Here is a 55131-nt window from a genome sequence, read left to right as displayed (position 1 = left end):
CCGTGCAGCACCCCGAGCAGGCCCCCGCAGAGGGCGCCGGTGGAGTCGCTGTCCCCGGAGTGGTTGACGGCGAGCAGCAGCCCCGAGGTCACGTCGTGGGCGACCAGCGCGCAGTACACCGCGATCGCGAGCGCCTCCTCCGCGACCCAGCCCTCCCCCAGCGCCTCGACCCGCTCGGCGGACGGCTCGCCGGCCCGTACCGCGTCCAGCGCGGCCCGCAGGGCGGCCGTGGTCTCCTCGTGCCCCATCCGCTCGGACAGCAGTGCCAGTGCCAGGTGCACGCCCTCCTCCAGGGTGCCGCCGCGCGCCACCGACTGGACGATCACCGCGTAGGCGCCCGCCGCGAGGTAGCCGGTGGGATGGCCGTGGGTGAGGACGGAGCACTCCACCGCGAGCTGGAACACCAGGTTCGGCTCCCAGGTGGTGAGCAGCCCGAAGGGCGCCGCCCGCACGACCGTGCCGCAGCCCTTGGAGTGCGGGTTCTTGGGCCGCTCGAGCGTTCCGAGCCGCTCGCCGTCCGGGCCGCTGAGGCCCGTCAGGCAGCCCTGGCCGGGGGCGCGCTGGGCGTAGAGCCACTCCTCGCGGCCGAGCCATCCGAGGTCGGGGCGGCGCTCGTCCGGTCCCCAGTCGCGCTGGGTGTCGGCCCAGCGCCGGTAGGCCAGGTGCAGGTCGGTGGGCGGGTGCCAGGCGCCGGACTCGCGCCGGATGTGGGCCCGTATGAGGCCGTCCACCGTGAAGAGCGTCAGCTGGGTGTCGTCGGTGATCGCGCCGCCCGCGCCGCGCCCGTACGCCGGGAGGTAGCCGGTGACGCCCTGGGGGCCGTAGCGGTCCCGGATCTTGTCCAGCGGCTCGAACTCGACGCCGGCGCCGAGCGCGTCACCGATGGCTCCGCCGAGCAGACAGCCCCGCACCCTGCTGCGGAAGTCCTGCTGCTGTGCGCGGGACCACAGTGGCATCACGAGGGGGCGCCTTTCGTCGGGGGAGGGGGCGGCGCGCGACGCCTCGGCCGCGGCGCGCCCTCGCACTGTACTTCGAGGAGTCGAACGGATCGACGGTTCCCTCGCAGTCCCCCCGCTGTCCCCTCGTAGTCCCCCGCCGCACCCTCCCCGGGCGCTCCCCGGGCGCTCCCCTCAGTCCAGGACGGGCAGCAGCTTGGGCAGGTGCCCGTCCGAGGCCAGCGCGGCGGCCAGCCGCTCGGCCGGCACCTCCCCGTACAGCGTGGTGCGCTGGCGGTGCGGACGGCCCGCAGCCTCGGCTATCGCCTGGAGGTCGCGCACCGACTTGTAGCTGCCGTAGGAGGAGCCGGCCATCCGCGAGATGGTCTCCTCCATCAGCGTGCCGCCCAGGTCGTTGGCGCCCGAACGCAGCATCTCGGCGGCGCCCTCCGCGCCGAGCTTGACCCAGCTGGTCTGGATGTTGCGGATGTGCGGGTGCAGCAGCAGCCGGGCCATCGCGACCACCGCGCGGTTGTCCCGGGCGGTGGGGCCGGGGCGGGCGATGCCGGCCAGGTAGACCGGGGCGTTGGTGTGGATGAACGGCAGGGTCACGAACTCGGTGAAGCCGCCGGTGCCGTTGTTCTCGAGGGATCGCTGCTGGATCTCGGCGAGCAGGCGCAGGTGGCCCAGCCAGTGCCGCGGGGTGTCCACGTGCCCGTACATCATCGTGGAGGAGGAGCGGATGCCCAGCTCGTGCGCGGTGCTGACGACCTCGACCCAGGTCGCGGCGGGCAGCTTGCCCTTGGTGAGCACCCAGCGGACGTCGTCGTCGAGGATCTCGGCGGCGGTGCCGGGGATGCTGTCCAGGCCCGCCTCCTTGGCCCGCTGCAGCCACTCGCGGATCGAAAGGCCCGTCCTGGTGGCGCCGTTGACGACCTCCATCGGGGAGAAGGCGTGCACGTGGATGCCGGGCACCCGCTCCTTCACCGCGCGGGCGATGTCGAAGTAGGCGGTGCCGGGCAGGTCCGGGTGGATGCCGCCCTGCATGCACACCTCGGTGGCGCCCACCTCCCACGCCTGCGCGGCCCGATCGGCGACCTGCTCCAGGGAGAGGGTGTAGGCGTCGGCGTCGGTGCGGCGCTGGGCGAAGGCGCAGAAGCGGCAGCCGGTGTAGCAGACGTTGGTGAAGTTGATGTTCCGGGTGACGCAGTAGGTGACCTCGTCCCCGACCGCGTCGCGGCGCACGTCGTCGGCGATCCGGCACAGGGCGTCCAGGGCCGGGCCGTCGGCGTGGAACAGGGCCAGCGCGTGGTCGTCCGTGAGCTTCACGGGGTCCTCGGCCGCCACGGCCAGGGCTTCGCGCAGGTCCCCCGCCAGGCGCTCGGGGGCGCCCTTGGAGAGCACCTGCTCGCGCAGCACCTCCCAGTCCCCGTACACGTCCTCGAAGTCGGCCCGGCGGTCGCCGGTGCGGCCCTCGGTGTCGATGGCCGTGTGCAGGTCGGTGCGGCCGTACGACTCGGGCAGGTCCTCGGGCTCCTGCCAGGGCAGGCCCCGCACCACGGCGTCCGGGTTCGCCAGGCCCGTCGCCGGGTCGGCCAGGGCCCGGACGTGCGGCAGCACCCGCGGGTCCAGCCAGGGCTCGCCGCGCAGCACGTACTCGGGGTAGACGGCCAGGCGCTCGCGCAGCTCGAAGCCGGCGGCGGCGGACTGCTCGGCGAGGCGGTCGATCTGCGGCCAGGGGCGCTCGGGGTTGACGTGGTCGGGGGTGAGCGGGGAGACGCCGCCCCAGTCGTCGACGCCCGCGGCGATCAGCCGCGCGTACTCGCCGTCCACCAGGTTCGGCGGGGCCTGGAGGCAGGCGGTGGGGCCCATCAGGTGCCGGGCGACGGCCACCGTGGCGACCAGCTCGTCCAGTTCGGCGTCCGGCATGCCGCGCATCGCCGTGTCCGGCTTGGCGCGGAAGTTCTGCAGGATCAGCTCCTGCACGCCGTGGTAGGCCCGGGAGACCCTGCGCAGCGCGAACAGCGACTCGGCGCGCTCCTCGTACGTCTCGCCGATGCCGATCAGCAGGCCGCTGGTGAACGGCACCGAGCTGCGGCCCGCGTCCTCCAGGACCCGCAGCCGGACGGCCGGTTCCTTGTCCGGGGAGCCGAAGTGCGGGCCGCCGGGCTCGCTCCACAGCCGGGTGGCGGTGGTCTCCAGCATCATGCCCATCGAGGCGGAGACGGGCTTGAGGCGCTGGAAGTCCGTCCAGCCCAGCACCCCGGGGTTGAGGTGCGGCAGCAGCCCGGTCTCCTCCAGGATGCGGATGGACATGGCCCGCACATACGCGACGGTGTCGTCGTAGCCATGGGCGTCCAGCCACTCGCGGGCCTCGGGCCAGCGGTCCTCGGGCTTGTCGCCGAGGGTGATCAGGGCTTCCTTGCAGCCGAGTTCGGCCCCGCGCCGGGCCACCTCCAGCACCTCGTCCGGGGACATGAACATCCCGTGCCCGGCCCGGCGCAGCTTGCCGGGCACGGTCGCGAAGGTGCAGTAGTGGCACTTGTCGCGGCACAGCCGGGTGAGCGGGATGAACACGCTCTTGGAGTAGGTGATGACGCCGGGGCGCCCGGCCGCCTCCAGACCGGCGTCGCGCACCCGGGCGGCACTGGCGCACAGGTCGTCCAGGTCCTCGCCCCTGGCCCGGAGCAGCACGGACGCCTCGAACAGGTCGAGGGCGACACCGTCCCGGGCGCGGCGCAGCGCGCGCCGCATCGCGTTCGCGGTCGGGGGGCTGCCTGCTGCGTCCATGGCGGTTGCGTCCATGGCGTGACCCTACGCCAGCGGTCGTACCCGGGGAGGGGCCAACCCTGAGACGCCTCAGGGTCGCAGTAGCCGAGAGGGCCACACCGAAGTGGCCCCGTAGGGCGATGACGGACGCCGAGCGGCGGTCTCTAATGGTGTGACAGAGCCAATCGCTGGTTTGCGCAGAGGAGTTGAGGACGCCATGACGAACGACACGGCAGCGGTGGACGCGGACGGGGGCGCCCCGTACCGCTCGCGGCGCCGCACCCTGGTCCGGGCGGCGGTGCCCCTGGCGATCGCCGCGACGATCGCCGCCGGGGTCGGCCTGGTGCCCGCCCTGGCCGCCGACTCCCCGCCCGACCTGCCCTCGCTGAGCGCCGAGCAGCTCGTCGCCAAGGTCCTCGGCTCCGACGCCCAGAGCGTCTCCGGGACCGTCAAGGTCTCCACCGACCTCGGCCTGCCCTCGGGCCTGCTGGGCGCCGCGGGCGGCCTCGGCGCGGCCGGCGGCCACGGCTCCGCCAAGGGCGGCGCCGACCCGCAGAGCAAGCTGTTCGGCCTCCTCGGCGGGGACCAGACGCTGCGCGTCGCGGTGGACGGGCCGGAGCACCAGCGGGTCGACCTGCTGGAGAACATGGCCGGCTACACCCTCGTCCACAACGGGGACCAGAGCTGGGCCTGGGACAGCTCCACCAACACCGCCGTCCACCGCACGGGCCGGCCCACCGGCGCCGAGCACCCCAAGGCGCCGCTGACCCAGGTGCCGACCACGCCGCAGGAGGCCGCCAAGCAGTTCCTGACCGCCGGCGCCGGCACCACCGACGTCAGCGTCACGGGCACCACGAAGGTGGCCGGGCAGAACGCCTACAAGCTGAGCGTCAAGCCCACCCAGGAGGGCTCGACGATCTACGAGGTGCGCATCTCCGTCGCCGCCGAGAACGGCGTGCCGCTGGCGGTGCAGGTCCGCTCCACCGACGGCTCCACCGTGCTGGACGTCCACTTCACCGAGGTGTCCTTCGCCAAGCCCGACGCCAAGACCTTCGACTTCACCGCGCCCAAGGGCGCCAAGGTGACCGAGGGCAAGGCAGGGGACAAGGCAGAGGGCAAGGCCGAGGGCAGGGCCTCGCACCCGCAGGGCATCGTCGGCCAGGCGGCGGGCGGGCCCGAGGGCCTCAACGTGATCGGCGAGGGCTGGACGACGGTCCTCACCGGCAAGCTGCCGGACTTCACCGCCCCCGCGCCCAAGGGAGACGAGGGCAAGGGCAAGGGCAGGCACGACGGGCCGGCCCTGAACCCGAAGGGCCTGATCAAGTCGCTCGGCAAGCCGGTCAAGGGCGGCACCCTGATCAGCACCAAGGTCGTCAACGTCCTGCTCACCGACGACGGCCGGGTCTTCGCCGGCGCCGTCACCTCCCCCGTCCTCCAGCACGCCGCCGGGGTGAACTGACGCATGACCGAGGCACCCGTAACGGGGGACGTTACGGGCCCGGCCGGGGGTACGGGCGCCGCAGGGCGCCCGGCCCCCGTTCCCGTTCCCTCCCCCTCCCCCTCCGCTCCTGACGGCGTCTCTCCTGACGACGTCATCCGCACCCGGGGCCTGACCAAGCGCTTCCGGGGCGGCCAGCTCGCCGTCGACTCCCTGGACCTGAGCGTCCCGCGCGGCTCCGTCTTCGGCTTCCTCGGCCCCAACGGCTCCGGCAAGACCACCACCATCCGGATGCTGATGGGCCTGATCGCCCCCACCTCCGGGGTCGCCACCGTGCTCGGCGCGCCCATGCCGCAGTCCGTCGCCGCCGTGCTGCCCCGCGTCGGCGCGCTCATCGAGGGCCCCGCCCTTTACGGCTTCCTCACCGGCCGGGACAACCTCGTCCGCTTCGACGCCGCCGACCCCACCGCCGACCCGCGCACCCGCGCCCGGCGGGTCGAGGCCGCGCTGGAGCGCGTCGGCCTGGGCGCCGCCGCGGGCAAGAAGGCCCGCGCCTACTCGCTGGGCATGAAGCAGCGCCTGGGCCTGGCCTCCGCGCTGCTGCGCCCGCGCGAACTGCTCGTCCTGGACGAGCCCACCAACGGCCTGGACCCGCAGGGCATGCGGGAGATCCGGGCGCTGGTGCGCGAGGTCGCCGCCGAGGGCACCACCGTGTTCCTCTCCTCGCACCTGCTGGACGAGATCGAGCAGGTCTGCACCCACGCCGCCGTGATGTCCCGCGGCCGGCTCCTCGTCCAGGGCACCGTCGCCGAACTCGCCGCCCGGGCCCAGGGCCGCCTCGTCGTGCGCACCCCCGACACGGCGCCGGCCGCCGAGGTGCTCACCGCGCACCGGGTCGGCACGCTCACCCTCGAGGAGGACCGCGTCACGGGCGAGGCCGGCGAGCTCGGGGAGGACGCGCTGCCCAAGCTGTGCGCCGCCCTGGTCGAGGCCGGGGTGCGGGTGTACGGATTCGGGCTGGAGCGCGGCACGTTGGAGGACGCCTTCGTGGCGCTGACCGGAGAGGGATTCGATGTCGCTGGCTGAACCGCTGCCGGCCGTGCGCGTGGGCGGTTTCCTCGCGCTGTTCCGCAACGAGCTGCACCTGACCTTCCGGCGGCTGCGCACCCAGGTGCTGCTGGGCATCCTGGCGCTGCTGCCGGTCCTGATCGGGGTGGTCGTCAAGCTCAACACCGACAACCCCCACGACGGGGGCGGCGGCCCGAGCTTCATCGCCCAGACCACCCAGAACGGGATCTTCCTGATCTTCACCGCCCTCGCGGTGGCCCTGCCCGTCTTCCTGCCGATGACGGTCGGCGTCGTCGCCGGGGACGCCGTGGCCGGGGAGGCCGCCACCGGCACCCTGCGCTACCTGCTCGTCGCCCCCGCCGGGCGGACCAGGCTGCTGGCCGCCAAGTTCACCGCCGGGATGGCGTTCTGCCTGGCCGCCACGGCCGTCGTCACCGCCTCGGCCCTGGCCGCCGGGGCCGCGCTGTTCCCGCTCGGCGAGGTCACCCTGATCTCCGGGGACACCATCGGCCTCGCCGAAGCCCTGCCCCGGGCCCTGCTGGTGGCCGGGGTCGTCGCCCTCTCCCTGGCCGGGCTGGTGGCGATCGGCCTGTTCGTCTCCACGCTCACCGGCAGCGGCATCGCGGCCATGGCCGCCACCGTGAGCCTGGTGATCACCGTCCAGATCCTGGACGCCTTCCCGCAGCTGGACGCGGTGCGGCCGTTCCTGTTCCCGCACTACTGGATGAGCTTCTCGGACCTGCTGCGCGCCCCGATGTACTGGGACGGCGTGCTCAAGGACCTCGGGCTCCAGGCCGCCTACGTCGCCGTGTTCGGCTCGGCGGCCTGGGCGCGGTTCACCAGCCGCGACATCAGCGCGTGACGGCTTCTTCCTGCTGAGTCCGTGCGAGGACGGGCTGCGCCGCCGCCGTTGCTGCCGCGGCCGCGGCCCGTCCGGCGCGGTCCGCGCGCACCTGGCGCAGCGCGTCCCAGGTGAGCGTGGCCAGCGCGAGCCAGACCAGGGCGAACCCGGCCCAGCGCGCCGAGGACATCGACTCGTGGAACACCGCGACGCCGATCATGAACTGGAACACCGGCGCCAGGTACTGCAGCAGCCCCAGCACCGTCAGCGGCACCCGCACCGCCGCCGCCCCGAAGCACATCAGCGGGATCGCCGTGATCACGCCGCTCAGCATCAGCAGCCCCGAGTGCCCCCAGCCGTAGCTGCCCTCCACGGTGTGCCCGAAGGTGCCGCGCCCGGCGACCTCCAGGTAGACCATGTAGGCGAGGGCGAAGGGGAACATGAAGGCGCTCTCCGCCGCCAGGCTCTCCAGCCCGCTCAGCCCGACCTTCTTCTTCAGCAGGCCGTACGTGGCGAAGGAGAACGCCAGCACCAGCGCGATCCAGGGCAGCCGCCCGTACGCCACGCTCAGCACCGCGACGGCGGCCGCGCCGATGCCCACCGCCGTCCACTGCGCGCGGCGCAACCGCTCCTTGAGCACCAGGACGCCGAAGGCGATGGTGACCAGCGGGTTGATGAAGTACCCGAGGCTGGTCTCGACGACGTGGCCGGCGTTGACGGCCCAGATGTAGACGCCCCAGTTGACGGAGATCACGGCGGCGGCGCCGGCCAGCATCGCCAGGCGGCGCGGCTGGCGCAGCAGCGGGCGTATCCAGCCCCAGTGCCGCTGCGCCACCAGGAGCAGGACGACGGCGATCAGGGACCAGACCATCCGGTTGGCGAGGATGTCGTCGGCGGCGCCGGGCTCCAGCAGCGGCCAGAAGAGGGGGAAGAGCCCCCAGATCCCGTAGGCCGCGATGCCGTACCAGAGGCCCCTGCCGTTGTCCTGGTCCGTCGTCTCTGGCATGGCCGGCCACCCTCCCGCGCGCGTGTGTCCAGGCGACGGTAGCGGGCGGGGAGGGCGGCTGTCACGTCCGTTTTCAGATTTTGGTCATGACATTGCTTGCATGCTGGACATGCCGGGTCCGCTTCCGCGGCGTCAGGCGCCGACGGCCGCGCGGACGGACTCGGCCAGCGGGACGGTCGGGCGGCCGATCAGCCGGGCCAGGTCGCCCGGGGTGCCCGCCAGCTCGCCGCGCGCGATGCCCGCGTCCACGTCCACCAGCGCACCGGCGAAGCCCTCCGGCAGGCCCGCGCCGACCAGCGCGGCCAGGTGCTCGGCCGGGGCGACATTCCGGTGCTCCACCGGGCGGCCGCTCGCCTGCGCCAGCTCGGCGGCCAGCTCGCCCAGGCTCCAGGCGGTGTCGCCGCTCAGCTCGTACGTCTCGTTCGTCGCGTCGCCGGTCAGCGCGGCGACGGCCGCCTCCGCGTAGTCCCCGCGCGGGGCGGTGGCCACCCGGCCCTCGCCCGCGCTGCCCAGGACGATCCCGCGCTCCACCGTGCCGGCCACGTCGCCCAGGTAGTTCTCGGTGTACCAACCGTTGCGCAGGAACACGTACGGAAGGCCGGAGGCGAGGATCATCGCCTCCGTCGCCCGGTGCTCGTCGGCCAGGGCGAAGGTCGCCGCGCCCTGGATGGACGTGTAGGCGAGCAGCGCGACCCCGGCCGCCTTCGCCGCCTCCACCACCGCCTGGTGCTGCGGCAGGCGGCGGCCCACCTCGCTGCCCGAGATGAACAGCACCCGGTCGCCGGCCGCGAAGGCGCCCGCGAGGGACTCCGGGCGGTCGTAGTCGACGACGCGCACGCTCACGCCACGCGCGGCCAGGTCGGCCGCCTTCTCCGCCGAACGGACGGCGACGGCCACCTCCGCGGCCGGGACCTCGGCGAGCAGGCTCTCGACGGCGAGACGGCCGAGCTGGCCGGTGGCTCCGGTGACGACGTACATGAGGTGCTCCTCTGGTTGGTGGCGCTTGACTGATTGGTGGCGCTCGACCTCTTCACTCACCCTACGAAGGGCACTAACCTTTCGAAAGTACGCACTTGAAAGTAGGGTACTGACATGAAGGTAAGTGAGCTGCCTCCGCCGAACGTCTTCGACCGGCTCTGCCCCTCGCGCGGCGTGCTGGAGCACGTCACCAGCCGCTGGGGCGTCCTCGTGCTCGGCGCCCTCCACGAGCGCGGCTACCGGTTCAGCGAACTGCGGCGCCGGGTCTCCGGCGTCAGCGAGAAGATGCTCGCCCAGACCCTCCAGACCCTCGAACGCGACGGCTTCGTCCTCCGCGAGGCCCACCCGGTGATCCCGCCCCGCGTCGACTACAGCCTCACCCCCCTGGGCCGCGAGGCCGCCGAACTCGTCGCCGCCCTCGCCCACTGGTCGGAACGGCGCGTCCCGGCCGTCGAGGCGGCACGCGAGTCCTACGACACCCGCACGGCAGGGGCCTCCGCATGACGAGCCCCGACCCCCTCCCCGACCCCCTCCCCGGTACCGACACTCCCGAGGTCCTGCGCCCCCACGTCACCTGCCGCCGCTGCCACCGGCCCCTCCACGACCCCGAGTCGCGCACGCTGCGCCTGGGCCCCGAATGCCGCGACCCCTCCGGCCGCACCCCCCGCTACGACATCACTCAGGACCCGCTCTTCCCGTAGAGCCACCAGGCGGACGCGAGGTGCAGCACCGCGACGGCCCCCGCACCGAACGCCATCCCGGCATTGCGCTGCTTGGCGCCGATCGCCGAGTCCCCCACCTGGGCGAGCCCGGAGACGACCAGCATGGGCCAGGCCGCAGCCCGCGGGCCCGCCAGCAGCACCCACGCGGTCGCCAGCCCCAGCGGCACGGCGCGGACGGCGTAGGCCCGGGCGTACAGGCCCGTCCCCGCCGTGATCACCTCTCCGGCCGACAGGACCAGCCCCGGACGCAGCACCCCGGCGACGCTGGACCCCGCACTCACGAGGGCCGCCAGCGCGTTGGCGACAAGCAGAGCCTTCATTTCATCTCCCCCTGAATCATTCTCACTTAGAACGATATGCCGAAGCTACCATTCTCCTCGTGAGCGATGTCAAGGAAATCAGGGGAGCCGAAGCGCTCCGCGCAACCGTCGTCTTCAACCTGGGGACACTCGGCGCTCTGGCCGCCGACCACTTCGCGGAACGCGTCGAGGAACTGGGCCTCAAGCCCAAACACGCCGGAGTCCTCGCCGCCCTCGACGCCGGCGCCGCAGCCTCCCAACAGGAACTGGCCACCCGCCTCGGAGTCGCCCCCAGCCTGGTCGTCGCCCTCGCCGACCAACTCCAGGAACTGGGCGCCGTCGAACGCGTCCGCGACCCCGAGGACCGCCGCCGGCAGGTCCTCACCCTCACCCCCGAAGGCCGCCGCCTCCTCGACCTCTGCGTCAACGCGGCCGAAGCCGCGGACGCGAACCTGACCGCCGCCCTCACCGACCCCGAGCGCGCCACCCTCACCCACGCCCTCCACACCCTCGCCAGGCACCGCCTCCCCCACTGAGACCGCTCCTCGGGGCACACGGAAGACGCAATCGCCCGCAAACACCCACCCCGTCCGGGCTCGGCCATCAGAGGTGTCCCGGCCGCCTGGCGAAGCAGGCCGGCTGCGAGGGGCCGACCAGGCAAGGGGCAACCACGGGGCGGCGGTGCCCAGGGCAGCCCGCCCTGGGCGCCGCCCACAACACCCAGCCCTCACCTGTCACCAGAGGCAGAGCGCGCGGCAGCCGGCCACCCCACCCCACCAAGAGGGCAGACGCGGCGCCGCCCCGGACGGCACCTTCAACACCCCAACTCCCCGGCCGGCACCGGCCGGCCACCCCGAGGGGCGGCGTAGGCGGGGCGGCGGAAGGGGCGGCGTAGGCGGGGCGGGCGGCGGGGCAGTGCAGGCGGCCCGGGCGGGGCGGGCGGCGGGGGCGAGGTGGGAGCCGGGCGAAGGCTCGGGCGGCGCCGCGTTGCCGGTGGCGGCCGTAGAGCGTGCGATAGGGGCGGCCGCTCGGAACGCCGGCGTGTGCGCAGGAAGTCGGCTGGGCCGACTTCCCGCGCACGGGCGGTGTCAGCGGCGGCGGAAGAGGCGGCGCAGGAAGCCCGGGCGGGGCTGGGCGGGGGCGGCGGGTGAGGGTGCGGCGGGGGCCGGGCGCAGGAGGGTGTGGGCGAGGGCGCGGTCGGTGGGGGGCAGCCAGGGGGCGGCGAGGGTGAGGGCCGCGAAGGAACGCTGGATGGTGACCGTGCGGGTGAGACGGGCGGTGGCGAGGTGGCGGAGGCGGCGGCCGAGGAGCCCAGCGACGTCGGGCCGGGTGTCGGGGTGGGTCCAGCCGATGGCGAGGAGCGCGAAGCCCGCCGCCTCGACGACCCAGTCCTCGGGCCCGAGGAGCAGGTCGCTCAGCAGCCGCCGCCGGTCGGACTCGGCCCACGGCTGGTCGGTGCGGTGGTGTGCGAGCCCGAGGCAGGCGAAGGTCTGGACGGCGCGGACCCACAGTTCCGGCTGGTGGGAGAGGAGCGCCCGCCCGAGCTCGTCCTCGCGGGGCAGCGGCGGGTGGACGAGCACGCCGAGCAGGTCCTCGACCGGCAGACCCGCAAGGCGGACCGCATGGTCGTACGCGGCGGGGACGGTCGGCCAGACGATCTCCGCGGTGGCGCGCACGAGTTCGGCGGCGTCCGCGGAGGGCGGGGCGACGGCGGGGCGCGGGTCCGTCCCGTCCCAGGTCCACAGGCTGGTGCCCGGGGCGAGCGGCACCCTCGGGTCCGGCTCGCCGACCGCCTCGTAGGAGACGGTGGAGCGCGGCAGGGCGAGGTGCAACGCCAGGACGGTGCTGGGCGGTTCGAGCGCGGAGGCGCTGCAGTCGAGCGCGGTCTCGCGGGTGGTGGACTCCTCCGCGAGGACCTGGCGCATGAGGTTGACGGTGGCCTCGGTGGCGCCGGCGACCATGCCGAGCCAGGTCTCCCGGCGGCTGAGGCGCTCGAGCAGCTCGTGCGCGTACTCGTGCTCGGGGTGGGCGCGGTGGTGGTCGGCGAGGGCGAGCAGATGGGCGGGGTCGCCGTCGACGGCGTGCCGCAGGGCGTGCCGGGCGGGGCCGGCCTTGGGGTGGCCGGGTTCGGCGGCGAGCACCCGGTCGAGCCAGGGCAGGCCCTCGGCGGGGCGACCGAGGGCGCCGTACAGTTCGGCGACGTCGACCGCGAGGTAGCCGCTGGAGTCGTCCTCCTCGGGCGGGGTGCGGCCGAGTTCGGCCTCCCAGACGGCGAGGGCCTGTTCGGGGCGGCCGTCCGCGCGCAGGGCGTTGCCGAGCATGACGGACGGCAGGTAGCCGGGGGCGAGCCGGTGGGCGCGTTCGGCGAGTTCGACGGCGCGGGTGGTGGCGCCGAGGCGGCGGGTGAGGCCGGAGGCCATGGCGAGCAGCAGCGGGTGGTCTCCGTGGCGCTCGACGACGGCCTGAACGAAGGCGTGGAACGGCCGTACGGTGTCCGCGAGTTCGCCGGGCAGGGGGTCGGGCAGCGGCCCGGCGGCGCGGGCCACGGCCTGGGCGACGGCGTCGGGGTCGACGAGGGAGGGCAGGTCCTCGCGGGCGAGCCAGGCGGTGTGGGCCCAGGGCTGGGCGGGCTCGTACTGGATGGCCGAGGCGAGCAGGCCGATGGCGCTGTCCCAGTCCCCGGCCGCCGCCTCGACGTGGGCGCGGCAGACGACGGTGCCCAGGTAGACCTGCCCCTCGAGCGGGAACAGCTCGCGGGCCGCGGCCGGCCCACCCGCCGCCGCGCACAACTCGGCGAGGGCCTCGTGCAGTTCGGGCAGCTGCGGGTCCGCGACGATGGCGTCGGCGAGGTGGTCGGCGGCATGCGTCAGATCCCCGGAGTCGATGGCCAGCCGGGCAACGGCCACCTCCCCCTCGGCCGCCAGTCTCGGATCGTCCTCGTCCTCGGCGTGCCCCATAACTGTGCCCCCGTCCCCCGTCGTGTCTCGCGCGTCGTGCGCGGACGAGGCTATCCCGCGCCGGTTGCCACCGGATGATCACCCTCGCCGCCACGACGGTGGGCGTACCGGCGTGGCCCCGGGCCGGGGAGCGGCTGTCCTGCGGGATCTGCCTCCGACCGGCGTGCACAGGAAGTCGGCCGGGCCGACTTCCTGTGCGTGCCCGCTCAGCCGCCGAGCGGCGCGGCGCCCGTCGCGGCCTGCGACAGCTCCCAGAGGCGCTCGGCCGAGCCGGGGTCGACGGCGTGGCCCCGGACCCCGCCTGCGTCCATCGAGCTGTCGGGGGCGGCCGTGCGCGCGACCTCGCAGTCCTCCAGGTAGAGGCCGCCGAGGCCGTCCAGCAGCGGGGAGGTCGCGGCCCACAGGCCCGTGGCGGCGCCCTGGGAGGGGGACTTGAAACCGGCGCCGACGACGTTGCCCCGCTCGTCGATCCACCCCCGGTCGACCTGTTCGGCCCGCGTCATCTCTCGCTGCAGCCCCGTGATGATCTTGCCCGGGTGCAGGCTGAACGCCCGGACGCCGTCGGCCCGTCCGAGCGCGTCGAGGTGCACGGCGAACAGCGCGTTCGCCGTCTTCGACTGCCCGTAGGCGAGCCACTTGTCGTACCCCGTGCGGAAGTGCGGGTCCTGCCAGCGGATGCCGGTGAGCATGTGCCCGGCGGAGCTGTACGCGACCACCCGCGCCCCGCCCGAGGAACCGGCGGCCCGCAGCAGCGGGTACAGCTCGCAGGCCAGCAGGTGGTGCCCGAGGTGGTTGGCCGCCAACTGCGCCTCCCAGCCCGGCCCGACGTACTGCGGCGGCGTGGCCATCACCCCGGCGGCGGCGATCAGCAGGTCCACCCGGTCGACGGCCTGCCCGATCCGCGCGGCGGCGGCGCGTACGGAGGCCGGGTCGGTGAGGTCCAGGGGCAGCGTCTCGACGCCGTCGAGCGCGGACGGGGCCGTACGGACGGGCGCGAGGACGCGGGCCCCGGCCTCCACCAGGGCGCGGACGGTCTCCAGCCCGAGGCCGGAGGAGCCGCCGGTCACGACGGCCGTGCGGCCGGAGAGGTCGTGGCCGGCCAGGACGTCCCGGGCGGTACTGGCGGCGGAGAAGGGCGAGCCGAGAGGGTGCTGAGCGGTAGCGGTCATGCCGGGGAGGCTAGGAGCTGGAGTGCGGTCCAGCTCAAGCCCCGCCGTACGCTGGCCGCGTGGCGGGAATCGGAATCGGAATCGGAATCGGCGAGGTCGCCCGGAGCACCGGGCTGAGTGTGGACGCGCTGCGCTTCTACGAGCGCGAGGGCCTGCTCGTCGGCCCCGTCGAGCGCGACGCCGCCGGGCGGCGGAGCTACCGGCCGCTCGACGTCGAGTGGCTCGCGATCTGCGTCCGGCTGCGCGAGTCCGGCATGCCGCTGGCCGACCTGCGCCGCTTCGCCGAACTCGTCCGCCAGGGCCCGGGCAACGAGGCCGACCGCCTGCGCCTGCTCGACGCCCACCGCCGCCGCGTCGACGAGCAGATCCGCGCGCTGGAGGAGTGCCGCTCGCTGATCGCCTGGAAGACGGCCGTCTACGCCGAACACCTCGACCGCGGCGAGGCCGCCGGACTCTGGGACCCGACGGCCCGCGAGGACGCACCGGAGCTCTGACGCCCCGCCCGAGCACCGCCCGAGGGCGGTGACCCGCCCGCAGCGGCCGTCGCGCACCGACATAACTCGAAGCTAGCGCCGCTAGACAATCAAGCGGCAGCAGGTCTAGCTTTGACCCATCGCCTAGCGACGCTAGCTTCGAGCGGGCGTCATGTCCGGTGCTTCACCTCGCTCGCCCTCGTCGCCGTTCTCGCCCGAACACGACCTGTCCCGACCCGACCCGACCTGACCTGACCTCGCAAGGAGACGATGATGTCGCTCAAGACCGTCAACACCGCCCTGACCACCACCCTGGTCATCTTCGTCCTCTGGTTCGGGACTCGCTTCATGGTGGCCCCGGACACCATCGCGCCGACCTTCGGCCTGCCGAGCTGGCCCTCCGGCGACGGAGACGGCTTCCTGCGACTGAAGGGCATCCGCGACGTCGCGGGCGGCCTGGTCGTGGCCGTCCTGCTCCTGACCGGTCAACGCCGCGCCCTGGGCTGGGTCATGCTGACCGAGACCTTCATCCCGGTCGGCGACATGACCGACGTGCTCGCCCACCACGGCTCCACCGCCATCGCCTTCGGCGTCCATGGCCTGACAGCGGTGGCGGTGGCCGTCACCGGCCTGCTGATCCTGCGCGAGACCCGCGCGGCCACCGCCGCCCCGGCGCCCGCCCCGATGTCCACCCCGGCGCCCGCCGCGCGTTGAGCGTGGAGTGTGGAGCGTGGAGCGAGATGGCCCGTCACCCACGAGGGTGACGGGCCACGTTCGCCATGTGCCCTGCCTCCCGGGCCGGTTCGCCCCGACACGTGCCCCGGCCCCCTCAGCGCCGGGTCACCGCGAAGGCCGCCCCCGCGAGCACGGCCAGCAGCAGCCACACCGCCGCGAACCCGCCCGTCGCGTCCCGCAGCCAGCCCAGCGCGGGCGGCGCCAGCACGACGACCACCTGGTTCGCCGCCATGGCCAGCCCCAGCGCCGAGCCCGTACGCCCCGTCGGCGCCGACTCCGCGACGTGCGCGACCCACGGCCCGTACCAGCCGATCCCGACGAACCCGAGCAGCACGAACAGCGGGCAGGCCGTCACCGGATGCTCCCCGAGCGGCGTGGCGAGGGCCGCCGCGCAGGCCGCGACGCCCGCGAGGCAGGCCCGCACGGTGGTGTGGCGGCCGGAGCGCGCCCGGTCGCTCCACGCCGCCAGGCAGATCCGGCCCGCGATTCCCGCCCCCTGCGCGGCCATCAGCACCAGCGCGGCGGAGGCGACGCTCAGGCCCGCCGCGTCGCGCAGGTGCAGGACGGTGAGCATCAGGACGCCGGTCTGCGCCGCGACCAGCCCGGCGCCGGAGAGCACGATCCGCAGCATCACCGGCTCGCGCAGCATCCGCAGCCCGCCCGGCGCCCGCCCGGCCGCCTGCGGCGCCTCCCCCGGCGGGCGCCGGTAGAGGCCGACGAACACCGCCGCCCCCGCCGCCGCGACCAGCGCCCCGCACACCAGCGTCGCCCGCCAGCCGAACTCCCGCGCCAGCCACGGCTGTACGGCCGCCGCGAGCGCACCGCCCAGCGGCAGACCGGCCTGCCGGATGCCCATCGCCAGCCCGCGCTGCGAGCCGTCGAACCAGGAGGCCACCGACTTGCTGCCGCCCGGCTGCGCGCTGCTGTACCCGGCGCCGACGACCAGCAGCGCGAGCAGCAGCGCCCCGTACCCCGGCGCGGCGGCGCCCAGCGCCAGCCCGATGGCGACGACCAGCGCGCCGACGCCGACGATCCAGCGCTCGTCGTAGCGGTCGAGCAGCCGCCCGACCACCAACAACCCGACCAGCGGCATGAATTGGGCGGCGGAGAGCAGCAGCCCCAGCTGCCCGGTGGACAGGTCGAGCCCGCTCTGCAGGGCGGGCCCGAGCGAGCCGACGCCCTGGACGAAGAAGCAGGTCGCGGCCTGGGTGAAGGTGGCGACGCCGAGGACGGCCCAGCGGTAGCGCGGACGGTGGCGCGGGTGGCAGCGCGGGCGCTCGGCGGCGACGGGCATGGCGAACTCCGGTTCCGTAAGGGGTGATCGGCACGAGCCCACGCTGCTGTAATGCCCTTGTGCACCTCAACCCTTACGGCGCCGACGCCGTCGATCTGGCCGCTTCCCTCGCCAACCGGCGCCCCGTCGACGCCGCCGACCTCGCCGACCGCTGCCGCGCCGCCGGGCTCCTCCTCGAACACCCGGTGACCGGCGAGGACTTGGCGAGGGTGCTGGCCACCCTCGACGCCTGGGAGCAGGTGGTCGACGCCCCGGACGAGCCCAGCCGCGCCGCCCGCCTCAACGCGATGCTCGCCGCCTCCACCTCGCACCCGCGCCTGACCGACCACGGCGGCGACGGCTGGCACCTGCACTACCGGGAGGAGGGGGCGGCCGTCGGTCCGATGCTGTCCGCGCTGATCGCCACCGGCACGGCGTTGCACCTGGTCGGGCGCGGCATGCACCGGCTCGGCCGCTGCGCGGTCGCCGAGTGCCGCCTGGCCTTCGCCGACACCAGCCGTACGGGGCGGCAGCGTTACTGCTCGCAGCGGTGCGCCAACCGCGACGCCGTCCGGCGCCACCGACAACGGGCCGGATCGTCCTGAGGTTCACCCGTTTCCAGATTGACCCAAACATGACACTGCTCTTTGCCCGAACTGCCTACGTAGTGTCAGGATCCGAGCACTGTCCGTACGAGCCACTGGGAGAACCCCATGAGGATCCGTACCGCCCTGCCCGTCGCCCTGCTCGCCGTCGCCGGCCTGTTCGCCGGCCTCGCCGGCGCCAACACCGCCTCGGCGGCCGGCTACCCCGGCTACCAGTGCTTCAAGACCGCCGACCGCGACCAGTACTGCAGCGACTCCAAGGTCAAGAACCACGCCGCCGGCGACGCCTGGATCAAGACCTGCCCCTCCGACGTCCAGGCGCACATCTCCGGCAAGCCGTACATCCTGGCGAGCCGCCCGTCCTCCGCGCACAGCTGCTGAGGTGAGTGGAGCAGGAAGTCGGCCCGTCCGACTTCCTGCTCCACCTGGCACCGGGGGCCGGGGGCCGGGGGTCAGGGGTCAGGCGGTCGGAATGCGGTGCGGCATCTTCCAGCCCTCGGCGAGCCGAGACGGGTGCACGTTCTCCCCGCCGCCGAAGAACTCGCAGAACTTCATGATCAGCGGGTCCCAGCCGAGCGGGTCCACGTAATGGGTGCCGGGGATGACCAAGTCCTCCTCCACGTGGGCCCGGAGGACCTCCACCTCGAAGGCGGTGGCATGCCGCTTCGGGCCACCGAAGGGGTGCACCTCGACGACCCGGCACTCGAGCTGCACCGGGCACTCCGCCACCCTGGGGGGCTTCACCAGATCGCTCGGCTGCTCGGTCAGCTGAGCGGCGCCGAACTTGTCCGGCTCGTACCGGTACCCCTGCTCCACCTTGTACTCCACCAGCGTCGGCTTCCCCGTGGTCAGCGCGAGCCGGTCGACGGCGTCGACCATCGCCGACGAGGGCAGGTTGAGCACGCACTCGCCCTCCCGCAGCAGGTTCGCCGTCGTCTGCGCGCTGTTGCCCAGCCCGATCATGCAGTGCTGGCCCAGCCACCAGGCCGAGGAGATCGGCGCGAGGTTCGGGCTGCCGTCCTCGTTGAGTGTGCTGACCAGCACCACCGGGGTGCCGAAGTACAGGACCTTGAGCCCGGGGACGACGTGCATGCGTTGCGCCTTTCACGGAGGGACGAACCTTCATCGACCCTCCCCGAGCGGAGCCGGAGGCGCTGGCGGAAATACGACACAACGTTCGGCCGCCTACGACCGCGGTCCGACCCCGACGTGTGGTCCGCACTCCGACGACGACACCTGCGTGGCGATCGACCGTGTCGGCGTAAGGAACCCCGCGCCGCACGACGTAGTCCCGGCGTATCACTCCGGTACGCCGGTACCTCCCGGGAGCTACGAACGGCGCCGGACCGTGGGTTGATTCGATACGGAGCCGCGGAACCTAGCGTCGCCCCCATGAAACGCAATCGCCGTATCAGCGCCGTCGCAGCCCTGGCGCTCGCCGCCCTCGTCGCCGGAACCGGCAGCGGGTTCGCCGCCACGACCGCACCGGTGGCCGCACCGGTGGCCACGCACGCGTTAGACACCGCACCGGCCACGGCCACCGCGACCACGCGGTCCTTCCAGGGCGTGCTCCCCGCGCCGACCGGACCCTACGCCGCCGGCGAGGAGATCATCCACCTCACCGACACGAACCGCCCCGACCCGTGGGTGCCGTCGTCCGGCCCCCGCCAGCTGACCGTCACGATGATCTACCCGGCCGTCCCCGGGACCGGGACCCCGGCCCCGTACATGACCCTCGGCGAGGCAGCCGGAATCCTCGGTCACGCGAAGATACCGGCGAGCTCCGGCGTCACCCCGCAGGCCCTTTCCAGCGGGAGCAGATCGACTTCAACTTCGAAACCGCCAGCCGCGCGACGGACGTGTCCTTCGTGATCGACCAGTTGACGCACGGCAATACCGCGTGGCGCCTGGCTCACCTCATCGACAAGCACGAGATCGGCATGGCCGGACACTCCCTCGGCGGAGGGGCGGCCGCCGCCACGATGATCGCCGACCCGCGCGTACGGGCCGGAGTGGACATGGACGGCGCCTTCCACCCGGCCCCGACGCCCGGCCAGATCGACCGGCCGCTCCTCATGCTGGGCCGAGCCGACCACTCGCCCGGCGGCCACGACACCACGTGGGACCAGACCTGGGCCGCCCTCGGCGGCTACAAGAAGTGGCTGACGGTCACCGGCGCCGACCACTTCAGCTTCGCCGACCTGGAGGTACTCCAGAAGCAGGCCGGGTTCCCGGCACAGGGCCTCTCCCCGGAACGCGGGGTGGAGATCACCCGCGAGTACGTGACGGCGTTCTTCGACCAGACACTGAAGGGGATCTGCAGCCCGCTGCTGGACGGCCCCTCGCCGAACAATCCGGAAGTGCTCTTCCAGGGCTAGATCCTGTCCGACGGATCATGTGACGGTCGCCTCGCGTGGGGGTCAGCTGATCCCAGTCCTCGAACGCATCCGGGTCAAGCGCCTCGGCGGTGGGCATCCACACACTCGTCCCGACCACTTGGGCGGCGACAAGGCATAAGGCTCCCGCCGTAATCGCCGCCACCTCCGCAGACGCCAGGATCGGGCGGATAAAACGGTGGCTGTCTGATTCGCTTCCCTGCCACGATCGGGGGGTGACCACGTTGTTCCTGATGGTCGGCCTGCCAGGGGCCGGAAAGACCACGCGGGCTCGGCAGCTCGCCGCAGAGCACGGCGCGCTGCGTCTGACGCCCGACGACTGGATGATTCCCCTGTTCGGCGAGGCGGAGGCGGACGGGAAGCGCGATGTGCTGGAGGGGCGCATGCTCTGGCTCGCCCTGGAGGCGGTCCGACTGGGCACCAATGTCGTCGTGGACTACGGCTGCTGGTCGCGGGACGAACGGTCCGCGGTCCGCTGGCTGGTGGAGGCCGAGGGGGCGTGTTTCCGCATGGTCTACCTGCCGGTGGACGATGAGACCCAACGCGCCCGTATCGCCCACCGCTGGGCGACCACCCCCGAGGAGACGTTGCCGATGTCCGAGGCCGACATCCTGCACGGGCGCGCGCAGTTCGAGGAGCCCGACGCGGCGGAGCTGGCGGGCCGCAGGGTCGCCGGCCCGCCGCCCGGGTGGGTCGACTGGCGGAAGTGGGCCGCCGACCGGTGGCCGTCGTTCGCGTGACTGCTGCGGCCCACGACAACTCAGCCGTACCGGGCGTGCCTGCACCAGCCCGAAATGATCCGCCGGACAGCCCCCAGTGCGGCGCCGGCCAATCAGAGATCAGGTTGCCGGACCAGGAAGTCGGTACTGTCCGCCCACTGATCGACGGCCCCCGTCAGCGGCAGGTCACGCAGGCACGGCTCACTGACGGTCTCCATCAGCGCCCGGGCGAACCGCTCCGCGTGCAGGACCTGGAACGGCCTGCGGTGATACGGCCTGCGGCTCGGGTCGAGCGTCCCCGTGAGCCCGGTGGCGTTGTGCATCCGGCCCACCGCCTCGTACGCATCGCACAGGTGCCGCTCCCTGTCCGCGTACTCGGTCGCCGCCAGAGCACCACGCAGTGACGGGCCCAGCACCCCGGCCGCCTCCGTCCGCGCGAACGCGCTGCCGAGCCACTTGCCGTACGGCGCGTACCGCCGCTCCAGCAGCAGCGCCAGCCGCATCACGTCCCGGACCAGCCTTGCCGCCACCACCGCAGAGCCCAGATCGTCGCCGACCTCCGCGCAGCGCCCGACGAACGCCTCCTCCTGGGAGATCCGCTGCCACTGACACGCCAGCAGATAGCGCCACACCTGGTCCGGGTACCACGCCAACCGCTCGCGGACCGTGCCGAGTTCGCCCAGGTCGTCGCGGAACACCGCTCCCCCGGTCACCTCGGCCAACCTCTGCTGCGGCATCGCCAGCCAGTCGCCGGCCTCCGGCTCCACCGCGCACGGACCGAGCCGCGCCGCCACCCAGGTGTCCACGTCCTGCACGGTCACCCGGTGGTCGACCGGGCCTTCGGTCAGCTCCATGTGCCGGACGGGGTCATGCGGATCGCCGCTGGGACGGAAGTGGGTGGGCCACCCGCGCACCTGCTTGGGCAGGTGTCGCGCCAGGAGGTCTTGGATCTCCTCCCCGTGGCGTTCCACGTCCTCGGGCGTGAGGAACAGCTCCAGGCGCGGCCCCCAGTCGTGGTCCGTCGAGCGCGCGGTGTCGAACCCCAGCACCTCTGACCCGTCCCCGACACGGGCGGCGGCGTACCGGAGCGTTGGGAGGGCGGTGCGAAGGACCGGCCGCACCCCCTCCTCGTACAGGGCCCGCGCGAGGTCGAGGCCGGGGACGAAGGCAGCCGCAGATGTGACCATGCCGCCCACTGTGCCCGTCGCCGCTCAGAGAAGGAACTGGGTAATGGCCCCGGTGACGGCCGCCGCGAGGGTGAGGGCTGCGGCGAAGGTGGCGGCCGCGCGCATGAGGGCGGCGGGGTAGGTGGCGCCGTCGAGGCGGGCGAGGATGCCCGCCGCTGCGCCGGCCAGGAGCGCGAGCAGGGCGACCAGGGCGGTGGCGAGCAGGACGATGGCGATGCGGTTCACGGTGATCTCCCGTTAGCAGGTGGGATGTTGACGTGACCGAAGGTCCCGGAAACGGTGTTCGCCGTGGTCCGGCCGGACGAAGATGAACACCGTTGAACACACGCGGTCGGGAGTTCATGTGGGTGGGAAGGGCGCGCTCGCCGAGCTGCGCAAGCAGCTGAGCGACGAGCGGGCCAGGCAGGGGCTGACGATGACCGCACTCGCCGCCCGAACAGAACTGAGCCGGACCACCCTCCACCAGGCGTTCCAGAGCGACGGCCCCGTCCCGTCCGCCGCGACGGTCGCGGCACTGGGCCGCGCCCTCCACCTGCCGGTCGAGCAACTACTGGAACTGCGACGCACCGCAGCCGGTGAGGCCGAAGCCACGCAGGCCGGGCCCGGCAAGCCGATCGGCCAGTGGGACCCGCACGACCTGGAGGTCCACCCGGCCGGAAGCGACGCTCGCTCGCAGGGGGCGCTGCCCGGGTACGTGCGCCGCGCCCACGACCAGGCCCTGGCCGAGGCGGTGCGCGCGGTCGAGGAGGGCGGCAGTCGGATGGTGGTCCTGGTCGGATCGTCCTCGACCGGGAAGACGCGGGCCTGCTGGGAGGCAGTCCAGCCGCTCGCCGAACGGGGGTGGCGCCTGTGGCACCCCCTCCACCCGACCCGGCCCGAGGCCGTACTCGCCGACCTCGACAACGTGGCGCCCCGCACGGTGGTGTGGCTCAACGAGGCCCAGCACTACTTCACCGGCGAGCGCATCGCGGCCGCCCTGCGCGCGATCCTCACCCGCCCCGGCCGACAACCGGTCCTGGTGCTGGGCACCCTGTGGCCCGAGTACGCCGACACGTACACCGCCCTGCCCCGCCCCGGCCTACCCGACCCGCACGGCCAGGTCCGCGAACTCCTCGCCGGACGCCTCCTCACCGTCCCCGAGACCTTCGACCAGGAAGCCCTCCGCTCCGCCACCGCACTCGCCGAACACGGCGACCCGTTCATGGCCGACGCCCTCACCCGCGCCCACGAACGCATCACCCAGGAGTTGGCCGGCGCGCCCGAACTCCTACGCCGCTACGACATGGGCACCCCCGCCGTCCGCGCCCTGCTGGAAGCCGCCATGGACGCCCGCCGCCTCGGCGTCGGGCTCCACCTCCCGCAAACCTTCCTCACCGACGCGGCGACCGACTACCTCGCCGACCACGACTACGACCAGCTCGCTGAGGACTGGGCCACAACCGCCCTCGCCGAACTCGCCCGCCCCGTCCACGGCAAACAAGCTCCCTTGCGCCGGACCACTGCCCGCCCCCCACGCCGCGCGCCGGGCGAACCAGCGCCCGTCCCGACAACGGAACCGGTCCTCCGCCTCGCCGACTACCTCGAGCAGCACGGACGCACCACCCGCCACCTACTCTGCCCACCCGCCTCCTTCTGGCACGCCGCTCATGCCCACCTCACCGATCCCGACGACCTCAGCAACCTCGCCACCGCCGCCGACTGCCGACACCGACTGCAATGGGCCCACCACCTCCGCAGCCGCGCCGCCGAGGGCGGCCACTCCGACGCCCTGATCCACATGGCGCGGATGCGGGATGAGGCCGGGGATCAGGCAGGCGCCGAAGCCCTCTACCGCCGTGCCGCCGACGCCGACCACCCCATTGCGCTCGTGGAGCTGGCGCGGATGCGGGATGAGGTGGGGGATCGGGCTGGCGCCGAAGCCCATTGCCTCCGAGCCGCCGACATCGGCAACCCCCGCCCCCTGATCGACCTCGCTTGGAGACGGATAGAGGCCGGAGACCAGGCAAGTGCCGAGGCCCTCTGCCACCGCGCAGCCGACGCCGGCCACCCCAACGCCCTGACCGAACTGGCAGACATGCGGGAGTGGGAGGGAGACCAGGCAGGCGCCGAGACCCTCTACCTCCGCGCCGCCGATGCTGGCCATCCCGGCGCCCTGAACAACCTCGCGCGCCTACGAGAGGACGCCGGGCACCGGGAGGAGGCTGAGGCCCTGTATCTCCGTGCCGGCGACGCCGGCAACCTCATTGCGCTCGTGGAACTGGCGCGGATGCGGGATGAGGCCGGGGACCGGGCGGGCGCCGAAGCCCACTGCCTCCGAGCCGCCGACATCGGCAACCCCGGCGCCCTGATCGACCTCGCTTGGAGACGGATAGAGGCCGGCGACCGGGCAGGTGCCGAGGCCCTCTGCCACCGCGCCGCCGACGCCGGCCACCCCAACGCCCTAACCGGCCTCGCCCGCATATTCGAGAGAGCTGGGGACGATGAGAGCGCTGAAGTCCTTTACCAGCAAGCCGCCAACGCTGGCGACACCAGAGCCCTGACCCACCTGACGCGAATGCGAGAGAAAGCCGGGGACCGGGCGGGCGCCGAAGCCCTCTGCCACCGCGCCGCCAACGCCGACCGATCCGGCGCCCCGGCCTGTCTGGCGCGGTTACGCGAGGGGATCGGAGACTTCGAAAGCGCCGAAGCCCTCTACCAGCAGGCCATCGACGCCGGCAGCACCAGAGCCCTGACCGGCCTGGCCTGTTTACGGGAGAAGGCTGGAGACCGGGCAGGCGCCGAGGCCCTCTGCCGTCGCGCCGCCGACGCCGGTCGACCCTATGCCCTGGTGGAGTTGGCGCGGCTGCGCGGGCAGGCCGGCGACGCGGCGAGTGCCGAAACCCTCTACCAGCAGGCCGCCAACGCCGGGCAGCTGGGCTTTCTCGAGAAGGAGATCTGGCCGTACGGCCTGGACCCGGACGGGTCGCCCACTCCCCCATGGTCCTGAACTGAACGCTTCACGCAGGCGAGATGATGGGCATCCCCCTTGCCCCTGCACGACTGGAGGCCCTCATGAGCGGCACGATCCCACCCGAGCGCCAGGGCAAGTGGCGCGCCCAGCGCAGACCCGCCTCCCGGGGCCCGAACCGGGTGCCCGCGCATCCACCGATGCCGGTGCCGCTGCCCGACGAGGAGCCGGAGCCCGAAACCACGGACTGAGCCCCGGTGGTCACCCCCTGACGACGGTGTGGGCGATCAGCGGCCGCCCCCACAGCGCGAGCAGCTCGTTGGCCGTCGCCACCACCTCCACCGGGTGCTCGTCCCCACGCACCTCGACGTTCGCGGCCAGCAGCCCCCGGGGAACTGCCCCGGCGTCGAGGAGGATGCGCCACTCGTCCAGCCCGATCCCCAGGTACTCCAGCCCGCTCATGCCCGCGATCTCCAGCGGGTCGGCGAGCGTGCCGGGGTGCGCGATGAGGGTGCGCAGGCGGGGCAGCCCGGCGATGGGAGCGAGGCTGATCGGTGGCGTATTACCGCCTCGGGATATCCGCACGACCTCCAGGTCGGGATGGGCAGCGGACTCGAGGTCGGCCATGCCGCCGGGCCCGTCACCGACCCGGGCCGTGACCGGCGGCCCCCACTCCACGCCGCCGTCGGCCCGCCCGCCCCGCTCGAAGCCGTTCAGGACCAGCTCCGTCAAGGATTCGCCGTACAGGTCCGCCCCGATGCTCTCCTCATGGCTGATGAGGATGACCTGCCCGAGGTGCCCGCCCGGGCCTGGCGTCATGTCGACGGCGAAGGTGTCACCGCCGTTGCTGCCGAAGGCGATCCAGCCGGGCGAGCCGACCAGGTCAAGGACGGCAGCATCATCCGAGGTGACCACTGCCTCCGTCTCCGCGCTCCGCCGCGAGCCGAGTCGGGTGGCTGCCGTAGCCGCGAACAGCCCGTCCAGGCCGAAGAGTTCGCAGCCGACTGCGGACTCGGCGTCCTCCACCTCGGCGTAGTCGGCCTCCCAGTCCCCCGATCCGTCGGGTCCGGGCGGGCCCACCCTGGTCACGCGGAAGAGCACCTTGAGCTCCTCGGAGAGCGCGACGCCGAGCCGCTCCTCCACTGCCGCGATCTGCTCCTCCGTCGCGCCGACGGCGTCGGGGAGCCTCTCACGCAGGGTCCGTTCCAGCAGCGCCGGATCCGCGGAGGGCGCCGACACCACCCCGGGCACGGCGCGGGGCAGGCGACGCCAGAGCCCGGCGGCCACGCCGTCGACCAGGACGAGCGTGCCCGGGTTGGGGCCCGGATAGCCGAACGCGGGCTCCACGGCGGGGCCGACCTCGAACAGGTGCAGCGCCGTCCGCCCGTCCGGCGCGAAGTCCGCCGCGAACATCACCTCCCGCACGCCCGCCTCCGCGAGCGCACGCTGCACCGGCGCGACAGCCTTCGGATCGCCGAGGAACAGACCCCACCCCGTCGAGGACAACCATCCCGACACGGCGGGCTCACCCCGAAGGAGTGTCAGCACATTTTCCCAGGTGGCGAACTCATGGAGCGCGGTCAACGGAGTCCCTCCGAACGGGTAGGCGGCCCCACGGACCGTACCGGCCGCCGCCGACAGCCGTCCCCCTACGCCGCCGCCTCCCGCAGCGAGGCCGACAGGGCGCGGGCCTCGTGTTCCGTCATCCGGGGCGTCTCGTACGGGACAGCGTTGACCCAGCGCTGCGCCAGCCGGGCGATGCGCTCGCCGTATCGCTCCGCCGTGATGAGGTCGCCTCGCGAGCCCGCCTGGGCGGCGTCGAGGTCGGCGTGGCTCTGGCTCATCAGGCCCAGCCAGGAGCCGAGCCGGTTGACGTCGTCGCGGCTGCCGCCGCTCCAGTTGTTGCCGGGCATGTCGCCCACGCCGATCCACTGCATGCCCATCTGCGCGCCGAAGACGGCGAGTTGCTCCAACACCGTCAGCTTGTCGCCGCTCTGCGAGGCGGACATGGTGAAGGCGCCGGCCAGCTTGTCCTTCCAGCGCTGCTCGATGAACGGCGTGAACGCCGCCTCCATGAACGCCTTGAACACCGCCGAGACGCTGCCCATCAGCGTCGGGCTGCCGAAGACGATCGCGTCGGAGCGGCCGAGCAGCGCCATCGTCTCCTCGTCGTACCAGCGGCCCGAGTTGACGTCCTCGGCCCGGATCTCGGCGAGGCGCACCTCAGCGCCCGGCACCACCCTCGCACCTGCCGCGAGGTGCTCGGCGAGGACCCGGGTGTGGCCGTGCACCGAGTGGTAGACCACCGTCACGGTGACGGTGGGGGCGTGCTCAACATCCCTGACTGCGACTGCCATCTGTCTTCACTGCTTCCGGTCGAGGGGAAAGGGGGAAAGGGGAGAAGTTCCTGCCCACCCATCCCATCCCGACCGCTGCCCGCCATCAACGCCGAACTTCGACGCGCAGCGATCGGCCGCACCGATCGATCGCGCTAGCCTGGCCCCCATGGACAGGATGGAACTGGAGGCGTTCGTCGCCGTCGCGGAGGAACTGCACTTCGGCCGCGCTGCCGCTCGTCTGCACCGGGGACAGCCCACCGTCAGCGAGGCCGTACGGCGACTCGAGGGCAGCCTCGGCGGACGGCTGTTCCACCGCACCAGCCGCCGGGTGTCGCTCACCGAACTCGGCGAGGCGCTGCTGCCCGACGCCCACGCCGCCCTCACCCAGCTGCGCCGCTTCCAGCAGCGCGGACGCGCCCTCGCCTCCGGCGAGGGCCACCTCACCACGCTCGTCGTCGCCCACGCCGAGTACACCTGCTACCACCTGCTGCTGCGCTGCCTGCCCCGGCTGCGCGAACGCTTCCCCGACGTGACGATCGTGCCCGAGCCCATGCCGACCACGGCCCAACTCGCCGCCGTACGGGCGGAGACCATCGGGCTGGGCATCGGCTGGGCGACGGACGGCGTCACCGGCGTGCGGACGCGGGTGCTGTCCACGGAGCGGTTCATGGCACTCGTCCCGGAGGCCCACCCCCTGGCCGGGCACGAGGAGTTGAGCGCGGCTGAGCTGTCCACCACGGACCTGCTCACCTGGCCGCACCAGATCAACAGCGGCCTCTGCGACCGGCTGCTCTCCGCCTTCCGGATCGGCGGCGCGGACCTGCGGATCATCCGCACGGCCGACAGCGTCCACGGCATCGCCGCCCACGTCGCCGCCGGCGCGGGGATCGGCATCACCGTCGAGTCCGCCCTCGACCACCAGCCCCCCGGCCTGCGCATCATCCCCCTGACCGGCCCCTCCACCACCGCCGACCAGGTCATCCTCACCCCGCCCACCCCCTCCGACGCCGCCACCGCCCTACGCGACCTCCTCCTCGCCGCCTCCGAGGAGTAGCCCGGGCCCGGGGCCGTAAACGGCGCGGAGGTGCTCCAGGCAGCCGACGCCGCCGCCGTACGCCCGGTCCTGCACCCCGGCACGGTGCAGGCCGAGCCGCCAACCCGGGTGCAGGCGCAGCGCGGTGGTCACAGCCCGAGCGGCGGCACCGGCGATCCCCGGATCCACCCGCCCACCCCGGCGAACCCACCTCCCCACAGCAACAGTTCGCCGATAGTGCCGCCCGCCGAGGAGACACCCCCCAGCTCGTGCGCCCACCCCCAGCGCGTGCCGAGCGCCCCGCCACCCGGCACGAGCCGCAGGCGACGGCGGAGTAGGAAGTCGAACCGGCCGACTTCTCGTGCAGGAACCCCGCCTTCTACGAGATCCCCCGCACCGGCGTTCCGTACGGCAGGGCGCGACGGCGCGACAGGATGCTGGGAGCAACGTGGGGCCGGGCGATGGCGATCCGGCCCGGGTTCGTCTGTCCGGCGGATCTGGGCGCCGTAGGCTCCGGCCGCTGACCGCGCACGCGCGGTGTCTCTACGGGGACGAGTACCGTCCGACAGCGGCGTGTGCGGGCGGGAGCACCGCGAGCACTACTTCGTCGAAGAGCTGACGTTCGCCGATGCGGACGCGATCCTGTCGATGCTGCGGGAGCTCTGCCCGCAGGTGGTCGATGGCGGGCTCCCGGCTCGTGCTGCGCCAGAGGCCGGACGGGCCGGCGCTGAATCTGCGGCTGCACGGTCCGGACTGGGACGACGTCGCGGCGAAGCTCACGCGGCGAGCCGAAGCGCTGGAAGCCCGCTGACGGAAGCTGCCGGTCAGGTCCCGCGCACGAGAGGTCGAACAGACCGACTTCTCGTGCGCGGGTTTCAGCGGCTGAGGCGCCTGGCCGGAGGGAGCAATCGGCGGGCTCAGTCGGCCAGTTGGGCGCGGAAGACGGCGCTGTTGAAGTAGGCCCTGGCCTCCCGGATGAGGCCCGACTCCTCGTCGAGTTCGTAGATGTTGATGCCGGACCAGTTGACGGGCCGGCCGTCCAGCGCGACCGCCGCTCCGCGCCAGGAGACGGCGACGTGGGGGCCGACGGTGTGTGCTTCGAGGGGGGTCAGGCCGAGGAAGGGGTGGAAGTTCGGGAGGACGGAGGTGATGAAGTCGTGGATCGCGGTGCGGCCGGTGAGCGGGGGCGTGCCGATGGGGTCGTGGAAGACGCCGTCCTCGGTGAAGGAGGCGGCCCAGGTGGCGGCGTCGCCCTCCTGGGAGGCGCGGAAGAACTGCAGGACGGCGGCGGGCATGGCGGGGAAGGTCATCGGGAGTACTCCTCGGGGAGGGTGGACGGGTACGTGCGCAGGAGGTGGACGGTGAGCGCGCCGGCGGCGGCGAGGGCGACGAGGGCGCAGACGCCGGGCCAGCCGAGCAGGGCGTACGCGCGCACGCCGAGCCAGGAGCCGGCGCTGCCGCCGAGGAACGAGCAGGTCATGTAGGCGGTGTTGAGCCGGCTGCGGGCTTCGGGGCGCAGGGCGAAGATGCGGGCCTGGTTGGCGACCTGGCTGCACTGGACGGCGACGTCCAGCAGCAGGAGCCCCGCCGCGAGGGCGGCCAGGCCGAGCGTGCCGCCCGCCGTGCCGCCCGCGAGGACGGCGGCGGCGAGGAGCACCGCAGCCAGGCACCAGGTGTTGACGCGGTCGGGGCCGTCGCGGTCGACGCGGCGGCCCGCGGCGGGGGCGCCGAGCATGCTGGCGGCGCCGATGAGGGCGAGGACGCCGACGGCCTGGGCGTCCATCCGGTAGTGGGGGCCGGTGAGGAGGAGGGCGAGGGCCGTCCAGGCGGCGCTGAATCCGGCGAAGAGGGTGGCCTGGTAGAGGGCGGAGCGGCGCAGGGCCGGTTCGGTGCGCAGCAGGCGCAGGGTGTCGGCGAGCAGCGCGGGGTACCGCTCGCGGGTGACGGGCGCGACGGTGGGCAGGGCGAGGCCGAGGACGAGGGCGAGCAGGCCCGTGAGGGCGGCGGCGACCAGGTAGGGGGCGCGCCAGCCGAGGTGTTCGCCGAGGACGCCGCCGAAGGTGCGGGCGAGCAGGATGCCGCCGATGAGGCCGCCCTGGAGGGTCCCGATGACGGAGCCGCGCCGTTCGGGGGCGACCAGGCCGGCGGCGAGGGGCAGCAGCAGCTGCGGCACGACGGTGGCGACGCCGACCACGGCTGCCGCGGCGGCGAGGGCGCCGGTGGCGGGGGCGAGTCCGGCGGCCAGCAGGGCGCAGCCCGTGACGGCGAGCAGGGTGGTGGTCAGCGGGCGGCGGGGCAGCCGGTCGCCGAGCGGGACGAGGAGGAAGATCCCCGCGGCGTAGCCGAGTTGGGTGAGGGTGGCGATGCCGGCGGCGGTGTCGGGGGTGATGGCGAAGGCGTCGGCCACGAGCGGGGTGAGGGCCTGCGGGAAGTAGACGTTGGCCACACTGACGCCGCAGGCCAGGGCCATCAGCAGCGGCAGTTTCGAGCCGTAGGGGGGTGAATCGGGTCGGGACATCGAGGGGCTCCAACCGAACGAACTAGATGGTTCGGAATGACGGAACAGAGACTGGCAGACCGTTGCCCAGTCGTCAAACGAACTGGTTCGTTACCACCGTTGCCACCGTTACCGCCCCCGCTACCATCGCCCCATGGCGTACGACTCCACAGCGACCAAAGAACGCATCCTCACCGCGGCGGCCGCCGAGTTCGCCGCCCACGGCGTCGCCGGCGCCCGCGTGGACCGCATCGCCGCCTCCGCCCGGGCCAACAAGCGGGCGATCTACGACTACTTCGGCGACAAGGACGGCCTCTTCGCCGCCGTCCTCGAACGCCTCATGGCCGACCTCGCCGAAGCCGTCCCGCCCGGGGACGACGACCTCGCCTCCTACGCCGGGCGCCTCTTCGACCACCACCGCGCCCACCCCGAGGCCCTGCGGCTGCTGCTGTGGGAGGCCCTCGAGATGGGCGACCGGCCCGTCCCCGGCGAGGACGCCCGCCGGCGCCACTACGAGGACAAGCTCCAGGCCGTCCGGGCGGCAGATGCCGGAAAGGACGACAGCGACGCCCGCACCCGCCTCTTCCTCGCCCTCGGCCTGGTCGCCTGGAGCCTCGCCATGCCCCAGGTGCGCCGCATGATCCTCGGCCCCGAGGAGGACCTCGACCGGCTGCGCAGCGACATCTCCCGCGCCGTCCGCGCCCTCCCTCTGCCCGACCACACCTGAGAAACGCCCTCTTCAGACCGTCCGGACGATCGCTCCCCGCCACTCGCGCCGGTAGCCCTCCGACAGCGGCCCGCCCACCAGGTCGAGCACCCGCCGCGCGGCCAGGGCCAGCGGCTCACCCTCGCCCGAGGCGCACAGCAGCCGGTGCCCCTCCAGCAGGGCGGCGCCCAACTCCCCGTCCGCCTCCAGGAGTCGGCGCGGCAGCCACTTGCCGCCGCCGAGCCAGGCCCGCCGGTGGTCGCAGAGCAGGTCGGCGGCGGAGGCCAGCACGTGGCCCGCGACGGCGAGGCGCTCGTACGGGTCCTCGGCGTCCGCCAGGTCGTCGAGCAGGTCGGTGAGCCCGTACCGCACGGTGTCCACCACCTCGGCGTCGAGAGCGGGCGGACCCTGCCGCAGGTCGGCGAGGGCGTGTTCGCGGGCGCGGGCGCCGTGGCCGTGCGGGTCGACGAGCAGCAGGCCCGTGGCGTACATGGACTGGATGACGGCCCGCCGGGAGGAGGCGTCCGCGGCTCGCAGCTCGGCGAGGCCCGCCTCGGTGTGCACGAACAGCTCGACCGGGCGGCCCTCGTGGCGGATCGTCCGCCGGTGGGTGGAGCCGCCCTCCACCACCAGGACGGCGAGGTCGAGGTCGCTGGTGGCGGTGGCGCGCCCGGCGGCGGCCGATCCGGCCAGCAGCACGGCCAGGGCGTCGGGGAGGAGGTCGGCCGCCAGCCGACGGGCCTGATCGATCATCCGCTCACTCACGACGGACGCCCTCGCACATCGCCCCGCCCGGCCCCGGGCGGGCGACCGGGCGGTCGGGCCGGCGGAGATAGTACGTCTACAAGCCGCTGACCTGGCAGATCACGACTCGGCATCCCTTGTCACGATCGTGCGAGGGAGTCGTCACGACCGAGTCAAAACGGTATCGATCGCGTGCGCCGGGCGGCGCGACTGCGCTAAGAACGTACGTCGGAGGCCGCGCTCCCGCGGTCCCACGAAACGGGGGACGTCACTTGAAGCTCATCTCCACCCACCGCCGCACCCTGGCGATCGCCGCTCTGGCGGCCGTCGGCGCGCTCAGCCTGACCGCCTGCAACGACGACGCGGCCAACGGCGACACCGCCGCCACCACCGCGCCGGCCGCGCCCACCCAGGCGGCGCCGACCTCGGCGCCCACCACCCCGGCGGCTCCGGCCACCTCCGCCGCGCCGGCCACCGGCGGCACCACGGGCGGCTCGACCGGCGGTGCGACCGGCGGCGGCGCGGCCCCGGCGGCCGGCACCACGGCCAAGATCGGCCAGCCGATCCAGTTCCCGTACAAGTACGGCAAGGCCACGGGCGACATCTCGCTCACCGTCACCGACATCACCAAGGGCGACCCGGCCGACCTGGCCCCGCTCAAGCTCGGCGACAAGGCCAAGGGCCAGGTGCCCTACTACATCAACTACAAGGTCACCAACGTCGGCTCCACCGACATGTCCTTCTCCAGCCTGACCCAGGTCAAGGGCCTGCTCGCGGACGGCAGCGAGGCGACCGAGGTGTCGATCATCGGCACCTTCGCCAAGTGCCCGCACAACTCGTTCCCGAGCGGCTTCACCAACGGCAAGTCGGTGACCTCCTGCGTGCTGGCGCTGGCGCCGGAAGCCTCCCAGGTCACGGGCGCCGAGTACTGGGGCGACCCGTACACCCTGGGCAAGGGCCTGAACTGGAAGTGACGCCGACCGGCTGAGTAGGGGCGGGGGGGGGGGGGGGGGGGCCCCCCCCCCCCCCCCCCCCCCCCGCCGCACGTCAGAGCGCCGCCACCGCCGCGGCGTCCGCACCGTGCAGGCGCCAGAAGGCGTCCGTCCCGTCCGCGACGATCCGCTCGACCTCCTCGCCCGGCACCGCCAGCGCGCCCCAGAAGGAGCGCTCGGCCACCCCCTGGTAGGTGAGCAGGGTGAAGCGCTCGGCGGCCAGCTCCGGATCGTCCGCCGTGACCAGCCTCCGGCGCGCCCAGACGGCGAAACGGGCCGCCAGGGCGCGGCGTTCCGCGTCGGGACCGGCCTCGAGCCAGGCGTCCAGGACGTCCGCGGGGATGTTCACCACCTCGGCGCGGATCGCCCTCGCGACGGCGCCGTGCTCGCCCGAGCGGAGCAGGGCGCGGGCCCGCTCCACGGCGAAGGCGGCCAGCGCCTCCCGTACGGAACCCGGACCCCCTCCGCCGGCTTCGCCTCCGACCCCGACCCCGACCCCGACCTCGGCCCCGACCTCGGCCCCGACCTCGTCCAGGTGCCCGGCCGCCAGCCGCTCCAGCCGCAGGGTCAGCTCCGCCGCGCTCTGCAGTGCCACCGTCAGGAAGAGCGTCTCCTTGTCGGCGAAGTGGTTGTAGACCGTGCGCTTGCTCACCGCGGCCTCGGCCGCAATGGCGTCCATGCTGGCCCGCGCGAACCCCTCCCGCCCGAAGACCCGCGTCGCGGCCTCCGTGATGGCCCTGCGCTTCTCCGGCCGTCTTGCCCCGTCCCTCGCCACCACCGTGATCTCCTTCATTCCTCGACCCGTTCGTCCTCGCCACCCGGCCGACCACCCGCCGACCACCCGCCGACCACCCGCCGGACGGCCGCCGGACGGCCGGTGAACCAGCCGGTGTACCTTGGCCGTGCCCCTGACTGGCGGGGCTTGTCACCGAACAGCTGTGCTCTATGCTGCGTGTGATCTCTACACCCGTGTAGAGGAAATCCGAAAACGGGCCTGCCCCGGATCGGCGGCGGGAAACCGCGGCCGGGAACCGGCCGGCCGACAACTGCGTCCAGAACTGGCAGCGCCGCAACCGTAGTTCGCACGGCTCCCGGCGACCGCGCCGACACGACGCGTGATGACGCGGGACGATCCGGGGGTGAGTACGTGGCGGGGCAGCGAGGACGGACGGCCGAGCAGGGAGCACGGCGACGGGCGGCGGGCAGACCCTCCGAGCCCGCCGCGCCCCGGCGCGCCCTGCCCGGAGGGCCGGCGATCCCCGCCGTCCTGGCCGTCGGACTGCCGCTGATCGGCGCGGCGGTCGACGAGACCTCCGGCCCCGGCATGGGCGCGGCCTTCCTCATCTGCTCGGTGCTCGGCACCGCCCTGGCGGCGGGCCTGAGCACCCGCAACGGCTGGTGGTGGGTGCTGGCGGGATCGCCGCTGGTGGTCCTGGCCGTCGAGGGCGGCGTCGAACTGCTGGTGAACCCCGACAAGTACGAGGGCAACCACCTGGCCACCGGCGCCGCGAGGTGGCTGGTGCTGGGCTTCCCCGTGATGGCTCTGGCCGCCGCGGCGGCCGTCCTGGTGATCGCGGTCCGGACGATCCGAGGCCGCAGGAGGCAGCATGACTGAGCACGCCGAGCGCAACGAGAGCAGCAGCAACGGCAGCGGCAACGGCGAGAACCCCGGGCCGCCGGAGGGCCGCCGCGCCTCCCGCCGCTCGGCGCAGCCCCCCGCGCCCCGCCGCTCGCCGCTGCTGATCGCCGGACGGACCATCGCCTGCACCGCCGGGCTCGCGGTGTTCGTGGCCGCCGGGGTCACCTGGTACGGGTTCAACGAGCTCACCCGGGGCATGGTGACCTCCAAGGCCCTGGACGAGACCAAGAAGGACGCGCCCAAGCACCTCGACAACTCGGTCAACCTGCTCCTGATCGGCCTGGACAGCCGCAAGGCCATGGACGGCTCGGACCTGCCCGGACAGTTCGTCCAGGACGAACTGCACGCGGGCCACAGCTCCGACATCGGCGGCTACAACACCAACTCGCTGATCCTGCTGCACATACCGGCCAACGGCGGCAAGGTGCAGGCGGTCTCCATCCCCCGTGACGACTACGTCATGACCTACAAGGGCGACGGGACCCAGATGGGCATGGCGAAGATCAAGGAGGCGTACGGCAACGCCAAGGACAAGGCGGACGCGGGCCTGCGGGCCAAGGGGCTCAAGGGCGCCGACCTGGAGAAGGCCGGGCGCGACATCGGCCGCGCGGCCACCATCCGGACCGTCCAGACCTTCGTCAACCAGCCGATCGACCACGTGGCCGAGGTCAACCTCATGGGGTTCTACGACATCGCCAAGGCCGTCGAGCCGATCGAGGTCTGCCTCACCCACGACACCAAGGACCCGGCCATGGAGGGCCAGGGCTCCGGCGCCGACTTCAAGAAGGGCGTCAACAAGCTCAACGCCTCCCAGGCACTGAGCTTCGTCCGCCAGCGCCACAACCTCGACGACGGCCACGGCAACAGCGGTGACTTCGCCCGCACCCACCGCCAGCAGGCGTTCATCTCCTCCGTCGTCCACAAGCTCAAGCAGGACGGCGTGATCAGCGACCTCGGCAAGCTCAGGCAGCTGTTCGGCGTCGTCCAGAAGGACCTCGTCATCGACAACGAGTGGAACATCCTCGACTTCGCCGAGCAGGCCCCGGCGCTGACCGGCGGCAACGTCGAGTTCAACACCCTGACCTTCGACAGGTTCGACACCCGCAACGGCCAGGACGTCAACATCGTCACCCCGGCCAAGATCCAGACCGTCGTCAAGCAGCTCTTCGGCTACGCCGACGCCTCCGCCCCGGTCGCCGCCCCCACGGACGGCGCCACCACGGCTCCCACCGTGCCCGCCGCCCCCACCACGACCGCGCCGCCCACGGCCGCCGGCACCGCCACGGTGGACGTGTTCAACGCCTCCTCCGCCGCCGGGGTCTCCTCCACCGCCGAGGCCAAGGCCCTGGTCGCGATGGGCTTCAAGGAGGGAAGGACCGGCCCGGCCGCCACCCACCCGAAGACCACCACCGTCACCTACGGCAAGGGCGCCAAGGAGGCGGCCGACCAGATCGCCGCCCGCTACGGCGTGAGCGCCACCGAGTCCGCCTCGGCCGCCGCCGACCACGTGGTCGTCACCCTCGGCGCCTCCTTCACCGGGGTCGCCGCCGACAGGACGGCCGCGCCCACACCCGGCACCCCCGCCAACCAGGCCCCGAACGTGTCCGTCCAGGGGCCGGCGGTCGACGCCCAGTCCGACGGCGGCATCCCCTGCGTCTACTGACCGGCCGGCCCCTGAACGGACTCCGGCGCCCCCGCAGGTGACAGGGGCGCCGGAGTCCGTCTCCACGAGCGGGTCCACGAACAGGTCAGTCCACCGTCCAGGTGTCGCTGCCGACCAGCAGCTTCGCCAGGTCGCCCCGGCCACGGGCCGCCTCGGCCTCCTCCAGCTGGCTCGCCATCAGCTCGTCGTACACCGGCCGGCTCACGTCCCGCAGCACCCCGATCGGGGTGTGGTGCAGGGTGTCCGCGTCGGCGATCCGCGAGAGGGCGAACGCTCCGGAGGGGCTGGGGGCGTGGGCGTCGTGCACCAGCACGTCCGCCTCGTTGGCGGCGGTGACCGGCGCCGTGAACAGCTCGCCGTCCGCACCCCGGAAGACGCCGCCGGCGCCGTCCGCGCCGAAGCGCACCGGCTGCCCGTGCTCCAGGCGGATCAGCGCCTCGTCCCGGGTGCCGGGCTCCTTGAGGACCTCGAAGGCGCCGTCGTTGAAGATGTTGCAGTTCTGGTAGATCTCCACCAGCGCCGTGCCCTCGTGCTCGGCGGCCGCGCGCAGCACCGACTGCAGGTGCTTGCGGTCCGAGTCGATGGTGCGCGCCACGAACGACGCCTCCGCCCCGAGCGCCAGCGACAGCGGGTTGAAGGGCGCGTCCAGGGAGCCCATCGGCGTGGACTTGGTGATCTTGCCGACCTCGCTGGTGGGCGAGTACTGACCCTTGGTCAGGCCGTAGATACGGTTGTTGAACAGCAGGATCTTCAGATTGACATTGCGTCGCAGTGCGTGGATCAGATGGTTGCCGCCGATGGACAGCGCGTCGCCGTCACCCGTCACCACCCACACGCTCAGGTCCCGGCGGGAGGTCGCCAGCCCCGTCGCGATCGCCGGGGCGCGCCCGTGGATGGAGTGCACCCCGTAGGTGTTCATGTAGTACGGGAAGCGCGAGGAGCAGCCGATGCCGGAGACGAACACCGTGTTCTCGCGCTTGATCCCCAGCTCCGGCATGAAGGACTGCACCGCCGCAAGGATCGCGTAGTCCCCGCAGCCGGGGCACCAGCGCACCTCCTGGTCGGTCTTGAAGTCCCGTGCGCTCTGCGGCACTTCGGTCTTGGGCACCAGGCGCAGCGACGTGAAGCCGCGCCCCTCGGAAACGCCGTCACTCATCAGTGGTCCTCCTCGTCCAGGGTGCCGATCGCCGCCCACAGCACGTCCGCCAGCTGCGCCGCCTTGAACGGCAGCCCGCGCACCTGGTTGTAGGACTCCGCGTCCACCAGGTACCGGGCACGCAGCAGCAGCGCCAGCTGGCCCAGGTTCATCTCGGGCACGATGACCTTCTCGTAACTGCGAAGCACCGCACCGAGGTTGGCCGGGAACGGGTTGAGGTTGCGCAGGTGCGCCTGGGCGATCTCGCCGCCGTCCGCGCGCACCCGGCGCACCGCCGCGGTGATCGGCCCGTACGTCGAGCCCCAGCCCAGCACCAGCACCCGGGCCTCGCCGCTGGGGTCGTCCACCTCGACGGGCTCGACCGTGATGCCGTCCACCTTGGCCTGGCGGGTGCGGACCATGAAGTCGTGGTTGGCCGGGTCGTAGGAGATGTTGCCGGTGCCGTCCTGCTTCTCGATGCCGCCGACGCGGTGCTCGAGGCCCGGGGTGCCGGGCAGCGCCCAGGGCCGGGCGAGGGTGGCCGCGTCGCGCAGGTACGGCCAGAAGGAGCCGTCCTCACGGTTGGGGCCGGTCGCGAAGTCCGGGTCGATGGACGGGAGTTCGTCGACCTCGGGGATGCGCCAGGGCTCGGAGCCGTTGGCCAGGTAGCCGTCGGAGAGCAGGAACACCGGGGTGCGGTAGGTGACGGCGATGCGGGCCGCCTCCAGTGCCGCGTCGAAGCACTCGGCGGGGGTGGCCGGGGCGACGATCGGCACCGGCGCCTCGCCGTTGCGCCCGAACATCGCCTGCAGCAGGTCCGCCTGCTCGGTCTTGGTCGGCAGGCCCGTGGAGGGGCCGCCGCGCTGGATGTCCACGACCAGCAGCGGCAGTTCGAGCGAGACGGCGAGTCCGATCGTCTCGGACTTGAGCGCCACGCCCGGGCCCGAGGTGGTGGTCACGCCCAGCGCCCCGCCGAAGGCCGCGCCCAGGGCGGCGCCGATCCCGGCGATCTCGTCCTCGGCCTGGAAGGTGCGCACCCCGAAGTTCTTGTGCCGGGAGAGCTCGTGCAGGATGTCGGAGGCCGGGGTGATCGGGTACGAGCCCAGGTAGAGCGGCAGTCCGGCACGCTCGGCGGCGGCGATCAGGCCGTAGGACAGGGCCAGGTTGCCGGAGATGTTGCGGTAGCGGCCGGCGGGCAGGCGGGCCGGCGGCACCTCGTAGGAGACGGCGAAGGTCTCGGTGGTCTCACCGAAGTTCCAGCCGGCCCGGAAGGCGCTGATGTTGGCCTCGGCGATCTGCGGCTTCTTGGCGAACTTGGAGCGCAGGAACCTCTCGGTGCCGTGGGTGGGCCGGTGGTACATCCAGGACAGCATCCCCAGGGCGAACATGTTCTTCGCCCGCTCGGCGTCCTTGCGGGCCAGGCCGCTGTCCTTGAGCGCCTCGACGGTGAGCGTGGTGAGCGGCACCTTGTGCAGGTGGTAGCCGTCCAGCGAGCCGTCGCCGAGCGGGTCGGCCTCGTAACCGACCTTCGCCAGCGCGCGTTTGGTGAACTCGTCGGTGTTGACGATGATCTCCGCACCGCGCGGCAGGTCCGCCAGGTTCGCCTTGAGCGCCGCCGGGTTCATCGCCACCAGTACGTTGGGGGCGTCCCCGGGGGTGAGGATGTCGTGGTCGGCGAAGTGCAACTGGAAGGACGAGACGCCGGGCAGGGTGCCGGCGGGTGCGCGGATCTCGGCGGGGAAGTTCGGCAGCGTGGAGAGGTCGTTGCCGAAGGACGCCGTCTCGGAGGTGAAGCGGTCACCGGTGAGCTGCATGCCGTCACCCGAGTCGCCGGCGAACCTGATGATCACCCGGTCGAGTCTGCGAATGGGCTTGCCGCGCGGTGGCCCGCCCGGGGCGGGAGGGCCGGCGGGCACGGTCGCACCGGAGCGGTCCTCACCGCTGCCGACACGGCCCTCGCCGCCGTCCGAACCGTCCACTGCTTCTGACTGATCGACCTGACTGGTCACTGCCGCGGACCTCCTCGTGGGTGCACCCCCGCGGGCGCGGCCCCGTGCCCCGTCCGCTTGGTGCACCTCTCGCATCCTATGCGCGCGAGGTCGACCCTGACTGGAACTCCCGCATGCGGCGGGAAAGCGCCGCAGCGCGCCGCAGCCGCGCACCCAGGACAACATCCGGGCGGCGGCCGCCATTCCGAAGGGGTCCGGTCCCCAGGGACCAGGCCCGTGTCTTAGGAGTTGAGGTAGGTGAGCACCGCGAGGACCCTGCGGTGGTCCTGCTGGCTCTGGGCGAGCCCGAGCTTGAGGAAGATGTTGCTGACGTGCTTCTCCACGGCGCCGTCCGAGACGACCAGTTGCCTGGCGACGGCCGCGTTGGTGCGCCCTTCGGCCATCAGCCCCAGCACCTCGCGCTCGCGCGGGGTGAGGTTGGCCAGAACGTCACCCTTGCGGCTGCGGCTGAGCAGCTGCTGCACCACCTCCGGGTCCAGCGCGGTGCCGCCCTCGGCCACCCGTACCACCGCGTCGGCGAACTCGCGCACCTCGGCGACGCGGTCCTTGAGCAGGTAGCCGACGCCCCGGGTGGATCCGGCCAGCAGCTCGGAGGCGTAACGTTCCTCCACGAACTGCGACAGCACCAGCACGCCCAGCTGCGGATAGCGACCGCGCAGCTCCACACAGGCGCGAAGGCCCTCGTCGGTGTGGCTGGGCGGCATCCGCACGTCGGAGACCACCACGTCCGGCAGCGCGTCGGCGGCCGCCAGCTCGTCCACCGTGCGCAGCAGCGCGTCACCGTCCCCGACGCCCGCGACCACCTCCAGGCCCCGGTCGGTGAGCAGTCTGGTCAGACCCTCCCGCAGCAGTACGGAGTCCTCGGCGATGACGACGCGGCGCATGGCGACCTTCCCGGCTGGGGTGAGCGGACGACAGCCAGTCTCCCCCATCGCGGACACCTCACATGGCCCGGGTCACAGGCCCCGCAGGGGCCGAGGTCACGGGCCATGTCACGGCCCCGGCGCGGGTCTCACACGGCGCGGGCCTCACATGGTGCGGGTCCCACAAGGCGCGGGCCTCACATGGTGCGGATGGCCACCGAGTCGCACAGGCCCTCCAGCGCCGCCTTCGCCGGGCAGTCCGGCAGCGGGGCCAGCAGCGCCCGGGCCTCCTCGGCCTGGCGCAGCGTCTCGCGGCGGGCCCGCTCCAGCGCCGGGTGGCGGCGCAGCAGGCGCAGCGCCTCGGCGTGCAGGGCGTCGTCCGAGAGGTCCTGGTCGAGCAGTTCGCGCAGCCGGGTGTCGGCCTCGTCGGCCGGGTCGGCCGGCATCTGGCGCAGCAGCAGGGTCGGCAGGGTGGGCACGCCCTCGCGCAGGTCGGTGCCGGGGGTCTTGCCGGACTCGTCGCCGTCGCTGGCGATGTCCAGCACGTCGTCGGCCAGCTGGAAGGCGATGCCGATCCGCTCGCCGAAGTCCCCGAGGGTCTCGACCACCCACGGCTCGGCGCCGGCCGCCTGTGCTCCTATCCGGCAGGAGACGGCGATCAGCGAGCCGGTCTTGCCGGCCAGCACGTCCAGGTAGTGCAGCAGCGGGTCGACGTCCGGGCCGGGGCCGCGGGTCTCCATGATCTGGCCGGTGACCAGGCGCTCGAACGCCTCGGCCTGCATCCGCACGGCCTCGGGACCGAGGTCGGCGAGGACCTGGGAGGCGCGGGAGAACAGGAAGTCGCCGGTGAGGATGGCCACCGAGTTGTCCCAGCGGGAGTTGGCGCTGGGACCGCCGCGGCGCACGGGCGCCTCGTCCATGACGTCGTCGTGGTACAGCGTGGCCAGGTGGGTCAGTTCGACGACGACGGCCGCCGGCACCACGCCGGGCGCCCCCGGGTCGCCGAACTGGGCGGCCAGCAGCAGGAGCAGCGGACGGAAGCGCTTGCCGCCGGCCTCGATGAGGTGGCTGGCGGTGACGGTGATGAACGGGACGTCGCTCTTGACGGTCTCGGCGAGCGCCGCCTCCACCGCGTCCAGTCCGGCCTGGACGTCCCGGGTCAGGTCGCGGTCCTGCACGCTGAGCCCGAAGGGTCCCACGACGGTCACGAAGACCACTCCTCTGTCCCTGGTCGATCTAGCGGCCTGGTCCCTGAGTGCCGCCGCTGGCCATACAGGCAGGGTATCCGGTCGTGAGTGGATCACTGCACGGGCGTGCTGGTCCTGTCATGGTCGGGCTCGAAGCCCAGGTCAGGCGGGCTGCGCGGGGGCCGCGGCGGTGGTGGCGGATCCGGCCGCGGATAAAGGCCCCCGGCTCAGGGTCCGGGCACCGGCCCGAGCACCGGCCCGGGCCGGCCCGGAGATCCGGACCGGCCCGCGGCCGACGGCGGCGAACACCGTCAGTATGCGAACAGCGAAGCCTTCGACGCGAGGTCCAGGAAGTACTGCGGCAGCAGCCCCAGCCCCAGCGTCACCAGCACCCCGACCCCGATCGCCGTCGCCGTGAACGCGCTGGGGATCGCCACCGTCGGGCCGTTCGGCTGCGGGTCGGAGAAGAACATCAGCACGATCACCCGGATGTAGAAGAACGCGGCCACCGCCGAACTCAGCACACCCACGACCACCAGCGGCGTCGCCCCGCCGGCCGCCGCCGCCTGGAACACCGCGAACTTCCCCGTGAACCCCGAGGTCAGCGGGATGCCCGCGAAGGCCAGCAGGAACAGCGCGAACACCGCCGCCAGCAGCGGCGAACGCCGCCCCAGGCCCGCCCAGGAGGACAGGTGCGTCGCCTCGCCCTTGGAGTCGCGCACCAGCGTCACCACCGCGAAGGCGCCCAGCGTCACGAAGGAGTACGCCGCCAGGTAGAACAGCACCGAGGAGACGCCCTGGCGGTCGAGGGCGATCACCCCGGTCAGGATGAACCCGGCGTGCGCGATCGAGGAGTACGCCAGCAGGCGCTTGACGTCCTGCTGCGTCACCGCCAGCACCGCGCCCACCACCATCGTCAGGATCGCGACGCCCCACATCACCGGCCGCCAGTCCAGCTTGAGACCGGGGAAGGCCACGTAGAACAGCCGCAGGAACGCCCCGAAGGCCGCCACCTTCGTCGCCGAGGCCATGAAACCCGTCACCGGCGTCGGCGCGCCCTGGTACACGTCCGGCGTCCAGGCGTGGAAGGGCACCGCGCCGACCTTGAACAGCAGGCCCACCGCCAGCATCGCCAGGCCGATCAGCAGCAGCGCGTCACTCTGCGTCGAGCTCAGCTGCGCCGCGGTGGCCATCGACTTGCCCGCGATCACGTCGGAGATGTCGACGAGCTTCACGCTGCCCGCGTACCCGTACAGCAGCGCCGTGCCGAACAGGAAGAACGCCGAGGCGAACGCGCCGAGCAGGAAGTACTTGACCGCCGCCTCCTGCGACAGCAGCCGCCGGCGCCGGGCCAGCGCGCACAGCAGGTACAGCGGCAGCGAGAAGACCTCCAGCGCCACGAACATCGTCAGCAGGTCGTTGGCGGCGGGGAACAGCAGCATGCCGCCGACGGCGAACAGCGTCAGCGGGAAGACCTCGGTGGTCGTCCAGCCGGCCCGGTTCGCGGCCCGCTCCTGCTCGCCGCCCGGCGTCGTGGACGCCTGCGCGGCGAACGCGTCCGCGGGCAGGCCCCCGGCCTTGGGCTCCAGGCGGCGCTCCGCGTAGGTGAGCACCGCGACGACGGCGACCAGCAGGATCACGCCCTGCAGGAACAGCGCAGGGCCGTCCATGGCGACGGCCTCCATCGCCAGCAGGTTCAGGTGCGGCCCGCCGTGGCCCTGGGCGGCCAGCACCACCACGGCGACGAACGAGCCGACCAGCGCGGCCAGGGAGAGGCCGACCTGCGTCCAGTACCGGTGGCGGCGGGGCACGAAAGCCTCCACCAGGATGCCGGCCACGGCCGCGCCGAAGACCACCAGCATCGGGGAGAGCTGGCCGTACTCGATGTGCGGCGCCGGGATACTGGGCGTGTTGCCGCCTGCGGCGAGGAGCACTGCGGGGGCGCTCACTTCTGCTCACCTCCGGAGCTGGCGGTCACCGGGTGGGCCGGCGCCGGGTCGGTGCGGTGGACCTGCGAGAGCGTCGCGTCCACCGAGGGGTTCACCAGGTCGGTGAGCGGCTTGGGGTAGACGCCGAGCAGGATCGTCAGCGCCACCAGCGGGGCCACCACGGCCAGTTCGCGCACCCGCAGGTCCGGGATGGAGCGCACCCCCTCCTTCACCGGGCCGGTCATGGTGCGCTGGTACAGCAGCAGCGCGTACAGCGCGGCCAGCACGATGCCGAAGGTCGCGATGATCCCGATCACCGGGTAGCGGGTGAACGTGCCCACCAGCACCAGGAACTCGCTGACGAACGGCGCCAGGCCCGGCAGCGACAGCGTCGCCAGACCGCCGATCAGGAACGTGCCCGCCAGCACCGGGGCCACCTTCTGCACGCCGCCGTAGTCGGCGATCAGCCGCGAGCCGCGGCGCGAGATCAGGAAGCCGGCCACCAGCATCCACGCGGCGGTGGAGATGCCGTGGTTGACCATGTAGAGCGTCGCGCCGCTCTGGCCCTGGCTCGTCATCGCGAAGATCCCCATGATGATGAAGCCGAAGTGGGAGATCGAGGCGTACGCCACCAGGCGCTTGATGTCCTTCTGGCCGATCGCCAGCAGCGCCCCGTAGACGATCCCGACCAGGGACAGCACCAGGAGAGCCGGGGCGAAGGTCTTCGAGGCGTCCGGGAACAGGCCCAGGCAGAAGCGCAGCATCGCGAACGTGCCGACCTTGTCCACCACGGCGGTGATCAGCACCGCCGTCCCGGCCGTCGACTCGCCCATCGCGTTGGGCAGCCAGGTGTGCAGCGGCCACAGCGGGGCCTTCACCGCGAAGGCGAAGAAGAAGCCGAGGAACAGCGCCTTCTCCGCGGTGCCGCCCAGCTGCAGCCGGCCGTCCGCGATCGCGGAGGTCAGCGCCTGCAGGTCGAAGGTGCCCACGCCCTGGTCCTGCGCGGCCACGTACAGGCCGATCACCGCCGCCAGCATCACCAGGCCGCCGAGCAGGTTGTAGAGGAGGAACTTCACCGCCGCGTACGAGCGCTGACGCGCCGAGTCGGGGCCGCCCGCGCGGTCCCCGAAGCCGCCGATCAGGAAGTACATCGGGATCAGCATGGCTTCGAAGAACACGTAGAACACGAACACGTCGGTGGCGTAGAAGGAGACGAGGACCATCGCCTCCACGGCCAGGATCAGGGCGAAGAAGCCCTGGGTGCGGCGCCGGCTCTCGAAGCCGGCCGCCTCGGAGGCGGCCTCCGGGTTCGCGGGTGCCGGGTCGGTGGGTGCCGGGTCGGCGTCGTGCCAGGAGGCGAGCATCACCACCGGCACCAGGACGGCCGTCAGCAGCGCCAGGACGGCGCCGATGCCGTCCACGCCCAGCGAGAAGGTGATGCCGAAGGAGCGGATCCAGCTGTACGACTCCGTCAGCTGGTAGCGCGCGCCGTGCGGATCGAAGCGGGCCGCCGCCACGGCGGCCAGCACCAGCGCCACCGCCGAGACGCCCAGCGCCACCGCCTTGGTGGCCCGGCGGCGCCCCTCGGTGGAGCCGGCCGGCAGGGCGGCGGTCAGCACCGCGCCCGCCGCCGGGACGGCGCAGGTCACGGACAGCAGAGCACTCATGCGCCCACCTCGCTTCGCTCGGCAGGGCCATTCGCCCGTACGCGGCGTTGAATGGTTCGCTCGCTTCGCTCGCTCACGGTTTGCCTCCCCCGCGAGTCGTGGATCGGACATCCATCAGAAGGACCTCATCAGGAGAGTGGAGGCGACGAGCACCAGCGTGCCGCCGAACATGGAGAGCGCGTAGCTGCGCACGAAGCCGTTCTGCACCCGGCGCAGCCGGCTCGACAGGCCGCCGATCACGGCCGCCAGGCCGTTGACGAAGCCGTCCAGGCCGCGGCTGTCGAAGAACACCAGCGTCGCGGTGAGCGCCGAGCCCGGGCGCACCAGCAGTGCGTGGTTGAGCTCGTCCTGCAGGAGGTCCCGGCGGGCGGCCCTGGTGAGCGGGGAGCCGACCGGCGGCGTCACCGGCACCGGCGAGCGCCCGTACATCACGTACGACAGTCCGACGCCCGCCAGCATGCAGGTGATGGTCAGGCCCGTGATCACCCCCGTGGCCAGCGGCGAGTCGCCCTCCGCGTGGCCGACGACCGGCTCCAGCCAGTTCACGAAGGAGTGGCGGAAGTCGAACAGCCAGCCCGCGAACACCGAGCCGAAGGCCAACAGCACCATCGGGATCACCATCGTGCGCGGCGACTCGTGCGGGTGCGGCAGGTCGCCCTTGTCGTCCGCCTGCCAGCGCTTCTCGCCGAAGAAGGTCAGCAGCACCACCCGGGTCATGTAGAAGGCGGTGACCGCCGCGCCGACCAGGGTGCACAGGCCCAGGATCCAGCCCTCGGTGCCGCCCTTGGCGAACGCGGCCTCGATGATCTTGTCCTTGGAGAAGTACCCCGACAGGCCCGGGAAGCCGATGATCGCCAGGTAGCCGAGGAGGAACGTCCCGAACGTCCAGGGCATGTACGTGCGCAGGCCCCCGTAGCGACGCATGTTCACCTCGTCGTTCATGCCGTGCATGACCGACCCGGCGCCCAGGAACAGACCCGCCTTGAAGAAGCCGTGCGTCACCAGGTGCATGATCGCGAAGACGTAGCCGATCGGGCCCAGGCCCGCCGCCAGCACCATGTAGCCGATCTGCGACATCGTCGAACCGGCCAGCGCCTTCTTGATGTCGTCCTTGGCACACCCGACGATCGCACCGTAGAGCAGCGTCACCACGCCGACCACCACCACGGCGGTGCGGGCGTCCGGCGCCAGGTCGAAGATCGCCGAGGAACGGGTGATCAGGTACACCCCGGCCGTCACCATCGTCGCCGCGTGGATCAGCGCCGACACCGGTGTCGGGCCCTCCATCGCGTCACCGAGCCAGGACTGCAGCGGCACCTGCGCCGACTTGCCGCAGGCAGCCAGCAGCAGCATCAGGCCGATCGCCGTCAGCTTGCCCTCGCTCGCCTGCTGCACGCCCCCGACCGCGCCTTCCGAACCGAGGATCGGGCCGAAGGCGAAGGAGCCGAACTCCGCGAACATCAGCATGATCGCGATCGACAGGCCCATGTCGCCGACCCGGTTGACGATGAACGCCTTCTTGGCCGCCGTCGCCGCACTCGGCTTGTGCTGCCAGAAGCCGATCAGCAGGTACGAGGCCAGACCCACGCCCTCCCAACCGAAGTACAGCAGAAGGTAGTTGTCGGCGACGACCAGCAGCAGCATCGCCGCCAGGAACAGGTTCAGGTACGCGAAGAAACGGCGCCGGCGCTCGTCGTGCGCCATGTAGCCCACCGAGTACAGGTGGATCAGCGTGCCGACCCCGGTGATCAGCAGCACGAAGGTCATCGACAACTGGTCGAGCCGGAACGTGAAATCGGCCTGGAAGCCGTTCACCGGCACCCAGCTGAACAGGTGCCTGGTCACCGCCCGGTGCTCGGCGTCACGGCCCAGCATGTCCGAGAACAGCGCCAGGCCGAAGCCGAACGAGAGCGCGGCGAGCGCCGTGGCCAGCCAGTGGCCGAACCGGTCCAGGGCCCGGCCGCCGAGCAGCAGCAGGGCCGCGCCGGCCAGGGGAGCCGCCACCAGCAGCGGAATGAGAGAGTTCACCGAAGGCCCTCCGCCTACAGCTTCATCAGATTGCTGTCGTCGACCGAAGCGGAGTGCCTGGTCCGGAAGATGGACACGATGATGGCCAGACCGACGACGACCTCCGCCGCCGCGACCACCATCGTGAAGAACGCGATGATCTGACCGTCCAGCGTCCCGTGCATCCGGGAGAAGGTCACCAGCGCCAGGTTCGAGGCGTTCAGCATCAGCTCCACGCACATGAACAGCACGATCGCGTTGCGGCGGATCAGCACCCCGGAGGCGCCGATGGTGAACAACAGGGCCGACAGGTACAGATAGTTGACCGGATTCACTCCGTGCCCTCCTCATGGTTCGGGACGGGCTCCAGGGACTTGCGCGGGCCCGCCACCGGGGGACGCTCCGAGGACGGCCGGCCCAGCCAGTGGGCCGTGGAGTTCTCCAGCTCCGCCATCCGGCGCAGCATGTCCCCGCTGACGTCCCGGACCTGGCCGCGCTCGCGCAGCGTCGCCATCACCGAGTCCTCGGAGATCGTGCCGTCCGGCAGCAGCGCCGGCACGTCCACCGCGTTGTGCCGCGCGTACACGCCCGGCACCGGCAGCGGCGGCAGCTGCAGGTTGTCGCGCACCCGCTGCGCCGCCAGCTCCCGCTGCGTCTTCGGCGCCCTCACGTGCTCGCGGTGCGTCAGCACCATCGCGCCGATCGCCGCCGTGATCAGCAGCGCGCCCGTCACCTCGAACGCCCACACGTACCGGGTGAAGATCAGCCGCGCCAGACCCGGCACATTGCCCTCGGCGTTCGCCTCCGACAGGCCCGTGAAGTGCCGCAGCTTCGCGTGGGCGATCCCCGCGATCAGCAGCACCCCGAAGCCCAGCCCGCACAGCGCCGCCGCGAACCGCTGGCCCTTCAGCTGCTCCTTGAGGGAATCCTCACTCGTCACGCCGACCAGCATCACCACGAACAGGAACAGCATCATGATCGCGCCGGTGTACACCACGATCTGCACCACGCCCAGGAACACCGCGCCCTGCGCCATGTAACAGACCGCCAGCGCCAGCATGGTCGCCGCCAGGCACAGCGCGCTGTGCACCGCCTTGCGCATCAGCACCATGCCCAGCGCGCCGCCCACCGCGACCACCGCGAGCACCCAGAACTGGACGGCCTCACCCGTGGAGGTCGTCCCGGCCGCGGCCGCGAGATGCGTCATCACTGCTGCACCTCCCTGTCCCGGTCGGTGCGCTCCTGCTGGACCGTCCCCGGCGCCGCCTGCGTGATCTCGCCCCGGTAGTACGCGCCCTCGTCGGCGCCCGGGAAGATCGTGTGCGGGGAGTCGACCATGCCCTCGGACAGGCCCACCAGCAGCTGCTCCTTGGTGAAGATCAGGTCCTTGCGGGAGGAGTCCGCGAGCTCGTACTCGTTGGTCATCGTCAGCGCCCGCGTCGGGCACGCCTCGATGCAGAGCCCGCACAGGATGCAGCGGGCGTAGTTGATCTGGTAGACCGCGCCGTAGCGCTCACCGGGCGAGTAGCGCTCATCGTCCCGGTTGTCCGCGCCCTCCACGTAGATCGCGTCCGCCGGGCACGCCCAGGCGCACAACTCGCAGCCGACGCACTTCTCCAGGCCGTCCGGATGCCGGTTCAGCTGGTGGCGGCCGTGGAAACGCGGAGCCGTCGGCTTCTTCTGCTCCGGGTACTGCTCGGTCAGCCGCTTCTTGAACATGGCCTTGAAGGTCACGCCGAAGCCGGCGGCCGGGCCGAGGATCGACGGGCGATCGCCCCGCTCGGGGCGGTCCGCACGATCGGACTGGTCGGACATCTCGGTTCAGCTCCCCTCGGTATGGTCGGCCCCGTTGAGGGCGTCCTGCAGTTGCTTCGGCGCCCGCGAGGGCCGGCGCGGCACCGGCGGCAGCACCTGGCCGGGCAGCGGAGGCACCGGGTAGCCGCCGGCCATCGGGTCGAACTCGCCCTGGTCGGCCGTCGCGTCTTCGGATGTCACTGTGGGCTCCGGCTGCTTCCTCAGGAAGTCCCGCAGCAGCGCCAGCAGCAGAACCACGCCCACCGGCGCACCCACGTACAGCACCACCGAGCCGAAGCCGTACCCCTCGTTGCGCAGCGCCCGCACACTGGCGATCAGCACCAGCCACACCAGCGAGACCGGGATCAGGACCTTCCAGCCCAGCTTCATGAACTGGTCGTAGCGCAGCCGCGGCAGCGTGCCCCGCAGCCAGATGAAGAAGAACAGCAGCAGCTGGATCTTCAGCGTGATCCACAGCATCGGCCACCAGCCGTGGTTCGCGCCCTCCCAGAACGTCGACACCGGCCACGGCGCCCGCCAGCCGCCCAGGAACAGCGTCGACGCCACCGCCGAGACCGTCACCATGTTCACGTACTCGGCCAGCATGAACATCGCGAACTTCAGCGAGGAGTACTCGGTGTTGAAACCGCCCACCAGCTCGCCCTCCGCCTCCGGAAGGTCGAACGGCGCCCGGTTCGTCTCACCCACCATCGCGATGATGTAGACGATGAACGACACCGGCAGCAGCGCAGCGAACCACGTCGGCTGCTGGTGCGAGACGATCTCCGAGGTCGACATCGACCCCGAGTAGATGAACACCGCCGCGAAGGACAGGCCCATCGCGATCTCGTAACTGACCATCTGCGCCGCCGAACGCAGCCCGCCCAGCAGCGGGTACGTCGAACCGGAGGACCAGCCCGCCAGCACGATCCCGTAGATGCCGACCGAGGCCGTCGCCAGGACGTACAGCAGCGCCACCGGGAAGTCCGTCAGCTGCAGCGGCGTACGCGTGCCGAAGATCGACACCTCGTCGCCCGCCGGACCGAAGGGGATCACCGCGAAGGCCATGAACGCCGGGATCGCGCAGACGATCGGCGCCAGGACGTAGACCACCTTGTCCGCGCCCTTGACCACCAGGTCTTCCTTCAGCGCCAGCTTCACGCCGTCCGCCAGCGACTGCAGCAGCCCCCACGGGCCGTGCCGGTTCGGCCCGATGCGCAACTGCATCCAGGCCACCACCTTGCGCTCCCACACGATCGCGACCAGCACCGTCCCGACCAGGAACGCGAAGCAGAACACCGCCTTCAGCAGCACCAGCCACCACGGGTCCTGCCCGAAGAAGTGCAGCGTCTCGTACGGCTGCGGAGTCATCACGCCTCCCCTTCCCCGGAGCCCTCGGCGGGCACCGGCCCGGCCGCGGCGATCGTCACCAGATGGCCGACCGTCGTACCGAGAGCGCGCTGCGCGCCGCCCGGCGTCGAGTTCAGCGGCACCCACACCGTCCGCTCCGGCAGCGAAGCGGTCACCTCCAGCGGCAGCGTCAGCGAACCCGCCGGGCCCGTCAGCCGCAGCCCCTCACCGTCCACCGCGCCCACCTCCAGCGCCGTCGCCGGCGACAACCGGGCCACCGCCCGGTGCCGGGTGCCCGCCAGATGCGGATCGCCCTCCTGCAGCGACCCCTCGTCCAGCAGCAGCCGCCAACCCGCCAGCACCGCCTGCCCGGTGGCCGGGCGCGGCAGCACACCCGGATGCGCCGAAGGCCCCGCCGGGCGGTCGCCCTCCCACGGTGCGAACCGGTCCAGCTCCAGCCGCGCCGCCCGCACGTCCGGCAGGCCCAGCCGGTGGCCCAGCGCGTCCGCCAGCATGTCCAGCACCCGCAGGTCCGAGGGCAGATGACGCGTCACCTGCTGGTCCGGCTTCAGCGCGGCCTCGAACATCCGCACCCGGCCCTCCCAGTCCAGGAACGTGCCCGCCTTCTCCGCCACCGCCGCCACCGGCAGCACCACGTCCGCGAGCGCCGTCACCGCCGAAGGCCGCAACTCCAGCGACACCACGAACGGCACCGCCGCCAGCGCCTCCTGCGCCAGCGCCACGTCCGGCAGGTCCTCCACACCGACCCCGCCGACCAGCAGCGCGTCCAGATCGCCCTCGGCCGCCGCCGTCAGCAGATGGCCCGTGTCCCGGCCCGGACGCGACGGCAGCTCCGCCACACCCCACACCTGAGCCGCCTCCGCCCGCGCCGCCTGCGACGCCACCGGACGCCCGCCCGGCAGCAGCGAGGGCAACGCCCCCGCCTCCACCGCCCCGCGCTCCCCCGCCCGGCGCGGCACCCACGCCGTCCGCGCCCCCGACGCGTGCGCCAGCCGCAGCACCGCCGTCAGCGCACCCGGCACCGCCGCCAGCCGCTCGCCCACCAGGATCACCGCACCCGGACGGCGCAGCAGCTCCGCCGCCCGGCCCGCCTCGTCGTTCAGCGGCTCCTCCGAAGCCAGCGCCGACAACCACTCCGGCTCCGTCCCCGGCGCCGCCGGCAGCAGCGCGCCACGCAGCTTCACCAGACCCCGCGAGGCGAACGCCGCCACCGAGAACACCCGCTGGCCCCTCGCCCGGGACGCCTTGCGCAGCCGCAGGAAGACGATCGGCGACTCCTCCTCCGGCTCCAGCCCCGCCAGCAGCACCGCCGGCGCCTGCTCCAACTCCTCGTACGAGAGGCCGCCGCCGTCCACGTCCACCCCGCGGCCGGCCACCGCCGCCGCCAGGAAGTCCGCCTCCTCACCGCTGTGCGGGCGGGCCCGGAAGTCCACGTCGTTGGTGCCCAGCACCACCCGCGCGAACTTCCCGTACGCGTACGCGTCCTCCACCGTCACCCGGCCGCCCGCCAGCACACCCGTACGGGCCCCGCGCAGACCCTGCGCCGCGCGCGCCAGCGCCTCCGGCCAGGAGGCCGGCACCAGCTCGCCCTGCTCGTCGCGCACCAGCGGCGTCGACAGGCGGCTCCGCTGCTGCGCGTACCGGAACGCGAAACGGCCCTTGTCGCAGTTCCACTCCTCGTTCACCGCCGGGTCCTCACCCGCCAGCCGGCGCAACACCTTGCCCCGGCGGTGGTCCGTGCGCTGCGCACAGCCCGAGGAACAGTGCTCGCACACGCTCGGCGAGGACACCAGGTCGAACGGGCGGGAACGGAACCGGTACGCCGCCGAGGTCAGCGCGCCCACCGGACAGATCTGGATCGTGTTCCCCGAGAAGTACGACTCGAAGTCGTCCCCCTCCCCCGTGCCGACCTGCTGCAGCGCCCCGCGCTCCACCAGGTCGATGAACGGGTCACCCGCGATCTGCTGCGAGAAACGGGTGCAACGCGCGCACAGCACGCAGCGCTCCCGGTCCAGCAGCACCTGGCTGCTGATCGGCAGCGGCTTCGCGTAGGTGCGCTTCATCCCCTCGAAACGGGAGTCCGCGGCGCCACTGGACATCGCCTGGTTCTGCAGCGGGCACTCGCCGCCCTTGTCGCAGACCGGGCAGTCCAGGGGGTGGTTGATCAGCAGCAGCTCCATCACGCCGCGCTGCGCCTTCTCGGCCACCGGCGAACTCACCTGGGTGCGCACCACCATGCCCTCGGCGACCGGGATGGTGCAGGAGGCGACCGGCTTGCGCTGGCCCTCGATCTCGACGATGCACTGCCGGCAGGCTCCGGCCGGGTCCAGCAGCGGGTGATCGCAGAAGCGCGGGATCTGGGTGCCGATCGTCTCGGCGGCCCGGATCACCAACGTCCCCTTGGGGACCTGCACTTCGACGCCGTCGATGGTGAGCGTGACCAGTTCGACCGCGGTCTCGGAGGCGGTCGGCTCGGTGATCGTCACGCGTGCACCTCCCTTTCGGTGGCGGACGGGTGTCCGGGGCGGGGGCCGTCGGCCCAGACGGTGGAGGCGGCCGGGTCGAACGGGCAGCGGCGCTCGGCCAGGTGCTGCTCGTACTCGGCCCGGAAGTGCTGGAGCGAGGAGACGATCGGGCTCGCCGCGCCGTCGCCCAGGGCGCAGAAGGACTTGCCGTTGATGTTGTCCGCGATGTCGAGGAGCTTCTCCAGGTCCCCGTCGACGCCCTGGCCCGCCTCGATCCGCTTCAGCAGCTGGACCAGCCAGTAGGTGCCCTCGCGGCAGGGGGTGCACTTGCCGCAGGACTCGTGGGCGTAGAACTCGGTCCAGCGGGTGACGGCCCGCACCACGCAGGTCGTCTCGTCGAACACCTGCAGCGCCTTGGTGCCGAGCATCGAGCCGGCCGCGCCGACGCCCTCGTAGTCCAGCGGGACGTCGAGGTGCTCCTCGGTGAACATCGGGGTGGAGGAGCCGCCCGGTGTCCAGAACTTCAGCCGGTGGCCGGAGCGGACGCCGCCGCTCAGCTCCAGCAGCTGGCGCAGGGTGATGCCCAGCGGCGCCTCGTACTGGCCGGGGTTGGTGACGTGGCCGGAGAGCGAGTACAGCGTGAAGCCCGGGGACTTCTCGGTGCCCAGGCCCTTGAACCACTCCTTGCCGCGGGCCAGGATCGGCGGCACCGAGGCGATGGACTCCACGTTGTTGACCACCGTCGGGCAGGCGTAGAGACCGGCGATCGCCGGGAACGGGGGCCGCAGCCTCGGCTGGCCGCGGCGGCCCTCCAGCGAGTCCAGCAGCGCCGTCTCCTCGCCGCAGATGTACGCGCCGGCGCCCGCGTGCACGGTGATGTCGAGGTCCACGCCGGAGCCGAGGATGTTCCGGCCCAGCAGCCCCGCCTCGTACGCCTCGGCGACGGCCGCGTGCAGGCGGCGCAGCACCGGGACGACCTCGCCGCGCAGGTAGATGAAGGCGTGGTCGCAGCGGATCGCGTAGGAAGCGATCACCATGCCCTCGATCAGGACGTGCGGGTTGGCGAACAGCAGCGGGATGTCCTTGCAGGTGCCCGGCTCGGACTCGTCGGCGTTGACCACCAGGTAGTGGGGCTTGCCGTCGTTCTGCGGGATGAACTGCCACTTCATCCCGGTGGGGAAGCCCGCGCCGCCGCGGCCGCGCAGGCCCGCGTCCTTGACCAGGGCGATCACGTCGTCCGGGGGCATGGCCAGGGCCGCCTTGAGGCCCTCGTAGCCCTGGTGGCGGCGGTAGGTGGCGAGCGTCCAGGGGCGGGTGTCGTCCCAGGAGGCGGACAGGACGGGGGTGAGCAGCTTCTCGGCCGGCTCGGCGGAGGTCATCACGCTTCGGTCCCTTCGCTGTTGCCGCCGGTCTCGGGGCGCGGGGAGACGACGCGGGCGCCGGGGGTGCCGGGCAGCGCCTCGCCCCGGGCGAGGCGCAGGCCCGCGAGCGAGGGGTCGCCGCCGGCGCCGGACTCGTCGTTGGCGCCGGGGCGCTCGTCGGGGAAGCCGGCCAGGATGCGGGCGGTCTCCTTGAAGCCGCACAGCCGCGCGCCCCGGGTGGGCCGTACCTCGCGGCCGGCCCGCAGGTCGTCCACCAGCTGCTTGGCGCTCTGCGGGGTCTGGTCGTCGAAGAACTCCCAGTTGACCATCACCACGGGGGCGTAGTCGCAGGCGGCGTTGCACTCGATGTGCTCGATCGAGATCGCGCCGTCCTCGGTCGTCTCGTTGTTGCCGACACCGAGGTGCTGCTGGAGCTCGGCGAAGATCTGGTCGCCGCCGAGCACCGCGCACAGGGTGTTGGTGCAGACCCCGACGTGGTACGTGCCGGCCGGGCGCCGCCGGTACATCGTGTAGAAGGTCGCCACCGCGGTGACCTCGGCCGTGGTGAGGTCCAACTGCTCGGCGCAGAAGCGGATTCCGGTCGCGCTGACGAAGCCCTCCTCCGACTGCACCAGGTGCAGCAGCGGCAGCAGCGCCGAGCGGGGCTGCGGGTAGCGGCCGATCAGTTCGGCGGCGTCGGCGGCCAGGCGGGCGTGCACCTCCTCGGGGTACGGCTTGGCCGGCAGTGCCGGCAGTCCGAGTTCGACGTTGGTCACCGGTCCACGCCTCCCATCACCGGGTCGATCCCGGCCACCGCGACGATCACGTCGGCCACCTGGCCGCCTTCGCACATCGCCGCCATCGACTGCAGATTGGTGAACGACGGGTCCCGGAAGTGCACCCGGTAGGGGCGCGTGCCGCCGTCGCTGACCACGTGCACGCCCAGCTCGCCCTTGGGGGACTCGACCGCGGCGTACGCCTGGCCGACCGGGACGCGGAAGCCCTCGGTGACCAGCTTGAAGTGGTGGATCAGGGCCTCCATCGAGGTGCCCATGATCTTGCGGATGTGGTCGAGGGAGTTGCCCATCCCGTCCGGGCCGACCGCGAGCTGGGCGGGCCAGGCGATCTTCTTGTCGGCCACCATCACCGGGCCCGGGCGCAGCCGGTCCAGGCACTGCTCGACGATGTGCAGGGACTGGCGCATCTCCTCCAGG

Annotated in this window: 54 protein-coding genes and 2 pseudogenes (1 of these 56 only partly in view); 23 read left to right on the top strand and 33 right to left on the bottom strand. The window is 72.8% G+C overall.

Annotation, left to right across the window (positions count from 1 at the left end):
* Both IH61_RS0118465 and IH61_RS0118460 read right to left on the bottom strand, forming a co-directional pair.
* On the bottom strand, window positions 1–956 hold the 5' portion of the coding sequence (locus tag IH61_RS0118465; protein ID WP_031071073.1) for an ADP-ribosylglycohydrolase family protein. 166 nt of this gene lie to the left of the window's left edge; only the first 956 of its 1122 coding nucleotides appear in the window; its start codon is at window positions 954–956; the stop codon falls past the left edge of the window.
* Window positions 957–1130: 174 nt separating this feature from the next.
* The gene (locus IH61_RS0118460) at window positions 1131–3740 is read right to left on the bottom strand and encodes a bifunctional FO biosynthesis protein CofGH (protein WP_031071071.1); all 2610 of its coding nucleotides are present in this window, start codon (window positions 3738–3740) and stop codon (window positions 1131–1133) included.
* Window positions 3741–3921: 181 nt separating this feature from the next.
* Between IH61_RS0118460 and IH61_RS0118455 the strand changes: the two genes are divergently transcribed.
* The 3 genes from IH61_RS0118455 to IH61_RS0118445 are packed head-to-tail and all read left to right on the top strand — an operon-like array spanning window position 3922 to window position 7072.
* Window positions 3922–5163: a LolA family protein gene (locus IH61_RS0118455; protein WP_051837356.1), complete on the top strand. Its 1242-nt coding sequence runs from the start codon at window positions 3922–3924 to the stop codon at window positions 5161–5163.
* Between the two features lie 3 nt (window positions 5164–5166).
* A complete protein-coding gene (locus tag IH61_RS0118450; RefSeq protein ID WP_031071066.1) occupies window positions 5167–6228 on the top strand; it encodes an ABC transporter ATP-binding protein in 1062 nt (353 codons plus the stop codon).
* Window positions 6215–7072: an ABC transporter permease gene (locus IH61_RS0118445; RefSeq protein ID WP_031071063.1), complete on the top strand. Its 858-nt coding sequence runs from the start codon at window positions 6215–6217 to the stop codon at window positions 7070–7072. The genes IH61_RS0118450 and IH61_RS0118445 overlap by 14 nt, the downstream gene beginning before the upstream one ends.
* Here IH61_RS0118445 and rarD read toward each other — a convergent pair.
* Entirely contained in the window at window positions 7062–8057 is a 996-nt protein-coding gene (gene rarD, locus IH61_RS0118440) for an EamA family transporter RarD (RefSeq protein ID WP_031071062.1), read from the bottom strand. The genes IH61_RS0118445 and rarD overlap by 11 nt on opposite strands.
* 132 nt (window positions 8058–8189) lie before the next feature.
* On the bottom strand, window positions 8190–9035 hold the full coding sequence (locus tag IH61_RS0118435) for an SDR family oxidoreductase (RefSeq protein WP_031071060.1): 846 nt from the start codon (window positions 9033–9035) through the stop codon (window positions 8190–8192).
* A 114-nt stretch (window positions 9036–9149) separates the two neighbouring features.
* On the opposite strand from IH61_RS0118435, the gene IH61_RS0118430 reads away from it, so the two are divergent.
* Complete coding sequence (locus tag IH61_RS0118430) at window positions 9150–9539, top strand: winged helix-turn-helix transcriptional regulator (protein ID WP_031071058.1); 390 nt, start codon at window positions 9150–9152, stop codon at window positions 9537–9539.
* The gene (locus tag IH61_RS0118425) at window positions 9536–9736 is read left to right on the top strand and encodes a DUF6011 domain-containing protein (protein ID WP_031071055.1); all 201 of its coding nucleotides are present in this window, start codon (window positions 9536–9538) and stop codon (window positions 9734–9736) included. The genes IH61_RS0118430 and IH61_RS0118425 overlap by 4 nt, the downstream gene beginning before the upstream one ends.
* Here the strand turns inward: IH61_RS0118425 and IH61_RS0118420 are convergent.
* Window positions 9715–10077, bottom strand: coding sequence for a hypothetical protein (locus IH61_RS0118420; protein ID WP_031071053.1), 363 nt, complete (start codon window positions 10075–10077; stop codon window positions 9715–9717). The genes IH61_RS0118425 and IH61_RS0118420 overlap by 22 nt on opposite strands.
* A 59-nt stretch (window positions 10078–10136) precedes the next feature.
* Here IH61_RS0118420 and IH61_RS0118415 point away from each other — a divergent pair, with 59 nt between their 5' ends.
* Window positions 10137–10592: a MarR family winged helix-turn-helix transcriptional regulator gene (locus IH61_RS0118415; RefSeq protein ID WP_199823345.1), complete on the top strand. Its 456-nt coding sequence runs from the start codon at window positions 10137–10139 to the stop codon at window positions 10590–10592.
* A gap of 552 nt (window positions 10593–11144) precedes the next feature.
* Here the strand turns inward: IH61_RS0118415 and IH61_RS0118410 are convergent.
* Both IH61_RS0118410 and IH61_RS0118405 read right to left on the bottom strand, forming a co-directional pair.
* Window positions 11145–13013, bottom strand: coding sequence for a tetratricopeptide repeat protein (locus IH61_RS0118410; protein WP_031071049.1), 1869 nt, complete (start codon window positions 13011–13013; stop codon window positions 11145–11147).
* A gap of 206 nt (window positions 13014–13219) precedes the next feature.
* Window positions 13220–14182, bottom strand: a complete 963-nt coding sequence (locus tag IH61_RS0118405) for an oxidoreductase (RefSeq protein WP_031071047.1) — start codon at window positions 14180–14182, stop codon at window positions 13220–13222.
* Between the two features lie 59 nt (window positions 14183–14241).
* Between IH61_RS0118405 and IH61_RS0118400 the strand changes: the two genes are divergently transcribed.
* Together IH61_RS0118400 and IH61_RS0118395 are read left to right on the top strand one after the other, a co-directional pair.
* The gene (locus IH61_RS0118400; protein WP_031071045.1) at window positions 14242–14676 is read left to right on the top strand and encodes a MerR family transcriptional regulator; all 435 of its coding nucleotides are present in this window, start codon (window positions 14242–14244) and stop codon (window positions 14674–14676) included.
* Between the two features lie 252 nt (window positions 14677–14928).
* Window positions 14929–15369 carry a DUF4267 domain-containing protein gene (locus IH61_RS0118395; protein ID WP_031071043.1) on the top strand — a complete coding sequence of 147 codons (441 nt, stop codon included), beginning with the start codon at window positions 14929–14931 and terminating at the stop codon, window positions 15367–15369.
* 115 nt (window positions 15370–15484) lie between these two features.
* Here IH61_RS0118395 and IH61_RS0118390 read toward each other — a convergent pair whose 3' ends face one another.
* Window positions 15485–16684: an MFS transporter gene (locus IH61_RS0118390; RefSeq protein ID WP_051837354.1), complete on the bottom strand. Its 1200-nt coding sequence runs from the start codon at window positions 16682–16684 to the stop codon at window positions 15485–15487.
* Between the two features lie 59 nt (window positions 16685–16743).
* Between IH61_RS0118390 and IH61_RS0118385 the strand changes: the two genes are divergently transcribed.
* Together IH61_RS0118385 and IH61_RS0118380 are read left to right on the top strand one after the other, a co-directional pair.
* A complete protein-coding gene (locus IH61_RS0118385; protein WP_031071037.1) occupies window positions 16744–17268 on the top strand; it encodes a CGNR zinc finger domain-containing protein in 525 nt (174 codons plus the stop codon).
* A 108-nt stretch (window positions 17269–17376) separates the two neighbouring features.
* Window positions 17377–17649: a hypothetical protein gene (locus IH61_RS0118380; RefSeq protein WP_031071035.1), complete on the top strand. Its 273-nt coding sequence runs from the start codon at window positions 17377–17379 to the stop codon at window positions 17647–17649.
* A 78-nt stretch (window positions 17650–17727) separates the two neighbouring features.
* On the opposite strand, the gene IH61_RS0118375 is transcribed toward IH61_RS0118380, so the two are convergent.
* The gene (locus IH61_RS0118375; protein WP_031071033.1) at window positions 17728–18360 is read right to left on the bottom strand and encodes a flavin reductase family protein; all 633 of its coding nucleotides are present in this window, start codon (window positions 18358–18360) and stop codon (window positions 17728–17730) included.
* A gap of 300 nt (window positions 18361–18660) precedes the next feature.
* Between IH61_RS0118375 and IH61_RS48605 the strand changes: the two genes are divergently transcribed.
* The 4 genes and pseudogenes from IH61_RS48605 (at window position 18661) to IH61_RS0118365 (ending at window position 20404) form a co-directional block, all read left to right on the top strand.
* Window positions 18661–19140 (top strand): hypothetical protein, encoded by a 480-nt coding sequence (locus IH61_RS48605; protein ID WP_051837352.1) that lies wholly within the window; start codon window positions 18661–18663, stop codon window positions 19138–19140.
* Window positions 19137–19646, top strand: a complete 510-nt coding sequence (locus IH61_RS48600; RefSeq protein WP_051837349.1) for an alpha/beta hydrolase — start codon at window positions 19137–19139, stop codon at window positions 19644–19646. The genes IH61_RS48605 and IH61_RS48600 overlap by 4 nt, the downstream gene beginning before the upstream one ends.
* 43 nt (window positions 19647–19689) lie before the next feature.
* Window positions 19690–19782, top strand: a pseudogene (locus IH61_RS47760) (IS5/IS1182 family transposase); the annotation flags it as partial.
* A gap of 64 nt (window positions 19783–19846) precedes the next feature.
* Entirely contained in the window at window positions 19847–20404 is a 558-nt protein-coding gene (locus tag IH61_RS0118365) for an ATP-binding protein (protein WP_267884030.1), read from the top strand.
* 92 nt (window positions 20405–20496) lie between these two features.
* Here the strand turns inward: IH61_RS0118365 and IH61_RS0118360 are convergent, their stop codons facing one another.
* Together IH61_RS0118360 and IH61_RS0118355 are read right to left on the bottom strand one after the other, a co-directional pair.
* Window positions 20497–21570, bottom strand: a complete 1074-nt coding sequence (locus tag IH61_RS0118360) for a DUF4037 domain-containing protein (RefSeq protein ID WP_031071030.1) — start codon at window positions 21568–21570, stop codon at window positions 20497–20499.
* A 24-nt stretch (window positions 21571–21594) separates the two neighbouring features.
* Window positions 21595–21795: a hypothetical protein gene (locus IH61_RS0118355; protein ID WP_420713953.1), complete on the bottom strand. Its 201-nt coding sequence runs from the start codon at window positions 21793–21795 to the stop codon at window positions 21595–21597.
* Window positions 21796–21913: 118 nt separating this feature from the next.
* On the opposite strand from IH61_RS0118355, the gene IH61_RS0118350 reads away from it, so the two are divergent.
* Window positions 21914–24556 (top strand): helix-turn-helix domain-containing protein, encoded by a 2643-nt coding sequence (locus IH61_RS0118350; protein WP_031071026.1) that lies wholly within the window; start codon window positions 21914–21916, stop codon window positions 24554–24556.
* A gap of 65 nt (window positions 24557–24621) precedes the next feature.
* On the top strand, window positions 24622–24768 hold the full coding sequence (locus IH61_RS47010; protein WP_158845072.1) for a hypothetical protein: 147 nt from the start codon (window positions 24622–24624) through the stop codon (window positions 24766–24768).
* A 10-nt stretch (window positions 24769–24778) separates the two neighbouring features.
* Here the strand turns inward: IH61_RS47010 and IH61_RS0118340 are convergent, their stop codons facing one another.
* Together IH61_RS0118340 and IH61_RS44630 are read right to left on the bottom strand one after the other, a co-directional pair.
* Window positions 24779–26101 carry an SMI1/KNR4 family protein gene (locus IH61_RS0118340; RefSeq protein WP_031071023.1) on the bottom strand — a complete coding sequence of 441 codons (1323 nt, stop codon included), beginning with the start codon at window positions 26099–26101 and terminating at the stop codon, window positions 24779–24781.
* 65 nt (window positions 26102–26166) lie between these two features.
* Window positions 26167–26874, bottom strand: coding sequence for a flavodoxin family protein (locus IH61_RS44630; protein WP_078911209.1), 708 nt, complete (start codon window positions 26872–26874; stop codon window positions 26167–26169).
* 148 nt (window positions 26875–27022) lie between these two features.
* On the opposite strand from IH61_RS44630, the gene IH61_RS44625 reads away from it, so the two are divergent.
* Window positions 27023–27910: a LysR family transcriptional regulator gene (locus tag IH61_RS44625; protein WP_078911208.1), complete on the top strand. Its 888-nt coding sequence runs from the start codon at window positions 27023–27025 to the stop codon at window positions 27908–27910.
* Here the strand turns inward: IH61_RS44625 and IH61_RS47000 are convergent.
* Complete coding sequence (locus IH61_RS47000; protein WP_158845069.1) at window positions 27875–28042, bottom strand: hypothetical protein; 168 nt, start codon at window positions 28040–28042, stop codon at window positions 27875–27877. The genes IH61_RS44625 and IH61_RS47000 overlap by 36 nt on opposite strands.
* Window positions 28043–28568: 526 nt before the next feature.
* Between IH61_RS47000 and IH61_RS49605 the strand changes: the two genes are divergently transcribed.
* Window positions 28569–28700 (top strand): hypothetical protein, encoded by a 132-nt coding sequence (locus IH61_RS49605; RefSeq protein WP_267884027.1) that lies wholly within the window; start codon window positions 28569–28571, stop codon window positions 28698–28700.
* 106 nt (window positions 28701–28806) lie between these two features.
* On the opposite strand, the gene IH61_RS0118310 is transcribed toward IH61_RS49605, so the two are convergent.
* Together IH61_RS0118310 and IH61_RS0118305 are read right to left on the bottom strand one after the other, a co-directional pair.
* Window positions 28807–29199 carry a nuclear transport factor 2 family protein gene (locus IH61_RS0118310; RefSeq protein WP_031071017.1) on the bottom strand — a complete coding sequence of 131 codons (393 nt, stop codon included), beginning with the start codon at window positions 29197–29199 and terminating at the stop codon, window positions 28807–28809.
* A complete protein-coding gene (locus IH61_RS0118305) occupies window positions 29196–30407 on the bottom strand; it encodes an MFS transporter (protein WP_051837347.1) in 1212 nt (403 codons plus the stop codon). Before IH61_RS0118305 ends, IH61_RS0118310 begins: the two co-directional genes overlap by 4 nt.
* A gap of 133 nt (window positions 30408–30540) precedes the next feature.
* Between IH61_RS0118305 and IH61_RS0118300 the strand changes: the two genes are divergently transcribed.
* A complete protein-coding gene (locus IH61_RS0118300; RefSeq protein ID WP_031071013.1) occupies window positions 30541–31113 on the top strand; it encodes a TetR family transcriptional regulator in 573 nt (190 codons plus the stop codon).
* Window positions 31114–31125: 12 nt separating this feature from the next.
* Here IH61_RS0118300 and IH61_RS0118295 read toward each other — a convergent pair whose 3' ends face one another.
* The gene (locus IH61_RS0118295) at window positions 31126–31857 is read right to left on the bottom strand and encodes a nucleotidyltransferase domain-containing protein (RefSeq protein WP_037972991.1); all 732 of its coding nucleotides are present in this window, start codon (window positions 31855–31857) and stop codon (window positions 31126–31128) included.
* A gap of 251 nt (window positions 31858–32108) precedes the next feature.
* Between IH61_RS0118295 and IH61_RS0118290 the strand changes: the two genes are divergently transcribed.
* On the top strand, window positions 32109–32810 hold the full coding sequence (locus tag IH61_RS0118290; protein ID WP_051837346.1) for a hypothetical protein: 702 nt from the start codon (window positions 32109–32111) through the stop codon (window positions 32808–32810).
* Window positions 32811–32883: 73 nt separating this feature from the next.
* On the opposite strand, the gene IH61_RS48595 is transcribed toward IH61_RS0118290, so the two are convergent.
* Entirely contained in the window at window positions 32884–33507 is a 624-nt protein-coding gene (locus IH61_RS48595) for a TetR/AcrR family transcriptional regulator C-terminal domain-containing protein (protein ID WP_324607606.1), read from the bottom strand.
* Here IH61_RS48595 and IH61_RS49965 point away from each other — a divergent pair.
* The 3 genes from IH61_RS49965 (at window position 33506) to IH61_RS0118275 (ending at window position 36130) form a co-directional block, all read left to right on the top strand.
* Entirely contained in the window at window positions 33506–33709 is a 204-nt protein-coding gene (locus IH61_RS49965) for a hypothetical protein (RefSeq protein WP_324607605.1), read from the top strand. The two genes, IH61_RS48595 and IH61_RS49965, sit on opposite strands and share 2 nt — an antisense overlap.
* A 266-nt stretch (window positions 33710–33975) precedes the next feature.
* Window positions 33976–34443: a DUF6542 domain-containing protein gene (locus IH61_RS42955; RefSeq protein WP_051837345.1), complete on the top strand. Its 468-nt coding sequence runs from the start codon at window positions 33976–33978 to the stop codon at window positions 34441–34443.
* Window positions 34436–36130, top strand: a complete 1695-nt coding sequence (locus IH61_RS0118275; protein WP_031071004.1) for an LCP family protein — start codon at window positions 34436–34438, stop codon at window positions 36128–36130. The genes IH61_RS42955 and IH61_RS0118275 overlap by 8 nt, the downstream gene beginning before the upstream one ends.
* A gap of 85 nt (window positions 36131–36215) precedes the next feature.
* Here IH61_RS0118275 and IH61_RS0118270 read toward each other — a convergent pair whose 3' ends face one another.
* The 15 genes and pseudogenes from IH61_RS0118270 to IH61_RS0118200 form a co-directional block, all read right to left on the bottom strand.
* Window positions 36216–37286, bottom strand: a complete 1071-nt coding sequence (locus tag IH61_RS0118270) for a thiamine pyrophosphate-dependent enzyme (RefSeq protein ID WP_031071002.1) — start codon at window positions 37284–37286, stop codon at window positions 36216–36218.
* Window positions 37286–39274: a 2-oxoacid:acceptor oxidoreductase subunit alpha gene (locus IH61_RS0118265; protein ID WP_031070999.1), complete on the bottom strand. Its 1989-nt coding sequence runs from the start codon at window positions 39272–39274 to the stop codon at window positions 37286–37288. The genes IH61_RS0118270 and IH61_RS0118265 overlap by 1 nt, the downstream gene beginning before the upstream one ends.
* A gap of 221 nt (window positions 39275–39495) precedes the next feature.
* Complete coding sequence (locus tag IH61_RS0118260) at window positions 39496–40158, bottom strand: response regulator transcription factor (protein WP_031070998.1); 663 nt, start codon at window positions 40156–40158, stop codon at window positions 39496–39498.
* Between the two features lie 176 nt (window positions 40159–40334).
* The gene (locus IH61_RS0118255) at window positions 40335–41345 is read right to left on the bottom strand and encodes a polyprenyl synthetase family protein (protein ID WP_031070995.1); all 1011 of its coding nucleotides are present in this window, start codon (window positions 41343–41345) and stop codon (window positions 40335–40337) included.
* A 290-nt stretch (window positions 41346–41635) separates the two neighbouring features.
* Window positions 41636–43273 carry an NADH-quinone oxidoreductase subunit NuoN gene (gene nuoN / locus IH61_RS0118250; protein ID WP_078911205.1) on the bottom strand — a complete coding sequence of 546 codons (1638 nt, stop codon included), beginning with the start codon at window positions 43271–43273 and terminating at the stop codon, window positions 41636–41638.
* Window positions 43270–44919, bottom strand: coding sequence for an NADH-quinone oxidoreductase subunit M (locus IH61_RS0118245; protein WP_031070990.1), 1650 nt, complete (start codon window positions 44917–44919; stop codon window positions 43270–43272). The genes nuoN and IH61_RS0118245 overlap by 4 nt, the downstream gene beginning before the upstream one ends.
* 114 nt (window positions 44920–45033) lie before the next feature.
* Window positions 45034–46947, bottom strand: a complete 1914-nt coding sequence (gene nuoL / locus IH61_RS0118240) for an NADH-quinone oxidoreductase subunit L (RefSeq protein WP_031070989.1) — start codon at window positions 46945–46947, stop codon at window positions 45034–45036.
* Window positions 46948–46961: 14 nt separating this feature from the next.
* Window positions 46962–47261, bottom strand: coding sequence for an NADH-quinone oxidoreductase subunit NuoK (nuoK, locus tag IH61_RS0118235; protein WP_030235394.1), 300 nt, complete (start codon window positions 47259–47261; stop codon window positions 46962–46964).
* Window positions 47258–48133: an NADH-quinone oxidoreductase subunit J gene (locus IH61_RS0118230; RefSeq protein WP_031070987.1), complete on the bottom strand. Its 876-nt coding sequence runs from the start codon at window positions 48131–48133 to the stop codon at window positions 47258–47260. Before IH61_RS0118230 ends, nuoK begins: the two co-directional genes overlap by 4 nt.
* Window positions 48133–48741: an NADH-quinone oxidoreductase subunit NuoI gene (gene nuoI / locus IH61_RS0118225; protein WP_031070985.1), complete on the bottom strand. Its 609-nt coding sequence runs from the start codon at window positions 48739–48741 to the stop codon at window positions 48133–48135. The genes IH61_RS0118230 and nuoI overlap by 1 nt, the downstream gene beginning before the upstream one ends.
* A gap of 6 nt (window positions 48742–48747) precedes the next feature.
* Entirely contained in the window at window positions 48748–50091 is a 1344-nt protein-coding gene (gene nuoH, locus IH61_RS0118220; RefSeq protein ID WP_031070983.1) for an NADH-quinone oxidoreductase subunit NuoH, read from the bottom strand.
* Window positions 50091–52577, bottom strand: coding sequence for an NADH-quinone oxidoreductase subunit G (locus tag IH61_RS0118215; protein ID WP_031070981.1), 2487 nt, complete (start codon window positions 52575–52577; stop codon window positions 50091–50093). The genes nuoH and IH61_RS0118215 overlap by 1 nt, the downstream gene beginning before the upstream one ends.
* Window positions 52574–53935: an NADH-quinone oxidoreductase subunit NuoF gene (gene nuoF / locus IH61_RS0118210; RefSeq protein ID WP_037972988.1), complete on the bottom strand. Its 1362-nt coding sequence runs from the start codon at window positions 53933–53935 to the stop codon at window positions 52574–52576. The genes IH61_RS0118215 and nuoF overlap by 4 nt, the downstream gene beginning before the upstream one ends.
* The gene (gene nuoE / locus IH61_RS0118205) at window positions 53935–54693 is read right to left on the bottom strand and encodes an NADH-quinone oxidoreductase subunit NuoE (RefSeq protein ID WP_031070977.1); all 759 of its coding nucleotides are present in this window, start codon (window positions 54691–54693) and stop codon (window positions 53935–53937) included. Before nuoE ends, nuoF begins: the two co-directional genes overlap by 1 nt.
* A pseudogene (locus IH61_RS0118200) lies at window positions 54690–55131 on the bottom strand (NADH dehydrogenase subunit D); the annotation flags it as partial. The gene nuoE and the pseudogene IH61_RS0118200, both read right to left, overlap by 4 nt.

It is taken from the genome of Streptomyces sp. NRRL WC-3742, from assembly GCF_000720635.1.
Classification (GTDB): Bacteria; Actinomycetota; Actinomycetes; order Streptomycetales; family Streptomycetaceae; genus Kitasatospora.
Note: the sequence above shows the minus strand (reverse complement) of the source record. Positions and strands in the feature narration are given on the sequence as shown.

Bases quoted from the DNA above. Each gene is read 5' to 3' on its own strand.
- IH61_RS0118460 (WP_031071071.1), bottom strand. From the start codon at position 3,740: ATGGACGCAACCGCCATGGACGCAGCAGGCAGCCCCCCGACCGCGAAC.
- IH61_RS0118455 (WP_051837356.1), top strand. From the start codon at position 3,922: ATGACGAACGACACGGCAGCGGTGGACGCGGACGGGGGCGCCCCGTAC.
- IH61_RS0118450 (WP_031071066.1), top strand. From the start codon at position 5,167: ATGACCGAGGCACCCGTAACGGGGGACGTTACGGGCCCGGCCGGGGGT.
- IH61_RS0118445 (WP_031071063.1), top strand. From the start codon at position 6,215: ATGTCGCTGGCTGAACCGCTGCCGGCCGTGCGCGTGGGCGGTTTCCTC.
- rarD (WP_031071062.1), bottom strand. From the start codon at position 8,057: ATGCCAGAGACGACGGACCAGGACAACGGCAGGGGCCTCTGGTACGGC.
- IH61_RS0118435 (WP_031071060.1), bottom strand. From the start codon at position 9,035: ATGTACGTCGTCACCGGAGCCACCGGCCAGCTCGGCCGTCTCGCCGTC.
- IH61_RS0118430 (WP_031071058.1), top strand. From the start codon at position 9,150: ATGAAGGTAAGTGAGCTGCCTCCGCCGAACGTCTTCGACCGGCTCTGC.
- IH61_RS0118425 (WP_031071055.1), top strand. From the start codon at position 9,536: ATGACGAGCCCCGACCCCCTCCCCGACCCCCTCCCCGGTACCGACACT.
- IH61_RS0118420 (WP_031071053.1), bottom strand. From the start codon at position 10,077: ATGAAGGCTCTGCTTGTCGCCAACGCGCTGGCGGCCCTCGTGAGTGCG.
- IH61_RS0118410 (WP_031071049.1), bottom strand. From the start codon at position 13,013: ATGGGGCACGCCGAGGACGAGGACGATCCGAGACTGGCGGCCGAGGGG.
- IH61_RS0118405 (WP_031071047.1), bottom strand. From the start codon at position 14,182: ATGACCGCTACCGCTCAGCACCCTCTCGGCTCGCCCTTCTCCGCCGCC.
- IH61_RS0118395 (WP_031071043.1), top strand. From the start codon at position 14,929: ATGTCGCTCAAGACCGTCAACACCGCCCTGACCACCACCCTGGTCATC.
- IH61_RS0118390 (WP_051837354.1), bottom strand. From the start codon at position 16,684: ATGCCCGTCGCCGCCGAGCGCCCGCGCTGCCACCCGCGCCACCGTCCG.
- IH61_RS0118380 (WP_031071035.1), top strand. From the start codon at position 17,377: ATGAGGATCCGTACCGCCCTGCCCGTCGCCCTGCTCGCCGTCGCCGGC.
- IH61_RS0118375 (WP_031071033.1), bottom strand. From the start codon at position 18,360: ATGCACGTCGTCCCCGGGCTCAAGGTCCTGTACTTCGGCACCCCGGTG.
- IH61_RS48605 (WP_051837352.1), top strand. From the start codon at position 18,661: ATGAAACGCAATCGCCGTATCAGCGCCGTCGCAGCCCTGGCGCTCGCC.
- IH61_RS0118360 (WP_031071030.1), bottom strand. From the start codon at position 21,570: ATGGTCACATCTGCGGCTGCCTTCGTCCCCGGCCTCGACCTCGCGCGG.
- IH61_RS47010 (WP_158845072.1), top strand. From the start codon at position 24,622: ATGAGCGGCACGATCCCACCCGAGCGCCAGGGCAAGTGGCGCGCCCAG.
- IH61_RS44630 (WP_078911209.1), bottom strand. From the start codon at position 26,874: ATGGCAGTCGCAGTCAGGGATGTTGAGCACGCCCCCACCGTCACCGTG.
- IH61_RS44625 (WP_078911208.1), top strand. From the start codon at position 27,023: ATGGACAGGATGGAACTGGAGGCGTTCGTCGCCGTCGCGGAGGAACTG.
- IH61_RS49605 (WP_267884027.1), top strand. From the start codon at position 28,569: ATGGCGGGCTCCCGGCTCGTGCTGCGCCAGAGGCCGGACGGGCCGGCG.
- IH61_RS0118310 (WP_031071017.1), bottom strand. From the start codon at position 29,199: ATGACCTTCCCCGCCATGCCCGCCGCCGTCCTGCAGTTCTTCCGCGCC.
- IH61_RS0118305 (WP_051837347.1), bottom strand. From the start codon at position 30,407: ATGTCCCGACCCGATTCACCCCCCTACGGCTCGAAACTGCCGCTGCTG.
- IH61_RS0118300 (WP_031071013.1), top strand. From the start codon at position 30,541: ATGGCGTACGACTCCACAGCGACCAAAGAACGCATCCTCACCGCGGCG.
- IH61_RS49965 (WP_324607605.1), top strand. From the start codon at position 33,506: ATGCTGGCCCGCGCGAACCCCTCCCGCCCGAAGACCCGCGTCGCGGCC.
- IH61_RS48595 (WP_324607606.1), bottom strand. From the start codon at position 33,507: ATGGACGCCATTGCGGCCGAGGCCGCGGTGAGCAAGCGCACGGTCTAC.
- IH61_RS0118275 (WP_031071004.1), top strand. From the start codon at position 34,436: ATGACTGAGCACGCCGAGCGCAACGAGAGCAGCAGCAACGGCAGCGGC.
- IH61_RS0118270 (WP_031071002.1), bottom strand. From the start codon at position 37,286: ATGAGTGACGGCGTTTCCGAGGGGCGCGGCTTCACGTCGCTGCGCCTG.
- IH61_RS0118260 (WP_031070998.1), bottom strand. From the start codon at position 40,158: ATGCGCCGCGTCGTCATCGCCGAGGACTCCGTACTGCTGCGGGAGGGT.
- IH61_RS0118245 (WP_031070990.1), bottom strand. From the start codon at position 44,919: ATGAGTGCTCTGCTGTCCGTGACCTGCGCCGTCCCGGCGGCGGGCGCG.
- IH61_RS0118230 (WP_031070987.1), bottom strand. From the start codon at position 48,133: ATGACGCATCTCGCGGCCGCGGCCGGGACGACCTCCACGGGTGAGGCC.
- nuoI (WP_031070985.1), bottom strand. From the start codon at position 48,741: ATGTCCGACCAGTCCGATCGTGCGGACCGCCCCGAGCGGGGCGATCGC.
- nuoH (WP_031070983.1), bottom strand. From the start codon at position 50,091: ATGACTCCGCAGCCGTACGAGACGCTGCACTTCTTCGGGCAGGACCCG.
- nuoF (WP_037972988.1), bottom strand. From the start codon at position 53,935: ATGACCTCCGCCGAGCCGGCCGAGAAGCTGCTCACCCCCGTCCTGTCC.